Origin of the sequence: Acidovorax radicis N35 (assembly GCF_000204195.1) — a bacterium.
GTDB classification, from domain to species: Bacteria; Pseudomonadota; Gammaproteobacteria; order Burkholderiales; family Burkholderiaceae_C; genus Acidovorax; species Acidovorax radicis.
Window position 1 is genome coordinate 219752 of sequence record NZ_AFBG01000023.1, and the last position, 56010, is coordinate 275761.

The following is a 56010-nucleotide window of genomic DNA, read 5'->3' on the forward strand; positions in this document are numbered from 1 at the left end:
ACCTCGGCCAGGGCGTGACGCCGCTGGCGCCGCTGCTGCTGCCCTATGCGGCCATCGACTTTGACGACCCGCAAAAATCACAGCAAGCCGTGGAGATGGCGGGCTGCTCCGTGCAATACCCCGATGGCGCCTCAGTGTGCGCAGCGATTGGCAACAACCCCTATGCAGGCGGCTTCATCTACCTGGTGGGCAGCTTCTATGCCGGTGAACTGACACCCCGCGAGCGCGGCGCCTTAGTGCCCGCCGAGGCACACCGTGCACGCATCACCCTGGACATGCGGGGTACCACCTACCGCTGGATTGCGCCGTACGAGGCCATGCCCCCACAGGGCAGCGCGGCCGTGCGCGGGCGCCTGACGGGGTTTGTGGACAACGGCACGCCGCAGCTCGACGCCCGCGCGCGGCCGGTGCGCGACTTTCGCGGCTGGCTGTGGCAAAACGGCCAGTGCCGCGACCTGCCACCCCCATCGGCCAGTTCGCCCGCTGGCGAGGCCACCACCACTGACTGCCTGCGCCGCACGCACTACTCCATCCGCCTGCCGGTCGAACTGTTCCGCGAAGCGCTGTTCCGCAAGGACGAGCGCCTGGTCTGGCCGCCGGAAGACCTGGGGCAGATGCGCGTGCGGGTGGAGATGCTGGCGCCGGGCGAGGACACCAAACCGCTGTTCGACAGCGACGCACCCGGCGCGCAGCTGGCCGCATCGCTGGGCGACCTCTCGCGCAGCCTGTTGCCGGGCGAGCGTGTGCAGATCCGCAAGCTGGGCAGTGACGAGGCCAGCGCCATCACACTCAAGGGCGTCGAAGTGCAGGCCGATCCCTCAGCCCCCTGGCTGCTGCGCCTGATCCGCTGGCTGCCGCTGGAGGCCGCAGGCGTGGGCCCGGCAGCAGCCACGCCCGCCGCCCCCACAGCACTGGACATTCTGGACACGCCCACGGGCAACTACGTGGTGAATTTCACCGGCCACCTGCGCGGCGTGGAGCAAGGCCTGGCCGCTGTGGCCACGCGCCTGTCGTGGTACTTAGGAGCCATGCTGGGCGCCATTGCGCTGGCCTGGCTGGTGGTGGAGGTGGGCCTGATCCGCCGCGTGACCGCACTCACCCGCCGCGCCGCCGCCGTGTCGTACAACGTGCAGCCCGGCCACACCGGACCCCGGCTGGGCGACCTGGATGTGTCGGACCTGCGCGGCTCAGACGAGCTGGGCATTCTGGCCGGGGGTCTGGCCGACCTGCTGCAGCGCGTGAAGGACGACCTGCAGCGCGAGCAACTGCGCGCCCAGCAAGAGCGCGACATGTGGCACGCCGTAGGGCACGAGATCATGTCACCCCTGCAGTCGCTGATGGCGCTGAACGGCCCGCAAGACCCCGGCCACCGCTATGTGCAGCGCATGCAGCAGGCCATCCATGTGCTGTATGGCACGGCATCGCCCGCCGAGGCACTGCAGGCCGCCAATGTGCCCGAGGGGCGGCTGGACCTGGATGCATTCCTGCGCAACGTGGCCGACAACGCCCACTTTGCGGGCATCCTGGATGTTGTCTATGCCCCGGGTTCAAGCAACGCAGGCCCGGTCATCGTGCGGGCCGACGAGTTTGCGCTCGAAGACGTGGTAACCCACATCCTGCGCAATGCCGACCGCTACCGCCCCGCGGGCAGCCCCATCAGGCTGACGCTCACCGCGTCGGAATCCACCGCCAGCGCTACGCTGCACAACCAGGGCTCCACCATTGCAGACGAACTGCTGGAGCGGATTTTTGAACTGGGCGTTTCCGACCCCGCCAGCCCCACCCCGCTGGGCGAGGGCGAGCACCGAGGCCAGGGGCTGTTTGTGGCCAAAACCTACATGGCCAAGATGGGCGGCACCATCAACGCGCGCAATACGGCAGATGGCGTGGCCTTCGTTCTGACCTTTCAGCGCCTGGGCTGACCAAGCCCGAAACGCGCGTCCCGCGCACGGCAGGGGGCGGCACTGTCCGACAGGGGCGCACCGCAGCGGGGCCTACCCTGCAGGCTTACGTTCAGACCACTGTCTGCGATTGCCCCAGGAGCCCTTTCATGAAACGCATTCCCTTTGCCACCTCCCTCTTCACCGCCGCCTTGCTGCTGGCCTGCGCAGGTGCATCCGCGCAAACGCCACCTCAAGACGCGCGGGCACGCTATGAGCAAGAGCGGGAAAAGTGCATGACCAACAACACGCAGGACAGCCTGGCCACCTGCCTTCGCGAGGCCAATAACGCGCTGGATGCTTCCCGCAAGGGCGATCTGAGCAACCCTGGAACCGCCGCGACCAACAACGCCACCCAACGCTGTGCGGCGTTCCAGACCGCCGCCGATCAGGCAGATTGCATGCGCCGCGTGCAGAGCAGCCCGGCGAGTGGCTCGGTGTCAGGCGGCGGCGTGTTGCGTGAATCGACCACAACAACGATCACCGTCCCTGCTCAGCAATAACCAGGCTCAATGCAGGCGTGGCCTGTCACAACGGCTGCCGGGCAAAGTCTGCCCAGCAGCTGAGGAACTCACCCCAGCTCTGAGCGCATCGCGTCGATGACGCCTTGATAGTCCGGCTTGCCAAAGATGGCGCTGCCCGCCACAAAGGTATCAGCACCCGCATCGGCCACCCGGCGGATGTTGTCGGCCTTGATGCCGCCATCCACTTCCAGGCGGATGTCCTTGCCCGAGGCGTCGATGCGCTTGCGCACTGCTTCGATCTTGCGCAGGGCTGAATCAATGAAGCTCTGGCCCCCAAACCCGGGGTTGACGCTCATGATGAGAATGAGGTCGATGTCGTCGATTACCCAGTCCAGCACATCCAGCGGCTCGGCCGGATTGAACACCAGGCCGGGCTTGACGCCCTTGGAACGGATGGCCTGGATGCTGCGGTGCACATGGCCCGAGGCGTCGGGGTGAAAGCTGATGTAGTCCGCACCGGCGTCGGCAAAGGCAGCGGCGAGGGCGTCCACCGGCTGGATCATCAGGTGCACGTCGATCGGCACGGCCACACCGGCGGCGGTCTTGGCATGGGGCTTGAGCGCCTGGCACACCATAGGGCCGAAGGTGAGGTTGGGCACGTAATGGTTGTCCATCACGTCGAAGTGGATCCAGTCTGCGCCAGCGGCAATGACATTGCGCACCTCTTCACCCAGGCGGGCGAAGTCGGCGGAGAGGATGGAGGGGGCGATTCGGAATGTGCGGCTCATCCCCCGATTGTCGCAAAGCGCAGAAGGTCAGGGGTTTTACCCCATGGACATGCACTTTTGGAGAATCTCCACGGTTACCATTCGCCCCATGCCAAAGTACCAGTTTGACGTGGAAGTGCTGCCCGAATACCTGCCCGAGCAGTCTGCGCCGGACACCGGAGTGTTCAGCTTCGCCTACACCATCACCATCACCAATTCCGGGGACGCGCCCGCGCAGCTGATTTCGCGCCACTGGATCATCAGCGATTCCCGGGGCCACACCGAAGAGGTCAAGGGCTTGGGCGTAGTGGGCCACCAGCCGCTGCTCAAGCCGGGTGAATCGTTCCAGTACACCAGCGGCTGCAGGCTGCGCACCGCCAGCGGCACCATGCACGGCACCTTTCACTGCGTGGCCGAAGATGGCGAGCCCTTCAATACCCCCGTACCCCTCTTTGTATTGGAAGCGATCAACCACGGCCCCTCGGGTGAGCCGCTGAGTGGACGGGTGCTGCATTGAAGAGTCGCCCCCACGCTCCCCACTTCGTGTGGTCGCTGCCCCCCGAGGGGGCCGCTTTTCATCTTGGGGCGGCCCGGCGATGAAGACTCACCCCCACGCTCCCCACTTCGTGTGGTCACTGCCCCCCGAGGGGGTCGCTTTTCATCTTGGGGCGGCCCGGCGATGAAAAACCGCGCCAATACCGACCTGGCCAGCCTGCTGGCGGCGCTCGACCCCACGGCCGGCCTGGCCCATCGCCACCTGTGGCTCATCCACCTGCTGGACTGGGTGCGTGGCCAGCGCGACTCGGTTCCGGCGTCCGTGGGGCGGGTGCAGCTTTTCATCGACGCCATCGCCGCCCGGCCCGACCTCCAGCAGCGGCTGCAGTCTTGGTGGGCTACGCTGGTGGACCAGGTCGATGTCACCACCTTGTTGGCGGACTTTGGCTTTGCGCCCCGCACTGCGCTGGTCAGCGAGATCGCCGAGCGCCTGCGCACCAAGTTGCTGCCGGGCAGTCCCGAGACCATCGATGCCTCCGAGCTCTTCATGCTGGCCCTGCCCAGCGCTTTTGACGCCCAGTGGCTTGCGGCGCTCGACGAAGCCCAGCTGAACCGGCTGGTCGACCTACTGGCCCCCGCCGGTGGCAACGACAGCCCCGGCGGGGCTACGCGCTGGCACTGTGCCTTGCTGGACGCCATCACCTACTGTGCGGGGCAGATTCTCTCGACCGGCTTTGCCCCCGAGCTGCGGTTGCGCATGAGCGAATCCGCGCGCGAGGCTCAGCCCTTTCATGCACTGATCCGCGATGTGGAAAGCCTGCGCGTGGAGGTGCTGCATGCGCTGCGCACGCCTGACCGTCTCAACGAGTCGGCCCAGCGCCTGCGCGAGCGCCTGGAGGCCTGCCGCGCGGCGGCGGCCACCGTGTATGCGCATTTCGAAGACAACGGCATTTCGGTGGGCCTGGTGTTCCGCCTGCGGCAGCTGCGCGAACGCATCCTGCGCGTGCGGGAGTTGCTTGATTGTCTGCTGTCGGCCCAACCGGCCGTCACGGCGGCGCAGCTCATGGCGCACCTGGTGATGGTGGGGCAGGAGCGGCGCAGCCTGCGTGCACTGCTGGCATCCAATTCCTCGCTACTGGCGGCCAAGGTGGCCGAGCGCAGTGCCGAGACAGGTGAGCACTACATTACCCGCACGGGCACCGAATACCGCTCCATGCTGCGTAAGGCGGCGGGCGGCGGCGCCCTGATGGCGTTCACCACACTGGCGAAGTTCGGCCTCTATGCGCTGGCACTGTCGGCGTTCTGGGGTGGCTTCATGGCGGGCATCAATTACGCCGTGAGCTTTGTGCTGATCCAGCTGCTGCACTTCACCGTGGCCACCAAACAACCAGCCATGACGGCGCCGGCCATGGCAGCCAAACTCAAGGAACTGGGTTCAGGCAGCGCCATCGAGGCGTTTGTGGACGAGATCACCCACCTGGTGCGCTCCCAGGTGGCGGCCGTGCTGGGCAATGTGCTGGTGGTCTTCCCGGCCGTGCTTGCGCTCGCCACGCTGATTGCCCTGGCCACGGGCGGCCCGGCCATCAGCCTGAAGGAGGCCGAGCATGTGTTCGCATCCCTGCACCTGCTCGGGCCTTCGCTGTTCTTCGCAGCCTTTACCGGAGTGCTGCTGTTTGCGTCCAGCATCATTGCGGGCTGGACAGAGAACTGGTTTGTGCTCCACCGCATGGACTCGGCCCTGCACTACAACCCGCGCATCACGGGGCTGTTGGGCACCGAGCGCGCCGCGCGTTGGGCCCGCTTCCTTCGCGAAAACCTCTCGGGCCTTGCTGCCAACGTCTCGCTGGGTTTCATGCTCGGCCTGGTACCCGCGTTTGCCGCGTTTTTCGGGCTGGGGCTGGATGTGCGCCACGTCACGCTGTCCACGGGCCAGGTCGCGGCAGCCAGCGCCACACTGGGCCTGCAGGTCCTGCATTTGCCGGCGTTCTGGTGGGCCGTGGCCTCGCTGCCATTTCTGGGGGCCCTGAATGTATCGGTGAGTTTCTACCTGGCCTTCAGCCTGGCGCTGCGTGCGCAGAACGTCAGCGGTGTAGACCGCTCGCGCATCTACGCAGCAATTCGCGCCCGCCTGCGCAGCGCGCCCCTGAGCTTTTTTGTGCCAGAGCGGACGGCCGGCGCGGGGGTATCGTCACAGGCCTGAACCCGGGCAACCGCCGCATCTGTCCTACACGGCCGGAGTGTTTCGGCCTGTAAATTCGGGGCACCAACGCCCAAGCGCACCCCCTCCCCCCTGCGGAGGGCCTGTGCGCCGGCCCTTTCACACCAACGGGCACCGCCCGTCTGACGCAGAGGTTCCATGACATGAATGAAATCCTGAGCTTCTGGGCGCAGTGGCTGCGCCCCTCAGCCGGGTTGCCCACGGTGCAATGGTCACTGCTGTTGGCCGTGGCGGCCATGGCAGGCTATCTCACGCAGCGCCATACAGGCCTGCCCAAGGTGCTCGGTTATTCGCTGGTGGGTACCGCCGCCGGGCTGGCCGGGTTCAGCGGGGCGGTGTGGCCGCTGCAGGGCATCGGCCTGTTCCTGCTGGAGCTGGGCATTGCCCTCGTCCTCTTTGAATGTGGCGGCCGCATTCCGCTGCGCTGGTTTCGCCACAACCCCATGGTGTTGGTGCAGAGCATTGCCGAATCGGTATTGACCTATTTTGCCGTGTACTGGGTGCTGGTCTGGCTGAACCTGCCCACCCAGGTGGCCGGCCCGTTGGCCCTGGTGGCCTTGGCCGCCTCGCCTGCCGTGCTCACCCGCGTGGTGGCCGACACCCGCGCGGCGGGCCCGGTCACCGAGCGCGCCATCGTGCTCACCACCTTGTCCACGCTGTATGCGCTGACACTGGGCAGCGCCAAGGCCGAGCTGATCAACCGCCAAAGCCTTACCGTGGTGGAGACCGTGTACCCCGTGATGGTGGTGCTGGGGGTCTCCATCATCGTCGCCGCCGTGCTGGCCCTGGTGCTGCGCATGGCGCTGCGCTTCATGAGCCCCACGAGCGAAAACACTTCCATGCTTTTTCTGGCGCTGGTGGCGGCGGGCACCGCCGTGGCAGCGCACATGGGAGGCTCAGCCCCCCTGGCCGCGCTGCTGGGTGGCATGCTGCTCAAGCAGCTCAACCCCCGCCCCTGGGCCTGGCCGCGCCAGCTGGGCAACGCATCGTCGCTGCTCACCATGCTGATGTTCGTGCTGGTCTCCACCGTGGCTGCACAGGCCGACTGGAGTGCCCCCGTGGCCGGCGTGGTGCTGGCCCTGATTGCCGTGCGCCTGGTGGCCAAGGCCACCGGCGTGGCACTGGGCAACGTGGGCAGCGGCGCGAGTTGGAAGCAGGCCCTGTGGGTGGGCTGCGCGATGACGCCGATGTCGTCCATCGCGCTCTTGATCGCCTCGCAGTTCGTGCTGGCCTCGCCCTCCACCGGCCATGTAATTGCCGGTGTGGCGTTGCCTGCCATTTTGCTGATGGAAGTCCTGGGCGCCGTGATTGCCACCGTGGCCATTTACCGTGCGGGCGAAAGCTCGAAACCCTGGGCGCCACTGACCCGTGGCCACAACGGAGAGAACAGCCGTGAGTCTTGAAGCCTTCAACCATTCCGAACCGCTGACGCTGGGCGTCGAGCTGGAGTTGCAGCTCGTCAACACCAACGACTACGACCTGGCCCCCTACGCCGAGGACATGCTGCGCCTCATGAAGAAAACCCCGCTGCCCGGCAGCGTGGTGCCCGAGATGACGAACAGCATGATCGAAATTTCCACCGGCATCTGCCACTCGGCCAGCGAGGTGCTGGGCCAGCTCACGCCCATCCGCGATGCACTGGTCAAGAGCGCGGACAAGCTCAACATCGCCGTGGTGGGCGGAGGCACGCACCCCTTCCAGCAGTGGCACGAGCGGCGCATCTACGACAAGCCGCGTTTTCGCGAGCTGTCCGAGCTGTATGGCTACCTGTCCAAGCAGTTCACCATCTTCGGCCAGCATGTGCACATCGGCTGCCCCGACGCGAATGCCGCGCTGCTCATGCTGCACCGCATGTCGCGCTACATCCCGCATTTCATCGCGCTGTCGGCATCGAGTCCCTATGTGCAGGGCCAGGATACGGCCTTTGACTCGGCGCGGCTGAACTCGGTGTTTGCGTTTCCGCTGTCAGGCCGCGCGCCCATGGCTCTGACCTGGGATGACTTCACCACGTACTTCGACAAGATGACGCGCACCGGCGTGGTCAAGAGCATGAAGGACTTCTACTGGGACATCCGCCCCAAGCCCGAGTTCGGCACCATCGAGATCCGCGTGTTCGACACGCCGCTGACCATCGAGCGCGCCGCCGCGTTGGCGGGCTACGTGCAGTCGCTTGGCGCATGGTTTCTGGCCGAGCAGCCCTTCATGCCCGCCGAAGATGACTACCTTGTGTACACCTACAACCGCTTCCAGGCCTGCCGTTTTGGCATGGACGCGGTGTATGTGGACCCGGCCACCGGCGACCACATGCCGCTGCGCGAGCACATCCTCAAGACCATGGACAAGATCGCCGGGCATGCCGCCGTGCAGGGTGCCTCCAGCGCCATGCACATGCTGCGCACCGAAGCAGAAGCGGGCCAGAACGATGCGCGCTGGCTGCGCGAGCGCCAGCGCGAAGAGCAACTGCTGGCCGAGGTCAGCCGCCAGGCGGCGCAGCGCTTTCGCGGCGCGCCAGCCTGAACGCCTCGCATCCGCACCTTCACGCCGCCAGCGCCAGTTTGCGCGCCTGCTGCGTGCGCCCGCCATAGCCCCAGTCGCTGGCGGGCAGCTCACGCACCACCACGTAGCTGGCGAGGGCCAGCGCGCCGTCACCGGCCAGCTGGCGCTGCAGTTCAGCAAACGCGGCCTGGATGAAGGCGGCCTTCTCCTCCTGCGTGTTCGTGCCTTGCGTGATGCTGATCTCCAGCAATGCCGTGGGCTGCTCGACTGGCGCACCACCGATGTGCCAGCGTGCAGCGGGCAGGTCGTCAATGACCACCGCCGTCACCTCGCGGCGCTTGCCCAGCAGGTGCACGGTCAGGTCCGTGAGCGCGCTGGCCAGTTGCCGGTAGCGCTCGGGGTTTTGCAGCGGGGCCAGTTTTAGAACGAGGGTTGGCATGGTGTTTTCAGCTCCGGGGTAGAGGGGTTCGCTGGCGCGGCTTCATCCGTCCGCGCGAGGTGGGAAACCCGGCGGGCCATGCGCAGGAACCCGCGCGCCACCCAGGCATGGGCGGCGCGAATCGCCTCCTGGCGCAACTGCAGTGCGTGGCGCCTAGCCTCATCGTGCAGGCGCTGGTAGTCATCGGGGTATTGATGGGGGTACATGTGCATTCCTTTCGGGGTGAAGCCACTGTAGGCAGCGCCAGGCGCGGCGGAAACCGCCCACGGTGCAAGACCGTTTTGCACGGATCGCAAGGGTGCCTCTGCACGAATCGAGCGCGGCGATTCGTGCAGACGCTCCCAGGCCCCGCCGTTACCATTGCCCGATGCGCGATATCCGCTTTGATGACATGCACCTGTTCGTGCGCGTGGCCGACCTGGGCTCGCTCTCGGCGGTAGCGCGCGAGCGCGATGCGCCCGTGAGCCAGGTCTCCCGCACCCTGGCGCGCATCGAAAAGGCTTGTGGCGCACGGCTGCTGCACCGCACCACCCACGGCCTCACGCTCACGGCCGAAGGGCAGACCTTTCTGGACTACTGCCGCCGCCTCACCGGCACGCTCGACGAGCTGGAGGGCGAGTTCGCCCAGCAAAGTGGCCAGCCCAGCGGCTGGGTGCGCGTGGCATCGAGCTCGGTGGTGGCCGAACACCTGCTGATCCCCAGCTTTGACAGCCTGCAGCAAAAGCACCCGCAACTGCGTGTGGAGCTGCTGGTGGACGACCGCATGGCCGACATGGCACAGGGCGGCATCGACATCGCCATCCGCACCGGCCCGCCGCTGACCGACACCGTGGTGGCGCGCCCGCTGGGCAGCTTGGCACGCGCCCTGTACGCCACGCCCTCCTACCTGCAGGCACATGGCATGCCAGAGCGCCCCGGCGATCTGCGCCAGCACCGGCTCATCACCAACAGCGCGGTGGCGTTTCTGAACCACTGGCCTTTCCAGCTCGACGGTGCGCCCTATGTGCTGGTGGCCGAGGGCCACTGGCGCTCGGGCAGCACGGCCATCACAGCGCGTTTGGCGCTGCAGGGCCTGGGCATTGCGCGCCTGGCCACGGTGGTGGCGGAGCCCCTGGTACGCCAGGGCCTGCTGGCACCGGTGCTGGCCGATTGCGTGGACCTGCAGCCCAGCCCCATCCACGCCATCACCCTCACCCGCAGGCACCGGCTACCCAAGGTTCAGGCCTGCATCGACCACTGGGCGCAGTGGTTTTCCGCCGCAGCGCCGAGCGCCTGAGCGGGTTCGCGCCGTTTATTTCCTCTGATTCTTTAGGACCGCACCGTGGGTGAATTCGACCTGATTGCACGTTACTTCACGCGCCCCGCACGCCCCGGCGGCGCCGTGGCCCTCGGCGTGGGAGACGACTGCGCACTGCTGGCGCCCGCGCCCGGCATGCAGCTGGCCATCTCCAGCGACATGCTGGTGGAAGGCCGCCACTTCTTTGCGGACGTGGACCCCGAAGCCCTGGGCCACAAGGCGCTCGCAGTGAACCTGTCGGACCTGGCGGCCTGTGGCGCCCGCCCGCTGGCCTTCACCCTGGCCTTGTCACTACCCCGCGTGGATGAGGCCTGGCTGGAAGGCTTCTCGCGCGGGATGTGGGCGCTGGCCGATGCCCACGGCTGCGAGCTGGTGGGGGGCGACACCACGCAGGGCCCACTCAACATCTGCATCACCGTGTTTGGCGAGGTACCCCCCGGCCAGGCCCTGCTGCGCAGCGGCGCGCGGCCCGGCGACGATATCTACGTGAGCGGCACCTTGGGCGACGCCCGCCTCGCGCTGGAAGCCCTGCTGGGCCACCCCCCCCTGCCCGCCGACGTGCTGGCCCGCGCGCGCCAGCGGCTGGAGCGCCCCACCCCGCGTGTGGCCCTGGGCCTGGCCCTGCGCGGCGTGGCCAGCAGCGCCATGGATGTGAGCGACGGGCTGCTGGGCGACCTGTCGCACATCCTCAAGGCCTCAGGTGTAGGGGCCCGGATCGACACGCACATCACTTCAAAACTGATAGCTGCTAGCGCTTATCCATCAAGCGCTAGCGGCCTATTTGATGCTGAATTGATACATCAATGCACGCTGGCAGGCGGCGACGACTACGAGCTGGCCTTCACCGCCCCGCCCGCACAGCGTGACGCGGTGGCCGCCGCGTCGCAGGCAAGCAGCACGCCCGTCACCCGCATCGGCACGGTGCTGGCCACACCTGGCCTGCAATTGGTGGATGCACAGGGCCAACCGGTAGACAAGCGCTACGCCTCGTTTGACCATTTCCCGTAACGGGCAGCCGTGACCAGCAAAAAATTTTTCGCAACCCATGAATCCTTTTGCGAAGCCCGTGGCTCTTGGTGGTGGAGGCGCCCTGTGTTGGCACCTCCTTCAACCGACCAAGGAGCCAATTCCCATGCTGTACCGCAAGAACATCACCCGCCCCGAAAGCCTGCTGCGCGTTGTTGGGGGCGTCGCCCTCATCGCCGCGGGCCTCTGGTGGCTGGCCGCATCGCCGCTGGGACTTGCGCTGGCCGCCTCGGGCGTGGGCAGCATCCTGAGCGGCGCATTCGGCTACTGCCCCGCCTGCGCCATGGTGGGCCGCAAGCCTGTTGAATGACATGAAACAACACCCCCCTGAGTCGCTTCGCGCCTTCACCCCCGCTCTCACGCTGTGCGTGGGCAGGGGACCGCAGCCAGCGCGGCGGAGCGGCCCTTGCGCGGCTGCCCGCGCAGGGGTCGCATCGGTTTCACAAGCTGCGGGTGGCGCAATGCGCTGTGGAGGACCAAAACCATGACCGCACCCACACTCGCCCAGCTGCTGCCCGCCGCGCGCAGCGGCGACGCCGTGGCGATGGAGCAGCTGCTGCGCCTCACCCGCCCCGACATCCGCCGCTATGCGCTGCGCCATTGCGCAGCTACCACGGCCACCGACGACGTGGTGCAGGAGGCGCTCATCATCGTGTACCGCCGCGTGGGCGCGCTGCGCGAGGCGGCGGCGTTTGGTGGCTGGGTGGTGCGCATCGTGCAGCGCCTGTGCATGCGGCCGATGCTGGCGTGGCTCAAGGCCGAGCCACTGGCGCAAGTCGAAGACAACCTCGCCTGGTCGCACCGCCCCGACCATGAGCTGCGCCACGACCTGGCCCTGGCCATCGATTCGCTGCCACCGATCTACCGCGATGCCCTCCTGATGCGCGACTTCGAGGAACTCACGATCGAGGAGATGGCCGGGCGCCTGGGCACCACGCGCGAGGCGGCCAAGAGTCGGCTGCACCGTGCCAGGGCCCTGGTGCGCGAGTACCTGCTGCCGCCTGCGCAAGCGGGTCGCTGAGGCCCCGTCAGGCAATCGGCCCTGCTGCGCAATAGTTCACGCAGCGGGCTCCGGGCTTGCGCGCGGCCCGTGCAACAAGGTGCAACATCGCACTCCATGGCTTATACCTACCTGTTCTTCCAGCCCGCAAGGTTGCCGCTGTCCACCGACGAGCTCTCACCCGACACGGTGCTGGTGCTGCGCGACATCGATCACATCAAAACATCGCTCGCGCAGATGGTGCCCGGCCTGGAATGGGCCCTGCCCACCTGGGGCCACGCCACGGTGCTGGGCCACGGGGTGGAATTCCATCTCCCCGAAGACGTGTCCGAAGGCCCGCTCGCCATGCACTGCTCGCTGCGCACCGACTACACCCCGTGGGTGCAGTCGCTCTGCGACGCGCTGGGCTGGCTGGCATTCGACGAGCGGCCCATGTGCCTGCAACCCCACGGCCCACCGTTCATGGCCTGAAAAGCCAGGCCTCACGCAAGCTCCGGCGCGAAGCCTACTTCGCAATGATGGTCAGCAGCTCCTCCCGCGTGGTCGGGTCGGCCATGTATTTGGAGTAAAGCGGGGCCATGCGCCGCACGAAGGGCGAGACGTCCTTCACGCGCACGAACTGCGAGCCCTGCTTGGCGGTGGTCTCCAGCGCCTGGGCCACGCGCTTGTTCCACAGCTCGCGCATCAGCAAGGCCGACTGCGCACCCGCGTCGGCAAAGGCCTTGCGGTCCTCGGCCGAGAGCTTGGCCCACAGCGCGGTGGACACCACCAGCGCCTCGGGCGAGATCACGTGGTTGGTCACATACACGTTTTTGGCCAGCTTGTAGTGGCCGGTGGACTCGTACGACGGCATGTTGTTCTCGGCGCAGTCGATGGTGCCTTTCTCGAAACCGCCCAGCACCTCCTTGAAGGGCATCGCCACCGGCTTCGCGTCGAGCAGCTTGACCATCTCGGTATAGATCTCCGACTGCTGCACGCGGATGGAAGCCCCCGCCAGGTCGCGGATGGTGGCGGGCGAGCGGTGGGCGCAGTAGAACGAACGCCCGCCACCGTCGTACCAGCCCAGCACCACAAAGCCGGCCGATTGCAGGTTGGCGGCAAAGCGCTGCCCCAGAGCGCCGTCCAGGTGGCGAAACATGTGGGCCGAGTCGGTGAAGAGGAACGGCAGGTTCAGCACCTTGATGCCGGGCACCGCATCGGACAGCGGGCCCGAGCTGAACTCGGCGATGTCGATCTCGCCGCTCTTGAGCATCTGCACGGCCTTGGGCTGATCGCCCAGGGTGGCGTTGGAGAACACCTCGATCTGGTAACGCCCCTGCGTGGCCTTGCCCACCTGCTGCGCAAAACTTTTCATGGCCTCGGTGACGGGGTAGCCGTCGGGGTGGATGTTCCACGCGCGCAGCTTGGTCTGGCCCCACGCAGCGCCTGCGCACAGCAACGCTGCCACCAACAACCCACCCACTCTCAGTCCCTTGTGCATGTCTGTCCCTCCATCCTGTTGTTGTGCGATGCATTGTTAACGTCATCATCTGACGTCGTACAAATAATCACAAATTTCTACACCGAACCCAAGGCGGCGCAGGCTCGCGCCCTCGTAGGTACAAAGGTCTCCAACTGGTCTTTGAAAAACCCGAATACTTCCAGTATTCATGCGGCTTTCAAAGGCTTTTCGACCCAACGCAACAGCCCCTTCGCGCCCGATTTTGCGGCTACCTGGCCATCTGCCTGATTGGGGTAAACGCCAGTGATCGGATGAAAACACGCGCCCAAAATCCGCGCCAAGTTGTACGACGTCTGTTGTCAAGACGCCGTGTGGCCCGGGCCGATTGCCTTGGTGGCAGCAGGGCGCGCCCGCTTCTCCCTTTCCAGAACCCTTGCCATCCAACGAGGAGACATCCCAATGACGATGAAGCGCAGAGACTTCACCCTGAGTGCCCTGGCCCCCCTGCTGCTGAGCGCCTGCGGCGGCGGCAGCGACGACCCCGCGCCCACCTTTCCGCCCGGCCCCAAGGCCGACGCTGCCGACGCCCTGAAGCGGGCCACGCACTACATGGACGACACCGTGTCCTACCAGGGCGGCTACGTGTGGTCGTATTCGCCGGACCTGAAGCAGACCTTCGGCGAGATGGAGGCCTATCGCACCATGTGCTGGATCCAGCCGCCGGGCACGCCGTCGGTGGGCCATGTGTACCTGGACGCCTACCACGCCACCGGCGACGAACGCCACTGGCGCGCGGCCGAGCGCACCGCCACGGCCATCATGGCCGCGCAGCACAGCTCGGGCGGGTGGAACTACATCCACGACTTCGCGGGCGAGGCGTCGCTGAAAAAGTGGTACGACACCATCGGCAAGAACGGCTGGCGGCTCGAAGAATTTCAGCACTACTACGGCAACGCCACGTTCGACGACGCGGGCACGGCCGTGGCCTCGCAGTTTCTGCTGCGCATGTACCTGGAGCGGCGCGAGGCCCGCTACCTGCCGGCCGTGCAAAAGGCCATCGACTTCGTGCTCAACGCGCAGTTCGGTCCCGAGTACGGCGTGGCCAATGGTGGCTGGCCGCAGCGGTTCCCGCACTTCCCAGGCGCCGTCAGCAGCATGCCGCTGCCCAACGCATCGCAGTTGCCCGCCGGTGCCAAGGCCGGCATGGACGACGGCGACTACACGCTGCACGTGACCTTCAACGACGACGTGATGGGCGAGAACATCAAGTTCCTCACCCTGTGCGTGATGGCGCTGGGCGAGACGCGCCTGATCGCCCCCATCAACCGCGCGATGGAGTGCATGCGCCTGATGCAGCAGCCCGGCCAGCAGGCCGGCTGGGGGCTGCAGCACCTCTCCCGCGAAAGGGACGGCCGGCCTGCCGGCTCGCCCGCCGGTGCCCGCAGCTACGAGCCCCGCTCGCTGGCCACGCACACCACGCAGACCAACATCCGCCAGATGTTCAACTACTTCCAGCTCACCGGCGACCGCAAGTACCTGGCGCGCCTGCCCGAGGCGATTGCGTGGCTCAAGAGCTGCCCGCTGCCGGCCGATGCCGCCACGGTGAACCCGCTGCTGGGCGGTGGCCGCACCCACCCCACCTTTGTCGAGCTGGGTACGAACGATGGCCTGTACGTGCACCGCTACGGCTCCAACATCCACAACGGCGCCTACTACTACGACAAGAACTACACCAACACCGTGAGCCACTACTCGGCCGGCCGTCCCATCGACATTGCTGGGCTGGAGGCCACGTACGCCAAGCTCAGCGGCATGACGGACGCGGCCGTGGCCGAGCTGGCGGCGCGCTCGCCGCTCAAGGTGACAGGCGGCGGCAAAGCGCTGCCCAAGTACTTCTCGATCCGCGAGGTGGACTTTCCGGATTTGTTCACTGGTGCGGTCATGGCCACACCCGCCGTGCCCGACACGGAAGTCGCCACGCTGCTGACCGAGCTGGGCACCCGCAACTACTGGACATCGCCCGTGCCCGAGATCGTGAACCCCTACCTGGCCGACGGCCCCACCGCCCCCTACACCGGCACGGCCTACCGCAGCAAGCACGTGGGCGATGTGTACGACACCTCGCCCTACCCGGCCGACAACCCGCCCGAAGTGCCGCCGTACGTGAAGAAGGACAAGCCCCAGTTCATCGTCACGGCCGAGTGGATACGGCGCATGGGCCGGCTGATCGCGTTCGTGGCACCGGTGGCGTGACCACTGGCTCTGCGCAATTTGCTATTATTTATATAGCATTTTGCGCTTTCCCAGAAAGCGCTGGAAGGCAAAATGGCTCACATCTCCCGCACCAGGACAGGCCGCGCGCCGGTGGAATGGACTGCAGCCAAAAGCCGCCCGCACCGTGCTCGAGCGCTGGCGCGAGAAACCCGCCTCAGCGCATCTGGAACAGCTCCTGGTGAAAGCGCGCAGGCGAGCGCCCCAGGTGCTCCATGCCCCGGCGCACCGCCTCGGCAAAACCCTGCGGCCCGCAGAACCACACACTCGCCGTCTGGCTGGTGCCTGCCAGCAGCGCTGCCGGTGTCACGGGCCCGGCGTCGTCACTGTAGTGCGTCTCCAGCGTCACGCTGGGCAAGCGGGCGCACAGTGCGGCCATGCGGTCGGCAAACACCGCCTCGCCCGCATGGCGCACGCAGTAGTACAGATGCACCCGGGGTGCCAGCGCGGGTGTGGACTGCAGGGATTCGAGCCAGGCCATGAACGGCGTGGCGCCGATGCCTGCGGCCACCCACACCTGCTCCGGTGCGCTGTCGCTGCGAAAGTCAAAACAGCCATATGGCCCCTCGATGCCTACCTGCTGCCCCAGATGGACTTGCAGAGGCAACTGGCCCGTGTGGTCGCCCAACGCCTTGATGGCAAACCGCAGCACGCCATCGCCTTGGTCGGCATTGAGCAGGGTGAAGGGGTGTGCCCCCTCGGCACGGCCAAAGGTGACAAACGCAAACTGCCCCGCCGTGTGCCGCCAGGCGCTGCCAGGGCTGACCTGGCAGGTCACCTCCAGCACGCTGGCCCCTTGTGGCAACACGCTGCCCACGCGGGCCGCATGGCGGCGGCTGCGCCCGATGGCCCCGGCCAGCGAGCGCACGGCACACAACACCCCCACCAGCGAGCACAGGCCCACCAGAACGCCCGCTGGCTGCGCCCACCAGACAGGCGGCGTGAGCACCACGGCATGGAAAGCCAGCACCAGGTACACCACGGCCAGCAGCTTGTGCAGGTAACGCCACACGTGGTACGGGAACCGCTGCCACAGCGTGATGACCAGCATGGCCGCCAGGAACCACACGGCCCACTCCCCCATCTCCTCGGCCAGGTGGCGGAAGGTGTTGAGCCACCAGTCTGCGCGCGGCGTGCGCACCGGGCGACCCACCCAGTCGGCCAGCAGGCTGCGCGAGAGTTGCAGCCCGTAGTGCACCAACCCCAGCACAATCGCGCCAATGCCCGCCCACTTGTGCAGGCGGTAGCTCTTGTCCAGGCCGTCCAACGGCTTTTCCAGCCACGCGGGCCGCACGGCCAGCACCATGATCAGCGACATCAGCGCCCAGGCCGCCACGCCGGTGAGCAGGATCAGCTGGTTGCGCCACCACCAGACATCGCCCCACGCGGGCGGCGCGGGCTGGGGCACCCACAGTGCCAGCAGCCACGCCGCCAATGCCAGCGCCAGGGAGCCCCCCAAGACCTTCTTCCACATCACCAGTCCCAACTATTTGTTGCAATGCAGCAAATATAGAAACCCGCGATGAACGCCACCTGAACGGAGTGTGAAGAGGCGGCAAAGCGTGGCGGCTGGTGCCCGAGGGTTGATCTGCATCAGCAATCTGCGCGGGGGCTGCCCTCCTCGGAGTCAAGTCCGCACAAAACGCGCGAGGGGCCTGCGGGGTGTGGCAGGCACCTCGCCTTCGGGGTAGCCGATGCGGCAGAACATCTGCACGGTGGCGTCCTGTGGCGTGCGCGGCGCGGGCAGCCCCAGCACCAGCTGGTGCACACGCTCGAAGTGCGGGGCCATCTCGGCAAACTCCTGCACGGCCTGGCTCATCGGGTGCATGCCCACGCCGAGCGCCGTGGCCTGCAGCTGCTGGCGCACATAGAGGCGGCCGGTGTGGACTTGGTCGCTGCGCGTGTTGGGGCCGGTGATCCACACAAAACCCATGGCCGTGCGGCTGTGCCCTTCAAAGCGGCCCATGGCGCTTTTGTAGGCTGCGCTGCCTTCGACGGGTGGCGCCGAGCGGTCGAACATGCCCAGCGCCGACACCGCGCGCACGAACGGCGAGTTGAGCGAGATGCCGTCGCGGTGCTGCAGGATTTCCCCCGGCCCGACACGCGTGAGGTGGATGCTTTCCATCATGGTGCGCGGCGTGAGCAGCTCTACCCGGGCAGATTCCCAGCACAGCGTGCGCAGCGCGGGCAACTGGTCGGCGCTGACGGTGCCGCCCACGCGCAGCGGGGCTTCAGCCGGGGCGCTGCCCAGCAACTGGGCCAGCACCCCGGGCGCGATGGCCCGGGTGGTATCGAAATCCGTCTTGGGCGTGCGGCGCAGCAGCACCTGCGCAAACAGCGGGTCGGGCTGGCCACCAGGCTTGAGGGTGATGCGCGCCACGGGACGGTCGTCCCAGTCCTTCAGGGCCGCAGGCATCTCGCCCTGTGGCCACAGCAACACCTCGCTGGCCACGCCTTGCTGAGCCAGCGCCATCACCAGCAGCTCCAGAAACGCGCCATGGCCGATAAGGATCTGGCGCCCCCACGGATCCGTCTGTGGCAGCACCCGCGCAGGGTCGGTGCGCAGGGTGATGACACCGCTCTCGCGCAAGTCCACCAGCCAGGGCTGCAGGTTGTGCGAATTGGGCGCGGTGATGGCGTAGGCCACCGCCCGGCGGCGCACATCGGTCTCGCCCACAGGGCCCTGCCAGGCCTCGACCGCCTGGGCGGGATAGTTCGAGCTCACGGCGCCGCAGGCGACCAGCGTGCCGGTGGTGGCGGCGGCGATGGTGCCACCCCCTGCCAAACGAATGAAGTTGCGACGGTTCATGAGAAGACTCCGGTGGTTCAAAGGTGGTGTCGTCAGGCCAGCGCAGCGCGGGTCGAACGCAAGGCCACGAGCCCCAAATCTGCCAGCGCCTGGCGCACGGCCTGATCGAAGGGGGTGTGGGGCTCGTCGCCGATGAGCGCGCGCAGGCGGGTGTTGTCCAGACGGTGGGGCGTGCGCCACAGATAGCGCATGTCCGCCAGCGCAGCGAACGTGGGGGCCACCAGCCCCATCACGCGCAGCAGCGGCCACGGCAACTGCCCCACCCGCAGCGCGCCCGCATCGGGCAACCAGCCCTGCTCTGCCGCAATGGCCGTGAAGCTGTGCAGCCACTGCTGCGCCGTGACGTGGTGCCCAGCGAAATGCAGGCACTCGAAGGGGGCCAGCCGGTCCCGCTCTTGCGCCACGCGCACGAAGGTGCGGGCGAGGTCGGGCAGATAGGCCCAGGGCGTGGCTACGTCCAGCGGGCCGGGCCAGGTGATGCGGCCCCGGGGCAGGTCCTTGGCAATGGCCTGGTCCAGCCAGCTGCCGGTGCCACTGCCAAAGAAGTCCCCGGCGCGCAGCACCACGGCGCGCATGTCGCCCCCTTGCGTGGCAACCTGCAGGCGCAGCTCCAATTGCACCCGCATGCGGCCCTTGAAGCCCGTGGCGGCCTGGGGTGTGTCTTCGTGCAGCACGGGCGGCATGCCTTCGCCAAAGTTGTAGACGTTGCCGGGCAGCATCAGCGTGGCGCGCAGCTGGCGCGAGACGGCAATCGCAGCCTCCATCAGCGCGGGGGCCTGCTCGCGCCAGGCCTTGTGCGTGTAGATGGGGTTGAGCGCATGCACCACCACCTGGGCACCTTGCGCCTGGGCGGCCAGCGCGGCGGTGTCATCCACCGCCACGGGCATCCACCACACACCGGGAATGGCGGGCAGCGCAGGGCTGCGCGCGCCGGGTCGCACCTGGGCCAGCACCTGCCAGCCCGCCTGGGCAAAGGCGCGGGCGGCCGCCAGGCCCAGCCGGCCCCGGGCGCCCAGGATCAGCACGGTGGAGGGGTTGTCCGTGGAGGGGCGAGAAAAGGGATGGGTGGTCATGTCAGGGCTCCATTCACAAGGGATGGAGCGATTGTGAAAACGCAGGCGCCGTTACACAATTGCCTAACCATTCATAGCAGCAATGCAAAATTGAATACCTCCAACCGCTCTGCGGTACCCACATTGCAGGCACGCTATCGCCATGAATCAGACCTTTGACTGGAGCCTGGTGCAGTCCTTTCTGGCGGCGCTGGACCAGGGCAGCCTGCTGGGTGCGGCACGTGTGCTCAATGCCAGCCAGCCCACCATTGGCCGCCACATTGCAGAGCTGGAATCGCAGCTGGGGGTGGTGCTGTTCGAGCGCACGGGGCGCGGTTTATTGCCCACCGCCACGGCCCTGCGGCTGGCCGAATCCGCGCGCGCCATGGAGGCCAGCGCCCACCAGCTGGCCCGCAGCGTGTCGGGTGCCGAGGAAGGGGTGAGCGGCACCGTGCGCATCACCGCCAGCCAGCCTGTGGCCTGCGCACTGCTGCCGCCGGTACTGGCGCGGATGCGCCAGGTGCTGCCCGAGGTGCAGGTGGAACTGGTGGCCAGCAACCAGGTCACCAACTTGCTGCGCCGCGAGGCCGACATCGCCCTGCGCATGGTGCGCCCCGACCAGGCCAGCCTGGTGGCCAAGCGCATCGGCGCGGTGACGCTGGGCGCCTATGCCCACCGCGACTACCTGCGCCGCAAGGGCACGCCCCGGCAGCCGCCCGACCTGCTGCAGCACGAGCTGGTGGGCAACGACCGGCACGAGGACATCCTGCAGGGCTTTGCTGCCATGGGCTACCCGGTGGAACGCCAGCACTTTGCGTTCCGCACCGACGACCTCATGGCCTACTGGGAGGCCGTGCGTGCGGGCCTGGGCATCGGCTTTGTGGGCAACTACCTGGCCCGCACCGACCCCGGCGTGGTGGCCGTGCTGCCCATGCTGCCCCTGCCCGAGCTGCCCATCTGGCTCACGGTGCACCGGGAGATCCGCACCAGCCGCAAAATCCGGGCGGTGTATGACTTCCTGGCGGAAGAGGTGCCAGGGGTGCTTTAAGAACCTGTTCAAGATCTTTTCAGGGTCGCGCAAGCGCCTTGTCAGGATGGGATGCAAGGCGCGAGGCGCAGCCAATAGCTCGGCTATTGGCAAGCACCGCAACGCCGCAGACCGCCCGGCAGGGCACTTGCCCGAAGGGTTGGAGTGAAATCGGGCGATTGGACGCCCCGGCCGCTTGCATGGGCATGAGCCCATGCGGCGCATCCGAAACATCCACTCATCCCGATTGCACTCCAACGCGACCCCCGAAAAGATTTTGAACAGGTTCTAAGAACCTGTGCGCGGCCACGGTGGCTGCTAGCATCCCATTCCCTTTGTCCACCGCGCCCAAGGAGCCCCGTGATCCATTCCCCCCTTGCCTTGCACTTGCGCTCTCCTCACCCGCTGCGGCCCCTGTGCCTTGTCGGCATGGCCCTGCTGTGCAACGCGGCCTCGCCGGCCCTGGCGCAGGACACCTCCCGCATTGCCCGCGTCACCGTCTACCCCGGCAGCGCCACCGTGGAGCGTGTGGCCAAGGTGCCCGCTGGCGCACGCAGCCTCACGCTGGCCTGCCTGCCCGCGTCGCTGGATGCGCAAAGCCTGCAGATCAACGCCGACCCCGCGGTGCGTGTGGGCGAGTTCAATGTGCTGACCGAAGACCGCGACGTGGTGGCGGCCTGCGCCAGCCCGCTGGACGGCCGCATCCGCGAGCTGGAAGACCAGATCGCCGGAGTGAAGGCCGAGGCCTCGGCCCTGCAGCTGGTGGATGGCTACCTGCGCAGCGTGGCCAACACCAGCACCAGCGATGAGACGGCCCCAGGGCGCGCCGCCATCCCCACATCCGCGCAGATCGCCGCCACCGCCGACGTGCTGCGCAAGTCCGGCCAGGACAGCTTCACCCGCAGCCACCAGCTCCAACGCAAGCAAGAGGCGTTGCAGCTGGCACTCAAACCCCTGGTGGCCGAGCGTGACCGCGTGGCCAGCCAGCGCGCACGGGTGGTGTCGGTCACCATCAACCTGGCCACCGAGCGCGAGGCCGAACTGCGCCTGTCCTACCAGGTGCGCGGCCCGGGCTGGCAGCCCACCTACCGCGCCACGCTGGACGCCACCAAATCCACCGTGCTGATCGAGCGCCAGGCGCTGGTGGCGCAGAACAGTGGTGAGGACTGGGGCAACGTGCAGCTGACCCTGTCGACCGGCCAGCCGGGTCGGGCCACGCAGGGCCGCCTGCCGCGTGAATGGACACTGGATGTGGCCCCGCCGCCGCGCCCCATGCCCGCGACGGCCCCCATGATGGCCATGGCCCCACCGGCCCCCTCGCCCGCCGCGCTCGCGCGCAACGCGGTCGAGGAAGACAAGCCCAGCTTCGACGTGAGTGCGATCGACAAGGGTTTCGCCACCGAATTCGCCGTGCCGCAGCGCATCACCGTGCCATCGAGTGGCCAGCGTGTGACGCTGGCGCTGGGCAACCACACGGCCCCCGCCACGCTGATCACCCGCACCGCCCCGGCCGTGGAAGAGGCTGCCTACCTGGTGGCCCACATGGCCCAGCCGCCCGGCGTGTGGCCGGCCGGGCCTGCGGGCCTGTACCGCGACGGCGCGTTTGTGGGCAACGGGCGCATCGACTTCGGCACGCCCAGCGCGGGCGCCCCGGTGGGCAGCACCAGCCTGTCGTTTGGCCGCGATGAACTCGTCACCGTGCGCGCCGAGCCCGTGCAGGACCTGACGGGCAGCACCGGCTTTACCGGCTCGCGCACCGAGCGCAAGACGCGCCGCGCCTACAGCGTGGAAAACCGCCACAAGACCGGCATCACGCTGCAGGTGCTGCATGCCGCGCCGGTGTCACGCAACGAGAAGATCGAGGTCGAATCGCGCTACCAGCCCCAGCCCACCGACACGGCCTGGAACCGCACACCCGGCACCGTGGCCTGGCAGCAGGCGCTGGCCGCAGGTGCCACGGCGCCGTTCAGCGCCGAGCACACCATCCGGTTCCCCAAGGATGTGGAGCTGCAAGAGCGCCAGTAAATGATGAGGCACCCCCTGAGGCGCTTCGCGCCTTCACCCCTCTCTCGCTGCGCGGGAGGGGGACGCACCCGGTGGCCTGTCAAAGCCAGTTCCACGGGTACGCTGGCCTTGTGCGCGCCAGTTTTATACGCCGTGGGTTGCACGAAGCACCGTTGATTGTTGATATGACCCCCAGCTCTCCTTCCGCCCACACACCCGCTCCTCGGCGCCCCACCGTGGCGTTCATGTTTTCTCATCCGGCCCACTTCATCGCCCTGGGTTTTGGCGCCGGGCTGTCGCGCGTGGCGCCGGGCACGGTGGGCACGCTGTGGGCGTGGCTGGCCTACCTGGTGCTGCAGCAGTGGCTGTCGGCGGCCGCCATCGGACTGGTGATCGTGGCGAGCACCCTGGTCGGCTGGTGGGCCTGCACCACCACCGCCCGCAACATGGCAGTGGCCGACCCCGGCAGCATCGTGTGGGACGAGGTGGTGGCCTTCTGGCTGGTGCTGTGGCTGGCGATGCCGATGGGCTGGTGGGGGCAGCTGGTGGCGTTTGGGCTGTTCCGCTTCTTTGATGCGGCCAAACCCGGCCCGGTGGGATGGGCCGACAGCCTGTTCAAGGGCTTTGGCTGGCGCGGTGGCTGGGGTATCTTGTGGGACGACTTTGTGGCAGCCTTCTGTACGCTGCTGGCCATTGCAGTGTGGAGGTTCCTATGACAACCGCATCGCTATCGAATGAAGAGCTACTGGCGCTTGATACATCAGCGCTAGATGCCAATTTGACACAGATTTCCCTGCAGCTGCTGAAACACAGCCACCTGCTGGCCACCGCCGAGAGCTGCTCGGGCGGCATGATCGCAGCGGCCTGCACCGACCTGGCGGGCTCCAGCCAGTGGTTCGAGCGCGGTTTTGTCACCTACTCCAACACCGCCAAGGTCGAGATGCTGGGCGTGCCCGCCGCCATGATCGAACAGGACGGCGCCGTGAGCGAAGCCGTGGCCCGCGCCATGGCCGATGGGGCGCTCACCCATTCCCAGGCACAGGTCAGCCTGGCCGTGACCGGCGTGGCCGGCCCCACGGGCGGCAGCGATGCCAAACCCGTGGGCACGGTGTGGTTTGCCTGGTGCGTGAATGGCGAAACCCACAGCGAGATGCAGCACTTTGCAGGCGACCGCGCCGCCATCCGCACGGCCACGGTGCGCTATGCGCTGCAGCGGCTGCTGGGGTTTCTGCTGGCATAGTGCCCAGCCTGAGGCGCGGCCTGCCTTCCCCTGGGGTGCGACGCCCTCGCTGCGGGGCGGCCCTTGCTCGGCATCCCTGGCTGGGGCAGCACAACGTATTGCAGAGAAGACCTGATCCAACCTGTTCGTACCAACAACCTCCCTCATGACAACGACACCCCCCTGGTTTGACGGCTTCACCACCCACCGCATCACCACCTCAGGTGCGGAAATTTTTGTACGCACTGGCGGCACCGTGGGCGCTCCGCCCCTGCTCTTGCTGCACGGCTTTCCGCAAACCCATGCGCTGTGGCACCGCGTGGCGCAGCAGCTGGCGCGCGACTACTTCCTGGTCATGCCCGATTTGCGTGGCTATGGCGACTCGTCGCACGCCCCCGGCCTGCCCGACCACAGCAACTACAGCAAACGCGCCATGGCGCAGGACATGGCCGAGGTGATGACCGCGCTGGGCCACAACAGTTTCTACCTGTGTGGCCACGACCGGGGCGGCCGCGTGGCGCACCGCCTGGCGCTGGACCACGCGGCGCGTGTGCGCAAGCTGTGCCTCATCGACATTGCCCCCACGCTGGATATGTACGCCCGCACCGACATGGACTTTGCGCGCGCCTACTACCACTGGTTCCACCTGATCCAGCCCGCGCCGCTGCCTGAGACCATGATCGGCGGCAACGCCCGCGCCTACCTGCACGCCAAGTTGGGCGGCTGGGGCAGCGCAGGCCTGGCCCACATCGAGCCCCAGGCTCTGGCCGACTACGAGCGCTGCTTTTGTACGCCCGAGGCCATCCACACCGCGTGCGAGGACTACCGCGCCAGCGCGGACATCGACCTCGCGCACGACCGCGCAGGCCGCGCCCAGGGCGAGAAGATCGCGTGCGACACGCTGGTGGTCTGGGGAGAGCACGGCGTGGTCCACCGGTTCTTCGATCCGCTGGCACTGTGGCAAGCGCAATGTGCGGGCGTGGTGACTGGCCAGGCCGTGCCCGCAGGACATTTCATCCCTGAGCAATTGCCCGAGGCCACGGCCAACGCGCTGAGCGCCTTCATGCGCTGACGACCGGTTCCACACCGGCCCTGCAGGGCAATCGCAAGGGCCGGCCGTGCATTTGTTCACGCGGGCCACAACCAGCGCCCCTGAGAGGCAGGCACAGGTGCCCCTGCGTTCCTAGAATCCGCCGCTTCGCACGCTGCGAAACCCATCGCGAACACAGCTTGTTCGCGAGCCCCCGCGTTCTGCAGCGCCCTCACCGTGCCTTGCCGATTGCGTGACCATGCCCCCATTTACCGCGACCCAGAATCAACTGCTCACCGAGCACCTGCGCAGCTTTCTGCCAGGCATCGAACCCGAGGCACTGGAATTGCTGCGCGCCCAGCTGGAGTGGGTGGAGATGCCCGGTGGCAGCACGCTGATGGCCCAGGGCGAGCCCGGCGAGTCGATGTACCTCACGGTGAGCGGCCGACTGCGTGCCTATGTGCGCAGCGATGACGGCAGCAGCGGGCCACAGCGCCGTGTGGCCGACATGGGCCGGGGCCAGGTGATTGGCGAGATCAGCCTGTTCACCGATGCGCCCCGCGCGGCCACCGTGGTCGCCGTGCGCGACTCGGTGCTGGTGCGCCTGACCAAGGACGTGTTCAAGACCCTGCTGGCCAGCAGCGCCCAGGTGTCGATTGCGCTCACGCGCCAGATCATTCAGCGCCTGCAGTCGGGCACCGCAGCCAGCACGGCCGCACAAGAGCGCCCCGTGGCCATGGGCCTGCTGCCCATCAGCGCGGGCGTGGACCTGCAGGGCTTTGGCCAAAGCCTGGCGCGCCAGCTCGGCACCATCGGCCGGGTGCGGGTGGTGGACTCCGCCACCGTGGACGCCGAGCTGCATGCCCCCGGCATTGCGCAGCGCGAAGGCGCCGACGCCACGGCCAACCGCCGCATTGCCATGCTGCTCGACGAGATCGAGGCCCGCAACGATTTCGTGCTGCTGCTGGCCGACCCCGAGCCCACCCCCTGGACACGCCGCGTGAGCCGCCACTGCGACGAGTTGCTGCTGCTGGCCGACGCGCAGGCCGAGCCCGCCATCCACCCGATCGAAGAAAACTGCCTGCTGCGCCGCGCGCCCCTGGCCGAGGCCGCCGAGATCCTGGTGCTGCTGCACCCCGAAGGCACCCAGTGCCCACGCGGCACCCAGCAATGGCTGGACCGCCGCCCCGTGGCCGACCATGTGCATGTGCGCCCCGCCCTCGACCGCGACATGGCGCGCCTGGCCCGCATCCAGAGCCGCACCGCCGTGGGCCTGGTGCTGGCTGGCGGCGGCGCACGCGGTTTTGCACACCTGGGCATCTACCGCGCATTGCAGGAAGAAGGCGTGGAGATCGACTGCGTGGGCGGCACCAGCATTGGATCGGTGATGGCCGCGTATGTGGCGTCCGACCAGCCGCTGGCGACGGTGATGGCCAACGCCCGCGAGGCATTTCGCACCAACCCCACGGGCGACTTCAACCTGCTGCCGTTGATGTCGCTCATCAAGGGGCGGCGCCTGCGCCACATCCTGCACGAGGCCGTGGGCCGGCTGGTGGGCTTCCCGGCACAGGTGGAAGACCTGTGGAAGAACTACTACTGCGTGGCCACCAACTACTCGCGCGCCAGCGAACAGGTGGTGCGCCGTGGCAGCCTGGTGAAGTCGCTGCTGGCCAGCATCTCCATCCCCGGCGCACTGCCGCCCGTGGTGCACGAGGGCGACCTGCTGTGCGACGGCGGCACGTTCAACAACTTTCCGGTGGACGTGATGCGCAGCATGCGCGGCGTCGGCACGGTGATCGGCGTGGACCTGAACTTCCGCAAACCGCGCCGGATCGAGCTGGACGACATGCCCACCAGCTGGGCCCTGCTGCGCGACAAGCTGCGCCCGCGCGCCCAGCGCCGCTACAAGCTGCCCTCGCTGGCCAGCTACCTCATGCAGGTCACCATCCTGTACAGCATGTCGCGCCAGCGCCAGTCGCAACAGCTCACCGACCTGTACTTCAACCCGCCCATGGACCGCGTCGGCATGCTGCAGTGGAACCGCTTCGAGCAGATCGTGCAGCAGGGGTATGCACATGGCATTCAGGTGCTGGACGGGCTAGATGCTACAAGGCGCCGGCGCATCGGCGGGCTGCGCACCCGCTGAGAACGCACCGCACGGGACGGTCGCCCAAGCGGCATGCAACGGGCAGGCACCGGTGTAGCATGGGCGCCCTTGAGGAGGAGACCCCATGCACCCCAACGCCCAGACCCTGCAGCGCTTTTACACCGCGTTTGCGCAGCTTGACCATGCCACCATGGCCGCCTGCTACGCGCCCGACGCCACCTTTGACGACGAGGCTTTTTCCCTGAAGGGCCGCGAGCAGGTGGGCGGCATGTGGCGCATGCTGTGCACCGCCACCCAAAAGCCCGGCGCCGCCGAGCACTGGAAGCTCACGTTCAGCGGCATTGAAGCCGACGCCAAGGGCGGCAAGGCGCACTGGGAGGCGCACTACCTCTTCAGCGCCACGGGGCGCAAGGTGCACAACATCATCGACGGCACCTTCACCTTCACGCCCGACGGGCTGATCGCCACACACCGCGACCGCTTCAACTTCTGGAGCTGGTCGCGCCAGGCGCTGGGCCTGCCGGGCGTGCTGCTGGGCTGGTCGCCATCGCTCCGGCGCAAGGTGCGCAGTACTGCGGCGGGGAATTTGAAGAAATTTTTGGCGCAGGGGTGATGGGGTGGTTTTGCGGTGACGCAGATCGCTCAGCGCATTGGGAACTGCGGCTCTCGGCCAAGAGCGGACATTCGCCAGAGGAACAAAGCATGCGAATCGAGTGCGTATTCTTCGACTATGACGGCGTGCTGACCACAGACCGCACAGGGTCGATCACCACCTGCGGATTTATCAGCCGACAGACCGGAATTGCTTTGGAGCGTGTCTCGGCGGCACTGGCGAAGCACAACAAGGATCTGACGCTGGGCCTCACGTCATATACCGACGTATGGCCGCAAGTCTGCGAAGACCTCAACGTGGATCTGCCATTGCGTTTGCTGGAAGAAGCGTTTGACAGTACGCCAGTCAACGTTTCAATGTTTGATTTGGCGGCGCAATTGCGGCGCGAGTGCCGCGTAGGAATCATCACAGACAACAAGGCAGATCGAATGCGTCGTCTAACCTTTGTTCAAGGGCTCGATGCGCATTTTGATCCCATCATAGTTTCGGCAGACGTCGGTAAGTCGAAGTCAACTCCCGCATTGTTCGAGCATGCCCTTGCCCGGGTAGGCCTTGTCGCCGCGCATGCGGTCTTCATCGACAACGATCCACGCAATGTGGAAGTGGCAGCTTTGACTGGCATAAATGCCATCCATTTCGACGACGCTGTCAACGACGTAAGCGGTCTGGCGGAAAGACTGTACCGGGACTTCGGTCTACTTCAAGGGTGACGGCACCCGCCGCCGAAATCCTTGATATCCGCTTTGGGCCCAAAGCGCCCTATCACCGTGCTCGATCAGCGACAGGCAGCCACCCACCTTGAACCCCGCCCTCGCATCTGCAATGGGGAGCGGTGGAAAATCAAGCCAAATTGGCCTCTAGCGCTTATCCAATAAGCGCCAGCAGCTATCAAATCAGCAGTTCCCCTACCCCAAACCCGTAGCACCCTTGTACTTCTTGCCACTGCCGCAATGGCACGGAGCATTGCGGCTGGACATGTGGCGATGCTGTGCACGGCGACAAAAAGGCCGGCAGCCAAGCGCTGGGCGTGCCGGGCGTGCTGCGGGGCTGGTCGCCCCCGCTAAAGCGCCAGCTAGGCAGTACGGCAACCTAACCGCTCAACCGCCCGCCCCACCTTTCGCACTGGCCGGAGCGACATCGCTTCCCATCCGATCAATCAGCACCGCGCTGGCTTCGTTAAGCCCCAGCACCTGCACCGTGCAGCCATGGTGGCGCAGGCGCTGCACCACCTTGTCGAGCGCGGCCACGGCGGTGATGTCCCAGAAGTGGGCGTGCGTCACATCGATGACCACCGCGCGGCCCTCGGCGCCCAGCACGTCAAACGCTTCGATGAACGCGTCGGCCGAGGCAAAAAACACCTGGCCGGACACGCGCCAGGTGCGCTGGCCCAAGGCCGTGGCACCAGCGCCATCTGCGTGATCGGCGCCATCCGCATCGTCGTGCACGCGCACCTCCAGCATGCGCGAGACCTTGAACGCAAAGAACACCCCGCTGAGCACCACGCCCACGGCCACGCCAGCCGCCAGGTTGTGCGTGGCGATGGTGACGGCCACGGTGGCCAGCATGGCGGCGCTGGACAGGCGGGGGTGGCGCACCAGGGCGCCCAGCGATTTCCAGTCGAACGTCTCGGCCGACACCATGACCATGATGGCCACCAGCGCGATCACCGGCACCCGCGACACCCAGTCTTTTAGCGCCACCATGAGGATCAGCAAAAACACCCCGGCAAACAACGTGGACAGGCGCCCGCGCCCGCCGTACTTCACATTGCCTACGGCCTGGCCGATCATTCCGCAGCCCGCAATGCCGCCGAACAGGCTGGCCGCGATGTTGGCCACGCCCAGCCCCGCACATTCGCGGTTCTTGTCGCTGGGCGTGTCGGTCAGCTCATCGACCACGGCGGCGGTGAGCACCGATTCGAGCAGGCCCACCATGGCAATCGCCAGCGCGGGCATCAGGATGATGCGCAAGGTGTCGAGCGACGCGGGCACCTGCGGCAGCGCAAACACGGGCAACGCATCGGGCAGCTTGCCCAGATCGCCCACCGTGGGCAGGTGCAGCCCCAGCGCCGATGCCAGCACCGTGAGCACCACCACGCAGATCAGCGGTGACGGAATGGCGGTGAGCGCAGGCCATGCCAGCCGCTGGCCCAGCCACGGCAGGCCGTAGATGAGCGCCAGCCCCAACGCCAGCGCCCCCCAGGTGGCCGTGCTGGCGCCGTGCAGGTGCGGCAGTTGCGCGGCAAAGATCAGGATGGCCAGCGCATTGACGAAGCCCGTGCGCACGGAGCTGGACACGAAGCGCATCAACACACCGAGCTTCATCAGCCCAAATGCCACCTGCACGGCCCCGGCCAGAAGACCCGCCGCCAGCAGGTAGCCCAGCCCGTGCGATTGCACCAGCGGCGCAGCCACCAGCGCCACCGAGCCCGCCGCCGCAGACACCATCGCAGGCCGCCCGCCGGTGAAGGCGATGACCAGGCTGATGACGAACGAGGCGAAGAGCCCCACGGACGGATCGACACCCGCGACGAAGGAGAAGGCGATGACTTCGGGGATGAGCGCAAACGTGGCCACGGCCCCGGCCAGCAGTTCGCGTGGAATGCTGGGCGCCCATTCGGCGCGCAGGCGGGTCAGAAAGGAGGACATACGACAAACAAGGTGGTGCGGTGCAAAACAAAACGCGCCCGAAGGCGCGTGAAGAAAAATCAAGCCAAATTGGGCTCTAGCGTTTACCCCAAAAGCGCTAGCAGCTACCAAATTAGTAGCAAACCAACGGCATCAAGCCCCGTGGCACTTCTTGTACTTCTTGCCGCTGCCGCAGTGGCAAGGGTCATTGCGCCCCGGCTCGGGCGCCTTGCGCACGGTCTCCACGCGCGGGCCCATGCTCTTCCACAGCTGGCGCAGGTCGTACACGGCCCAGATGGCCTCGCCGAAAGCTTCGACACGCGCCTGGCTGGTGCTGGGTGGGCCGTCTTCGTCGTACATACAGACTTCGGGCTTGCCGGTGTCGTCTTCGGTCAGGGCGACGATGCTGTCCAGCGCGTCGTCCAGCCACTTGGCGGCTTCCTTGTCGCGCGGGGCGGCCCAGTCTTCGGGCCAGTTCTCCACGGCAAACATGAAGCCCAGCGCCCACACCTGGCCGAAGGACGGGATCTCCTGGTCGTCGCCCATTTCGGCGCGCTGCTCGTCGGTCAGGCTGGCCACGGCGCCGCGCATGTCCATGGCTTCGGGCTGGAAGGTGCGGTCGTCGTCCAGCGTCTTCACGTCGGTGTCGAGCTGGGCCACGATCTCGGCCCAGCGGCGGTTCCACAGCTCTAAAAAGCGCGCCTGCTGGGCGGCGTCGGCAAACGCGGGCAACTGCGGCAGCGGGTCGCCTTCGGCAACATCCAGCTCGGCGCCGTCGCCCAGCAGCATGGGCAGGTATTCGGCCGGGCCGATGGGGCGGCGGCTGCAGATCAGCGCGGTCATGAAGCCGTCGCAGAACTCCCACTGCGGGATTTCCTCGCCGCGCGAGCGCAGATCGTCAAGGATGTTGTCGATCTCTTCCAGCTCCTCAGGGCCCAGCGCGGCGGCAGGGGCGCCCGTGGGGTCATCAAGATCGTCGGTGGCGGGGGTGGGGGATGTGGGTTCGGTCATGGGGAGCTCCGGTCGTCAAGCGAGAAAGCGGGGGCGGTAAAACATTGTTTTACTTTTATGATGCGCAGGCCTTGTGCCGTGGCGCTGGCGCAGCGCCAGCACGGCGGCCCGGGGTGGTGCCGGGCCTCAAAAAAGCCGCGCGCAACACGGCAACCCGATAAAAAGGCGGTCAGTGTAGCCCCCTCTCGCACCGCCACCAGAACCAGGACCCCCATGCTCCACCAACTGAACTCCCTGTACCCGGTGCGCTACACGGCCTTTGCGCTGTGCGTTTTCGGGCTGCTGCTGTCGCTGTTTGCGCTGGTGGCCTTTGGCGTGGGGCTGCCGGTGGTGCTGGTGTTCGCCGCCCTGGTGGCCCTGGGCGTGTACGACCTGCAGCAGTCGCGCCACGCCATTCTGCGCAACTACCCAGTCATCGGCCACATCCGCTTCATGCTCGAATATGTGCGGCCCGAGGTGCGCCAATATTTCATCGAAAGCGACAGCGAGGCCGCGCCGTTCTCGCGCGCGCAGCGCTCGCTGGTGTACCAGCGCGCCAAGGGCGACCCGGACAACCGCCCGTTTGGCACCCACCTGGACGTGGGCGCGCAGGGCTACGAATGGGTCAACCACTCGCTCGCGCCCACACAGCTGCCATCGCACGACTTCCGCGTGTGGATCGGCGGCAACCCCGATGCACCGTCGCAGTCCGTGGCGCCCTGCACCCAGCCCTACCACGCCAGCGTGTTCAACATCTCGGCCATGAGCTTTGGCGCGCTGTCGGCCAACGCCATCCTGGCGCTGAACCAGGGTGCAAAAAAAGGCGGCTTTGCGCACGACACCGGCGAGGGCAGCATCAGCCAGCACCACCGGGTGCATGGCGGCGACCTGATCTGGGAAATCGGCTCGGGCTACTTTGGCTGCCGCAACCCCGACGGCACGTTCAGCGAAGAGCGTTTTGCCGCCAGCGCCACCGAGCCCCAGGTCAAGATGATCGAGTTGAAGCTCAGCCAGGGCGCCAAGCCCGGCCACGGTGGCGTGCTGCCGGGCGCCAAGGTGACCGCCGAGATCGCGGCCGCGCGTGGCGTGAAGGAAGGCGAGGCCTGCATCTCGCCCGCCAGCCACAGCGCCTTCAGCAACCCGGTGGAGATGATGCAGTTCATCGCGCGGCTGCGCACGCTGTCGGGCGGCAAGCCCACGGGCTTCAAGTTCTGCCTGGGCCACCCGTGGGAGTGGTTTGCCATCGTCAAGGCCATGCTGGTCACCGGCATCACGCCCGACTTCATCGTGGTCGATGGCGCCGAAGGCGGCACGGGCGCGGCGCCCGTCGAATTCACCGACCATGTGGGGGCCCCGCTGCAAGAGGGCCTGCTGCTGGTGCACAACACGCTGGTGGGGGTGAACCTGCGCGACCGCGTGCGCATTGGCTGCGCGGGCAAGGTCATCAGCGCCTTCGACATCGCGCGCATGATGGCCCTGGGGGCCGACTGGTGCAACGCGGGGCGCGGCTTCATGATGGCGCTGGGCTGCATCCAGGCACAAAGCTGCCACACCGGCCACTGCCCCACGGGCGTGACCACCCAAGACCCGCTGCGCCAGCAGGCCCTGGTGGTGCCCGACAAGGCCACGCGCGTGGCGCAGTTCCACCGCAGCACATTGCATGCGTTGCAGGAGCTGGTGCAGGCCGCCGGCCTGCGCCACCCCAAGGACATCACCGCCCACCACATCGTGCGCCGCATCAGCGACACCGAGGTGCGCCTCTTGTCCAACCTCATCACGCGCATGCAACCGGGCGCGCTGCTGGGCCCGCTGGACGCGCAGCACAACGTGTTCCGCCTGTACTGGCCCCTGGCCAGCGCCCACAGTTTTCAGGCCAGCGAACCCGCGATGGAACCGTCCATTCCCCACCATGTGGAGCTGGTGCACGCAGCGGCGGCCGGCACCGCTGCCGTGGTGGCAGGGGATGCCGCCGTATGACGATGGACACCACACCACACACCATCGACTACGGCGCCCTTCTGCAGCAGCAGCTGGCCACGCAGCCCCACAACGTGATGGCCCATGTGCTGGGCGATGAACAGATCTGGATCAAGCGCGCGGGAGCCCCCCACGGCATGGGCCGCTACCGCGCCATGGCCGTGCTGGCCGCCCTGCTGCGGCTCCCGGTGCTGCGCCCCGTGCCCAACCCCGGCGGCCCCGCCGCCATTGCCACGGAGGTGCAACGCCTGCGCGACCTGGCCGCACGCGGCATCCGCGTGCCCGTGGTGCTGGCCGCGTTGCCCCAGGGTTTTGCCATGCGCCACCTGGGCCACACGGGCGAAGAGATCCATTCGCTGGGCAACGAGATCGACCATGCCGTGCAGGCGGGTGACACGGCCACCGTGCTGGCGCTGTGGCAACAAGGGCTGGACACCTTGGCCCAGGTACACCATCAGGGCACGTGCCTGAGCCAGGCCTTTGCGCGCAATCTGGTGCGCTGCCCCGATGGCGAAGTGGCCTGCATCGACTTTGAAGACGACCCTGCGGCCGTGCTTCCACTGGCCGTGTGCCATGTGCGCGATGCGCTGTGTTACGCGCACTCCACCGCGATTTATCTGCACGCCAGTGGCACGCTGACCGAGGGGCGCGAGCGCTGGGCGGCGTGGGTGGCGCAGGAGAGCGCGGAGATGCGGGAGGTCTTGGAGATCAGCGTGCGCCGGATGGGATGGATGCGGCGACTGCCTGCGAACCGCAAGCTGGGGCGGGATTTGCAGCGGGTGCGGGCGGCGTATGACTTGCTGACCTGAGGCATCCAAAGCAGGTAGGTTCGGTTAGCCGCAGGCGCAGCCTCACAGTCAGCGTCCCGACAAGGAAACGTCGGGTTACGCTACGCTAACCGGACCTAAGACTGACCTATGGGGATGGCTCCCCGAGGATATACCAGGCCTTAGCTCCTTCAGCACGCGCCGCAGTAGCGAGCCCTTGGTCAGCGGTAATAAGCAAGGTCTGCGATTCATTTGCGAGCGCGGAGAAGTATCCGCTCTTGACGCTGACTATCTGAAATGCATCGGATAGATCAAGCGAATGCCTACAAGCAATTTGCTGGACGTCGTTGAAGATTTGGATATTTGTAAAGTCAATATCCTTTATGTACCGACTGCTTGAACGGAACCAAGCCGTCAGAGCGGAACAAGCACCTCGGTATTCGGCCTCAGACAGTTGACCGCGAAAAAGCCACTTGGTCTTCAGAATGTTCAGTGCTTCGTAAAAGCAAAATGGTGTCGTATACCGAGTAAGTGCTTGGTGAAAGAAGTACTCGCGAACAACGGCACTACCCGGTTCTTCGGAGTACACCTTTACCAATGCTGACGCATCAAAACAGTTCGCCCGAGGTGATGATTCCGTCATTGAAGGTTTCCGCTGTCTAAGATTCCGCAACCAGGCCAGCCTCCTCGATCACCACCTCCGTCGCCACATCCGCGCCCAAGCTCAACAACCGCTTGCGCATACAGATCACCGCCTTGTCCTTGCTCAGCAAAATGGCGCGGTGCGCCGCCGCCAGGTCAATGAACTTCTGGTCGTCCGCGTCCTTGCACACATAGGCCACCTTCGGCGCGATCTCCACCAGCTGCGCCTGCGCATCAAACGCTGCCAGCACCTGCGCGGCATCCACCCGGTAGTAGTTCATGCGCTCCACGATGTGTGGATAGGCCAGCACGCGCTCAAGTTCGTCGCGCATGACCTGCGTGGCAATCCATGACAGGCGCCCCTGGGCCAGCAGCGTGCGCAACGGCACGGTGCGCGGGTCGCTGAAGATCAGCAGGTCCAGCGCGACGTTGGTGTCCACCACCACGGGGCGCGCGGGCTCGCCCGCCGGGGCCTCGGCGGGCAGGCGCAGTTCAACCAGCATTGCCCGGGCCGTTTTCTGGCGCCGCCTTTGCAGCGCGGTCGCGCACAGCGCCCTTGATCATGTCGAAGCGGAACATGCGGCATTCGATGGGGCCGTTCCACATGGGCACGCGCCGCGACTCCTTCAGGCGCATCTTGCCGGGCAGTTTCAGGTCGGGCGTGAGCATCCAGGCGGTCCAACCGCTGTAGTTCTTCTTCCAGTGGGTTGCCAGCTGGCTGAAGAACTCGCCACCATCATCGGTGTGCGCAGCTTCGCGGCCCACGCTGGCGCCCAGGGCCCGCTCGGCCGCACGTTCGTTGGCGTTCTGGCCTGCGGCACCGGCTGCGGCAATGCGCTCGCCATAGGGCGGGTTCAGCAGCATCACGCCGGGCTGGTCGCACGGCGGCATGCGCTGCAGGGCGTCGCCACCGCGCAGTTGCACGGCGTCGGCCACGCCCGCACGTTCGGCATTGCGCTGGGCAAAATCGACCATGCGGTGGGCCACATCACTGCCAAATATGGGCACAGCGCTTGTCTGTATTGCACCTTCAGCTTCATTTTTAATAGCAGTCCAGACATGGGCCTGGAACGGCAGCAGTTTCTCGAACGCAAAGCGGCGCAACATGCCCGCCGGGATGCGGCAGGCGATCTGCGCGGCCTCGATGGCGATGGTGCCGCTGCCGCAGCAGGGGTCGTACAGCGGCTGGAGGTTGTCGCCGTGCGGGTCCCAGCCGCTGGCGGCGATCATGGCGGCGGCCAGGGTCTCCTTCAGCGGGGCCTCGCCCTTGTCCTCGCGCCAGCCGCGCTTGAACAGCGGCTCGCCAGAGGTGTCGATGTAGATGGTGGCTTCTTCCGTGGTCAGGTGCAGGTGGATGCGCACGTCGGGCCACTGCGTGTTCACATCGGGACGCACGCCGCTTTTGGCGCGAAAGCGGTCGGCCACGGCGTCCTTGACCTTGAGGCCCGCGAAGTTGAGGCTCTGCAGCGGGCTGTGCTGGGCGGTCACCTCGACCTTGAAGGTCTGGCGCGTGGTGAACCAGATTTCCCAGGCCACGTCGCTGGCGGCGGCATACAGGTCGTTTTCAGAACGGTAGGGGCGGTGCGCCAGCTGCACCAGCACGCGCTGGGCCAGGCGGCTGTGCAGGTTGAGCAGCAGCGCCTCGCGCCAGGACGCGCGCAACAGCACGCCGCCGCGGCCGACCAGCAGGTCTTGCCCCGTGAGGCCGGTGATGCCATGCACCTCGTCGGCCAGGAGGCCCTCCACACCGGCGGCGCAAGGGAGAAAAAGTTGGAGTTGATTCATGTCGATGGTGAGGATACGCGCTCGGAAAGTGCGTGTGAATCCGGCGTACCCGCACGGGCCAGCAGCAACTGGCGGATGGAGTCCGGGATCGGCGCCACCTTGCGGTCGGCCTTGCCGATGAAAACGATGCCGATCTTGCCGCGCGCCACCTCGCGGCCCGAGGTCTTCTCGGTCATGCAAAAGACCAGGTCAAACCCATAGCGGTTGAAATCGGCAGGCGCCATATCCACGCGCATGGTCTCACCATGGAAGCCCTCGGACTTGTACTGCGCCACGATGTCGCCGACCACGATGGACAAACCACCCACATCGGCCTCGGGGTAACCGAGTGACTGGAAAAAGCGCACCCGCGCTTCGGACACGAGGCTCAGCAACTGCGCGTTGTCCAGGTGCCCGCCCTGGTTGACGTGGCTGATGTAGATCTGCATTTCGGTGGTGAATCCGAAGTGCGGGGGAAGGTCGAAGACGATGCGGGCCATGGCGGGGCGGCGGGTAGTAAAAAGACAATTGAACGGAAACACACAACCGGGCGCACACCCCTGCGTGCCCCTCTGCGAGTCGACCTACAGCGCCTTGCGCAGATTCGCCGGCGCGATCTTGAGCGCTTCGCGGTACTTGGCCACGGTGCGGCGTGCGCATTCGATGCCCTGCTCCTTGAGCATCTCGGCGATCTGGCTGTCGGACAGGGGCTTGGCCGGGCTTTCTGCGGCCACAAACTGTTTGATGAGGGCGCGCACGGCGGTACTGGATGCGTTGCCGCCGGTCTCGGTGCCCAGGCCCGAGCCGAAGAAATATTTCAACTCGTAGGTACCAATCGGCGTGGCCATGTACTTGGCGGTGGTCACGCGGCTGATGGTGGATTCGTGCAGGCCCAGTTCGTCGGCAATGTCGCGCAGTACCAGCGGGCGCATGGCCAGCTCGCCGTGGGTGAAGAAGCTTTTTTGCCGCTCCACGATGGCACGCGAGACGCGCAGGATGGTGTCAAAGCGCTGCTGGATGTTCTTGATGAACCAGCGCGCCTCCTGCAGGCGCTGCTGCATGCCCTGGTGGCCCTCGCCGCCCTTGTGGCCGCGCAGGGCGCCGGCGTAGATGTCGTGCACGCGCAGGCGCGGCATCACGTCGGGGTTGAGCGCGACGATGAAGTTGTGCTGGCCGTCGCGGCCGTTGGCGCGTCCGGCTTTGCGCACGATGACGTCGGGCACGATGATGTTGCGCTCTACATCGGCAAAACGGCGGCCGGGGCGTGGCTCCAGGCGAGCGATCAGCGCCATGGCGGCGCGGGTGCGTTCCTCGCCATCACCGCACAACTGGGTGAGGCGACGGATGTCGCGGCGCGCCAGCATCTCCAGCGGCTGCTGGCACACGCGCAGTGCGGTCTGCACGGTGTCGGGGTCGATCTCACTGTCTTCGTCCGCAGCCAGGGCCTTGAGCTGCAACGTCAGGCATTCGGCCAGGCCGCGCGCGCCCACGCCGACGGGCTCCAGGCTCTGCAGCAGGCGCTGGGCGACGGTGAAGCGGTGCACCAGTTCCTCGATCTGCTCCAGGTCGTCGGGCCCGGCCAGGCCGATGGCCAGCTCTTCAAGCGGTTCTTCGAGGTAGCCGTCGTCGTTGAGCGATTCGATAAGGAAGCGCAGCGCGGCGCGGTCGATCTCGGACAAGCGCAGCGCCAGCGCCTGGCGGTGCAAAAAGGCGGTCAGCGATTCGTGCGAACGCGCCAGCTCGGTGGCGTCGGCCTCGTCGCCTTCGGAGTCGTTGCGGTTGCGGGCGGGTGCATCGCCACCCCACTCGGCATCGTTGGGCGCCATCTCTACCGTGCCGTCGCCGCTCCAGTCAGGCTCGTCAGCGCCAGCACTCGGCGTTTCAGCATCATTTTGGCCTTCAGCGCTTGTACTGCTTGCGCTGGTAGCTCCGGAAAAAATAGCATCGTCCGCACTGTAGTCGTCGGGCTGCGCGGGCGTGTCGGCCGCTTCCAGGCCAAACTCCTCGCGCGGAGCTTCGTCGGCATTGCGTTCGAGGAACGGGTTTTCGTCGAGCATCTGCTCGACTTCCTGCGAGAGTTCGAGCGTGGACAACTGCAGCAGCCGGATGGACTGCTGAAGCTGGGGGGTCAATGCGAGATGCTGCGAGACGCGCAGCGACAGTCCAGGTTTCATTGATTGAGCGTCGCCGGGCCGCCCCAAGGCGCGAAGGCCCCCTCGGGGGGCTGCGCAGTGCGCGTTGTGACAAGCGTGGGGGCCATGTCTACATGCGGAAATGTTCGCCCAGGTACACCCGGCGCACTTCGGCGTTGTCCACGATCTCGGACGGCGTGCCCTGGGCCAGCACGCGGCCGTCGCTGATGATGAAGGCGTGGTCGCAGATGCCCAGCGTTTCACGCACGTTGTGGTCGGTGATGAGCACGCCGATGCCGCGCGCCTTCAGGAAGCCGATGATGCGCTGGATCTCGATCACGGCGATGGGGTCGATGCCCGCAAAGGGCTCGTCCAGCAGGATGAAGCGCGGTTGCGTGGCCAGGGCCCGGGCGATCTCGACGCGGCGGCGCTCACCGCCCGACAGCGCCATGGCGGGCGAGGCACGCAGGTGGTCCACGCGCAATTCTTGTAGCAGGGCCGTCAGGCGCTCTTCGATGGCTTCGCGCGCGAGTGGCTGGCCATCCTCGCCACGCTGCAATTCCAGCACGGCGCGCACGTTCTCTTCGACCGTGAGTTTGCGAAAGATCGAGGCTTCCTGAGGCAGGTACGACAGGCCCAGGCGCGAACGCCGGTGGATGGGCATGTGGGCCACCGAATGGCCGTCGATGCGGATATCGCCCTCGTCGCTGCGCACCAGCCCTACGATCATGTAGAACGAGGTGGTCTTGCCAGCGCCGTTGGGGCCCAGCAGCCCCACGACCTCGCCCTTTTGCACCACCAGCGACACATCCTTGACCACCTTGCGGCTGCCGTAGGACTTGGCCAGGTGCTGCACCTCCAGGCGGCTGCCCATCTGGGAATCAGGCCCCAAGCGGCTGCCCGCCTGGGCGTCAGGTCCGGTACTCACGACAGGCCCACTCACTTGGCGCCGCCGCCAAGGCTGTTGCTGGGGCGCAGTGCCGGTGCCGAGGCAGGGGGGGCCGCCTCGGGAGCCGCCACTGCAGGCGGCGGGTCTTTGGGTGCCAGCACGGCGCGCACTCGGCTGCCGGGTGCGGGGGCATCGCCTGCGGCGTTGGTGGTGGTGCGCTTGCCGTCCACCGAGAAAACGTCGGTCAGATTGTTGTAGACGATCACGGCACCCGTGATTTCGTCGCTGAGCACAGCGCCTCGGTAGCGGCGCAGCTCGGCACGGGTGATGAAGCGCACGTTGTCGGCCTTGCCGTCGTACTCGATGACCTCGCTCTCGCCTTCGATGAACTCGTCGGGTGCGCCAGCCAGGGTGTCGCGTTTTTGCCGGAAGAAGGCGCGCTTGCCGGGTTCGGCAGTGACCACGCCGTACTGGTAGCCGTCGGCGTCTTGGCGCACATCCAGCCGCGCACCGCGCAGCACGATGGAGCCCTTGGTCATGACCACGCGGCCAGAGAAAACGCTGGTCTGCTTGAGTTCATCATGGCGCAAAGCGTCCGCCTCGATGTTCATGGGCTTGGCGCGGTCGGCCTTTTCGGCGTGGGCCACACCCAGGGTGCAGGCCAGAGCCGCGAGCAGGAGGATCGGAAGGAGGCGATGGTTCATAGGGCACGAATCTTGCAATCATTGTAGCCACCCTGTCGCACTCCTCCATGAAAAAAGCCCGCAGGTGCGGGCTTTAACCAAGAGGACGGGGCGGTCGGCAGAAAACCGTCAGCCTTTGCGGGCCACCGCCGCCAGATGTTCCACCACCTGCAGCACGTTTTGCATGTTGCCGGCCATGGTGCCATCGGTGTAGAACTTGCCAGCCACGCCCATCGACGGCACGCCCTCTACGCCGTAGGCATCCTGCAGTTGCGATGCACGGCGAACCTGGTTGGACACAGTGAACGAGCCGTAGATTTCCTTGAACTTGGCGGCATCCACACCCTGCTGGGCCACCCAGGCAAAAATTTCATCGTCCTTGGCCAGCTTCTGCTTTTCCACATGGATGGCACGGAACACCTTGGCATGAAGGGCTTCGAGCTTGCCCATGCCTTCCAGGGCGTAGTAGAGCTTTTGCTGCGGCACGAAGCTCGCGTTGAAAGCCACGGGCATGCGGCGGATGGAGAGGTCCTTGGGAGCGGCCTTCACCCAGGCGTCGAGCGTGGGCTCAAAGGCGTTGCAATGGGGACAGCTGTACCAGAAGAACTCGATCACATCGACCTTGCCCGCAGGCGCATCGGGCGCCACGGGCTTGTCCAGCCGCCGGAAGTCCTTGCCCTCCTTGAACTGGCGGGCCTGCGCCAGCGCGGGGGTGGCCACTGGCAGCGTCAGGGCGGAAGCAGCAACCGCCGAAGCGGCGGACAAAGAAAACTCACGGCGTTTCATGACAAAGACTCTCCTGTTACAGGTCTGGGGGATGTGAGCCATGCCCCCGCAAAAAGTTCAGAGCAGCTAGCGCTGCACGCGCACCAGCGCCGACTCCACCCCGGCGCCATCGAGCTTCTCCTTGAGCTGCTCGGCATCGTCGCGCTTGGTGAACGGGCCCACACGTACGCGAAAAACGGCCCGGCCATTCTGTTCGCGCTCGCTCACGCGGGCCTCCCAGCCCAGCATGGCCAGCTTGGCGCGCTGGGCGTCGGCGTCGACTTGGGTGCGGAATGCCCCGGCCTGCACAAAGTAGTCAAACGGGTCCAGATTGCCCTTGGCGGCCGCCTTGGCCACCGCCAGATCACCCAGTGGGTCCGCGCCCGGCTTGGTTTCGGCCTTGGCCTCGGGCTTGCTGGCAGCAGGTTTTGGTGCGGACGCCGCGGCACGGACATCTGGTGGCGGCGCTGCCGTGGCAGGGGCCGATGCGACTGTGGCCGCAGGCGGTGCGGGCGCGCGCGCCGGGTTCTTGCCATACAGCGGCGAGTTCGGGTCCCAGTTCTTGTTCTTCTGGGATTCGGCAGCGTCCATATCCACGCCCCGGCCATTGCCCTTGTTGAGGAAGGGCACCGGTACCTTGGCCACATACACGGCCACCGCCAATGCGGCGCCCAGGCCCACGATGACCCCCACGATGAAGCCGATGATGGTCCCGCCCGTCTGTTGTTTCTTCATAGTGACTGCTTACATTCTGGCTGGAGCCGACACGCCCAGCACGGCCAGGCCATTGTGCAATACCTGTGCGGTGGCCGCGACCAGCGCCAGGCGGGCCTTCTTCACGGCTTCGTCGTCGACCAGGATGCGCTCGGCATCGTAGTAGCTGTGGTAGCTGGCGGCCAGGTCGCGCAGGTAGAAGGTGACGTCGTGCGGCGCCTCCCCGTCGGCGGCGGCCGTGAGCATCTCGGGGTACTTGGCCAGTTGCAGCATCAGCGCCTGGGCGGGTGCGCTGTCAAGGCAAGACAAGTCCGCCGCATACAGTTCGGAAGTCACCTTACCCAACAGCTCCACACGCACCTGCTCCTCGGAGATGGCCAGCAAGCTTGCCTGGGCAGTGACGATTTCCTCAGTGAAGCCCCGTTCGCGCAACAGCACCGAGCAGATACGCGCGTGGGCGTACTGCACGTAGTACACCGGGTTGTCGTTGTTCTGCGCGACGGCCAGGTCCACGTCGAAGGTGTACTCGGTGTCGGGCTTGCGGCTCAAGAGGAAGAAGCGGACCGCGTCCTTGCTGGTCCATTCGATCAGATCGCGCAGCGTGACGTAGCTGCCCGCGCGCTTGCTGATCTTGACCTCTTCGCCGCCCTTGACCACGCGCACCATGGTGTGCAGCACGTAGTCGGGGTAGCCCTGCGGAATGCCCACGTCGGCCGCCTGCAGCCCGGCGCGCACGCGGGCGATGGTGCCGTGGTGGTCGGTGCCCTGGATGTTGACGACCTTGGTGAAGCCGCGCTCCCACTTGGCGATGTGATAGGCCACGTCGGGCACGAAGTAGGTGTACGTGCCGTCCTTCTTGCGCATGACCCGGTCCTTGTCGTCGCCGTAGTCCGTGCTTTTGAGCCACAGCGCGCCGTCCTGCTCGTAGGTCTTGCCGTTGGCGACGAGCTTGTTCACCGTGGCGTCCACGCGGCCGCTGGTGTACAGGCTCGACTCCAGGTAGTACTCGTCGAACTTCAGGTTGAAGGCCTGCAGGTCCTTGTCCTGCTCGTTGCGCAGGTAGGCCACGGCGAACTGGCGAATGGACTCGAGGTCCTCCACGTCGCCGCTGGCGGTGAACTCGCGGTCGTCGGCCTTGACGGTCTTCTTGGCAAGGAAGTCGTTGGCGATCTCCTGGATGTACTCGCCGTTGTAGAACGCCTTGGACGCCGGGTTCTCCGGGTCGGTGGGCCAGCATTCGTCACCGGGCTTGAAGCCCTTGGCGCGCAGCTGGGTGCTGGTGGTCAGCGTCTGGATCTGCACGCCCGCGTCGTTGTAATAGAACTCACGGTGCACGTTCCAGCCCTGGGTGCTGAACAGGTTGCAGATCGCGTCGCCCAGGGCCGCCTGGCGGCCGTGGCCCACGTGCAGGGGTCCGGTGGGATTGGCCGAGACGAACTCGACCAGCACGCGCTGGCCGTTGTCCTTTTGGTAGCCAAAGCGCTCGCCAGCGGACAGCACCTCGCGCACCACTTCCTGCTTGGCGGCGGGCTTGAGGCGGATGTTCAGAAAGCCCGGGCCCGCGATCTCGATGGCATCGACCCAGCGGGTGAAGGCCGGCGTGGCCTCCAGCGCCGCCTTGAGCTGCTCGCCCAGCGCGCGCGGGTTGAGCTTGAGCGGCTTGGCCAGCTGCATGGCGGCGGTGCAGGCAAAGTCGCCATGCGCGGCCACTTTGGGGGATTCGAACGCAGCACGCCCCGCAGAGCCGGGCGACAGTTTTTCCAGCTCGCCGGCCAGGGCCGCGAGCAATTCATTTTTTGCAGTGAGCATCGGCGGATTTTACGGGGGCCGCCAACCTGCCAGCCAAAGGCACAATAAGCGCCAGCCCCCATCCAACAGGACATTGCGCATGCAGCCCCATCCCATCCTGCTGTATCGACGCCGCTGGACCCTGTTTTTTCAGGTGCCTTTTGCGGTGTTGATGGCCATCCTTACGGCCTATGCCATCTTCATGGCGTTGGTGTTTGACGACCGGCTGTTCACCGTCTTGTTTTCGTTTGCCGCTTTCTGCACGTTCTGTCTTGCGTGGACGCTGGGCCGGGGCGCCCTGGAGGCGCACAAAAACAGGGAGCCTGCGGTGGTCATCGACGAAACGGGCATCACCGACTTGCGGGACGAGGACCCGCAACCCGTGCCCTGGGAGGCCATGGAGCGTGTGCGCCTTGATAGCGACGATCGCATCGTGGTCAGGCTGCATACCTCGGACAAAGTCTCTGCGTTGCGTGTCATCTCCCTGGCCCTGCAACGCTGGCAACAAGGCGGCGATGTGGTGGTTTCGCTGGCGGGACTGGCGCACAACCCGCACATCCTGCAGCGCACGCTGAGCACATTTCACAAGGCCGCCGCAGCCTCGGCGCAAACGCCCAGGTGAATGCGGAGACAAGTGCGCCAAGGAATGCGCCACGCAATCACACCACAAACGCATCGCCGCACGGCTTTTCCGCGTTGTCCCGCGCTGCGTTCTATGGTGCAATTCCGCCGGGACCCACCAATAACGCATTCACTCCAGGAGCTTCCATGAAACAGCTGATTTCCCTGACTGCACTCGGCTTGGCCCTGACCCTGGGCGCAGGCGCGCACGCCGCCGAAGACGCCAAGGCGCCGACCAAGCAACAATCCAAGATGGCCACCTGCAACGCCGACGAAAAGGCCAAGACGCTCAAGGGCGACGAGCGCAAGGCGTTCATGAAGGAATGCCTGTCTGCCAACAAGCAAGAGAAGCAGCAGACCAAGATGAAGACCTGCAACGCCGACGAAAAAGCCAAGACGCTCAAGGGCGACGAACGCAAGGCCTTCATGAGCGAGTGTTTGAAGAGCAAGTAAGCCCGGCACCCCGCCCACAAAAAAAGCCGCTGCCCGTTTCGGGTCAGCGGCTTTTTTGTGCGTGGCAGAGTGTACGAACTACCAGCCCCGCGCCCAGAACACCGCGATCACCGCCACCACGGGCAGCACATGCGACTGGATCATCACCAGGCGGCGCACCTTCTTCACCTCCAGCGCGTTGGGCAGGGCGCCCGTGGCCCGCAGGTTGCCGCGCCAGCGCCGAAACATGATCGACGGCCAGATCGACAGGATGGCCATGGCCACCACGATGGTGATCTTGATGTGAAACATGGGCTGGGACACATACCAGGACATGCCCTTGATGCCCCAGGCCAGGCGCGCCAGGCCACTGGCAATCATCAGCACGGCGGCCACGCCGTAGATCACGTCCAGCCGGGCCAGTCGCTCGACCACGGCAGCATTCATCCATTCCATGCGGCACAGCGCAGCCTGGCTCGAAAGAAAGACCACAAAGGTCAGGATGGCCACCAGGTGCAGGGCGGCGAGTACGGCTTCGAGGGTCATAGGGTTCCTTTGCAATACCCCCGTGCCTTGAGTGCGAGCGACCTTTCAAAAACCGGGGCGGCTGCCATTGTGCTTGAGGCGTGCGGGAGAAAGTCGCCTCGCTGTCGCACGCGGCCTGCCTGTGTTCATGCGAAGCCGCAGCTTCGGGGCAGTCGAAACGAAAAAGCGGTGCAAGCCCGAGAGCCTGCACCGCCTGGATGAAGCACTGAAGACCGCGCGATCAGGCCACCGTGCGGGCCATCGCACCTACCGGCACATCTGCGGCCACCACCGGCTCCGCCACCGAGGCTGGGGCTGGCAGGGGATGGCCGTTCAGTGCGGCGTCCAGGCGTTCATGGTCCAGCGCGTTTTCCCAGCGCGAGACGACCACGGTGGCCACCGCATTGCCAATGAAGTTGGTCAGCGAGCGGCATTCGCTCATGAAGCGGTCCACCCCCAGGATCAGCGCCATGCCGGCCACGGGCACTTCGGGCACCACCGCCAGCGTGGCGGCCAGGGTGATGAAGCCCGCGCCGGTCACGCCGGCCGCGCCCTTGGAGCTGAGCATCGCCACCAGGAGCAGTGCCACCTGGTGGCCCAGCGTCAGTTCGGTGTTGGTGGCCTGGGCGATGAACAGCGCGGCCAGCGTCATGTAGATGTTGGTGCCGTCCAGGTTGAACGAGTAGCCCGTAGGCACCACAAGGCCCACCACCGACTTGCTGCAACCGGCTTTTTCCATCTTCTCCATCAGCGAAGGCAAAGCCGACTCGGACGACGAGGTGCCCAGCACCAGCATCAGCTCGGCCTTCAGGTAGCGGCACAGCTTGAACACCGAGAAACCGCACAGCCGGGCCACAAAGCCCAGGATGACCACCACGAACAACAGCGAGGTGATGTAGAACGAGCCCACCAGCCACGCCAGGTTGACGAGCGAGCCCAGGCCGAACTTGCCAATGGTGAACGCCATGGCACCGAACGCACCGATGGGCGCGGCCTTCATCACGATGCCCACCACCTTGAACACAGGGGTCGTCAGGGCTTCCAGGAAGTTCTGCACCGGGCGGCCTGCCTCACCCACCATGGCCAGGCCGATGCCGAACAGCACCGCCACCAGCAGCACCTGCAGGATGTTGTCGCCCACGAACGGGCTGACCAGCGTCTTGGGGATGATGTCCATCGCAAAGCCGGTGAGCGACATCTCGTGCGACTTGGCCACGTAAGTCTTCACGGCCGTCTGGTCCAGGTCGGCCGGGTTGATGTTCATGCCCGCGCCGGGCTGCACCACGTTGGCCACCACCAGACCGACCACCAGGGCCAGCGTGGAGAAGAACAGGAAATACGCCATGGCCTTGCCAAACACGCGGCCCACGGTGGAGAGCTGCGACATGCCCGCGATGCCGGTCACGATAGTCAGGAAGATCACCGGGGCGATGATCATCTTGACCAGCTTGATGAACGCATCACCCAGCGGCTTGAGCGCCTCGCCATAGGCGGGCTCGAAATGGCCCAGCAACACCCCCAGAACGATGGCGACCACCACCTGGAAATACAGTTGCCGGTAAAAGGGCAGCCGCACGGGGTGGGCTGTGGGGGCGGAAATGGCGTGCATGGATGTCTCCTGAAATCACGAAAGACTGCACCACCGGGGTGCGTCGAGGTGGCCGTTTGTACCGCTGCACGCTGTTTGAGCCGATAACCTATTGGTATTAGTCGCTGGCACCGCCATAGGGCACCGCTTGCCCCAATATAGGGAAAACCCCTAGCACTTGGCAAGATGCGGCACACTCGCTCCCCGCAACATCTCAGCCTCTGGATTGCGCCAGGAACCCCTTTTCCCCATGACGACGCCCCGCCTCCGAAAATTCTGGACCCTGCTGATCCTCCTGGGGGGCATGGTGGGCAGCATGCTCGCTGCCGGCCAGTGGGCCTGGCAGCGTTCATTGCACGACGAAAACAGCAGCGTACAGAGCCAGCTGGCCCTGTATGGCCAGGCGCTGGCCCAGCGCATCGACCGCTACCGCACCCTGCCCGAGGTACTGGCCCTGGACGCGCAGCTGCGCGATGCCCTGGGCCGCCCCCTCAGCACCACCGACGTGGAGCAGCTCAACCACAAGCTGGAGCAGGCCAACGGGGCCAGCCAGTCGTCCACGCTCACGCTGCTCAACCGCGACGGCCTGGCCCTCGCGGCCAGCAACTGGCGCACGGCCACGAGCAATGTGGGCGTGGACTACAGCTTTCGCCCCTATGTGCAGCAGGCGCTGGCGCAGGGGCGCGGCAGCTTCTACGGCATCGGCGTGACCACGGGCGAGCCCGGCTACTTCCTGTCGCAGGCCATCCGCGACAACAGCGGCCACACGCTGGGCCTGGTGGTCATCAAGATCGCCCTGCAGGAACTGGAGCGTGAATGGCTGCAGACGACGGACATCGTGCTCGCCTCGGACGCACATGGGGTGGTCTTCCTGGCCAGCCAGGACGTGTGGCGCTACCGCCTGCTGGAGCCACTGGACGACGAGGATCGCCGCGAGCTGAACGCCACCCGGCAATACGCCGAGCAGCCGCTGCGCCCGCTGGAATACCGCGTGGTGGAAACCATGGACCACGGCGGCCGGCTGGTCAGCGTACAGGCCCCCGCCCTGGCCGGCCGCGTGCTGTGGCAGACCCAGCAACTGCCCGGCACCCCATGGCAGCTGCACCTGCTGCACGAGACACACAACAGCTTCGCGGACAGCCGCTGGGCCGCCGCGGCGGGCGCGGGCGGCTGGCTGGCGCTCGGCCTGCTGGTGCTGTTCGTGCGCCAGCGCCAGCGCCTGTCCAGCCTGCGCCAGCGCAGCCGCCAGGAGCTGGAAACCGTGCTGCACCAGCATGCCCAGGAACTGCGCACCGCACAGGACGGCATCGTGCAGGCGGCGCAGCAGGCCGCACAGCAAACCGATACGGGGCTGTCGCGCAGCCTGGAACACCTGCCGCAGGGCGTGGTCATCATCGACGCCGACCTGAACCTCGTGGCCTGGAACTCGCGCTACGTGCAGCTGTTTCGCTTTCCCGGCGATCTGATGCGCGTGGGCCAGCCGATTGCCAACCTGCTGCGCCACAACGCGCGCCGGGGCCTGCTGGGGCCTGGCCCGGTGGACGAGGCCATTGCACGCCGGCTGGCCCATCTGCGCAGCGGCACACCGCACCTGCACGAAAGCGCCAAGGACGACGGCACGGTGCTGGAGATCCGGGGCAACCCACTGCCCGAAGGCGGCTTTGTGACCAGCTACGCCGACATCACCAGCTACAAGAACGCCGCGCGCGAACTGCGCAGCCTGGCCGACGCGCTGGAGCAGCGTGTGGCCGACCGCACGCGCGACCTGGATGCCGCCCGGCGCGAAGCCGAGCAGGCCAACCGCTACAAGACCCGCTTTGTGGCGGCCGCCGTGCACGACCTGCTGCAGCCGCTGAACGCAGCGCGCATGTTCACCTCGCTGCTGCGCGGCCACCTGCAGGGCGATGCCGAGCGGCATGCGGTGGACAGCATCGACGGCGCGCTGGCCTCGCAGGACGCGATCCTCAACAGCCTGCTGGACATCGCGCGCATGGAGTCGGGGCAGCTTGACGTGCGCGTGCGCGATGTGGCGCTGGGCCCGTTGCTGCAGGTGCTGGGCCACAACTTTGGCGTGCTGGCCGAGAGCCAGGGCCTTGCACTGCGCTGCGTGCCCACCACCGCCGTGGTCCGCACCGACGAAAACCTGCTGCGCCGCATCCTGCAGAACTTTGTCTCCAACGCCATCCGCTACAGCCGGCACGGGCGCATCGTGGTGGGCTGCCGCCGCGAGGGTGACCACCATGTCCGCATCGAGGTGCATGACCAGGGCCCGGGCATCCCCGAGGCACTGCAGCGCGAGATCTTCGAGGAGTTCCGCCGCCTCGACGAGGGCCAGGGCGGCGACCGGGGCGCAGGCCTGGGCCTGGCCATTGTCGAGCGCCTGGGCCGCCTGCTGGGCCACCCGATCGGCCTGCGCTCGCAGCTGGGGCGGGGCAGCGTGTTTTCGGTGCGCGTGCCGCTGGGCGACCCGGCCGCCGTGCAACCCATCGGCCCCGCCACCACGTTGCCCGAACAGGGTGACGACGCCCCACTGCACGGCAGCAGCGCCTGGGTGATCGAGGACGACGGCCCCACCTGCGCCGCCACCCGGGCACTGCTGGAACGCTGGGGCTGCCAGGTGCCGCTGGCCGCTGGTGCGCCCGAAGCGCTGGCCCAGGCCCAACCCGGCCAGGCCCCGCAACTGGTGCTGCTGGATGTGCACCTGGGCCCCGGCCACCACGGCCCCGATGTCTATGCCGCGCTGTGCCAGCGCTGGGGGCAGACGCCCGCCGTGATCCTGGTCACCGCCGAGCGCGACGCCACCTTGCGCCGCCAGGCCGCCGAACGCGGCTGGGGCTTTCTGGCCAAGCCGGTGCGGGCGCCAGCGCTGCGGGCGCTGATGAGCCAGACGTTGTTGCGACTGAGGCAAGGGTCATCCCCCTGAGCCGCTGGCGCGGCGTCTCGCGCATCGCGCCGGGCCCCGTTGTGGGGCAGCAATCCAATCGCTCCATTTTTGATAGCAACAAGCGTTTTACACATAAGCGCTAGCGGCCATTTTTACTCAAAAAAACTGCCACAAACTACCGTCCATCAATCCGAAACACCCTCCTCCGTCTCCAGGCTTTTGACCAGCACCGCAGCCTGTGTGCGGCTGTAGCACGCGAGCTTCTTGAGGATGGCGGTGACATGCACCTTGACGGTGTTCTCGGCCAGGCCCAGTGCGGCGGCGATCTGCTTGTTGAGCAGCCCGTCGGCCAGGCACAGCAGCACGCGGAACTGCTGGGGCGTGAGCTGCGCCAGCCGCGCGGCCAGCTCGGCGTCGGCCTCGGAGCGCTCGGCCGCCATGGGCGGAAACCCGCTGCCGCCGTCGAGCACGGCCTGGATGGCGTCGCCCATGGCCTCGGCGGGCGCGGACTTAGGGATGAAACCCGCCGCACCAAACTGCTGCGCGCGCCGGATGACACGCGGGTGGTCGTTGGACGAAATGATCACCACCGGCAGCTCGGGGTATTCGCCGCGCACATGCAGCAGGGCCGAGAAGCCGCGTGTGCCGGGCATGCTCAGGTCCAGCAGCACGAGCTCGATCTCCGGGTGCTCCTGCAGCGCCGTGCCCAGCGTGGCGGCGCTGGCCGCCTCCAGCGTGCGGTACTGGGGCAGCCGATCGCGCAGCACGTGCAGCACGGCCGCGCGGAACAGCGGGTGGTCGTCAGCGACGAGAAGCGTGGGCTCGGACATGGAATGTGCAGTCTGCCACGGGGCGGTGGTCAGCCGCCCTGGGGACCTTTCCAGAACGCGGGCTGTGCGTACTGGTGCTTCAGGAAGTCGATCCACAGCCGCACGCGCAACGGCAGGTGTTTGCGCTGGGGGAACACCACGTAGATGCCGTTGGGCGGCGCGGCAAAGTCCTCCAGCACCGCGACCAGGCGGCCGGCGGCGATCTCGGCCTCGACCTCCCAGGTGCTGCGCCAGGCAATGCCCCAGCCGCCCAGGCACCAGTCGTGCAGCACCTGGCCGTCAGAACAGTCGAGCGGCCCGCCGGGCTTCAGATGCATGACCTCCGTGGCGCCATCCGCAAGGGGCACCCGGAACGCCCAGCCGCGCGTCTGCGATGCGTCGCTCGACAGCGTGAGGCAGTCGTGCTGCACGAGTTCTCCCGGCGCACGCGGGGTGCCGCGCCGGGCCAGGTATTCGGGCGTGGCCACGCACAGGCGGCGGTTGTCGGCGATGCGCACGCTCACGAGCGACGAGTCGGGCAGGTCGCCCACACGCACCGCGCAGTCAAAACCTTCGCCAGCCAGATCGACCACGCGGTCGCTGAGGTTGAGCGAGATGGTCACGTCCGGGTGCGCCGAGCGAAAACGCGGCACCAGCGGCGCCACATGGCGGCGGCCAAAACCAGCCGGGGCGGTGATGCGCAAATGGCCCGTTGCCTTGACGCCGCCTTCGGACACGCTGGCCTCGGCATTCGCCACGTCGGACAGCAGGCGCTGGCAGTCTTCCAGAAACGCGCTGCCCTCGTGCGTGAGGCTGATGCGGCGGGTGGTGCGCACCAAGAGCTTCACGCCCAGGTGCTCTTCGAGCGCATCCAGCCGACGGCCCATGATGGCGGGTGCCACGCCCTCGGCCTTGGCGGCTGCCGTGAGGCTGCCGCGCGTGGCCACCGACACAAAGGATTCGAAGGCCTTGAGTTTGTCCATGGGCGGTGATTATGGAGACATCGGTGGGTGGCCGGGCAGCCGCGCCGCACGGCACGCTATGCACACTGGTTTTTAGAGAAAAAACAGGCTCCAGCGCTTTATGGACATGCGCAATTAGCTATTATTTATATAGCAATCAAAGCAAGCGCGACTTCAAGAATCCCACCGTGCCATAGCGCTTGACCTCCGCATAGTGGTCGCGCGTGAGGCCCTGCACCATGGCCGCGTAGGCATCGGCCAGGTCGGGCACGATGGTGAAATGGTCGTAGTTCACGATCACCCCCACGCGCTCGCCCTTCAACGCGAGCGGGGCGAGCAGGCGGCGCACCTCCTGGTCGATGGCGTCGATGGTGGTGGCCGTATTGATCTGCAGGCCCGAGAAGTCGATGTGCAGCAGTTGGCGCGCAGCGTCCAACTCGAAGCGCTGCACCAGCGGGCGGTTGAGCAGCTGCTCGCGCAGACCCAGCGGGCCGGGCTCGAACAGGCGCATGTCCATGGTCTGCAGGCCGGGGCTGATGCGCGGCGTGAATGCCATGTGGGCCAGCACGTCGCGGTGCAGGTCGATGCCGGGCGCCAACTCGATGAGTTCCAGCGCACCGCCGCCATCCACCTCGCCCGAGGGCACCAGGCGGAACACGCAGCGCTCGGTGACGTACAGCACGCGCTGGCCGCGCCGCAGAGCCTCGGCACCGCTGAAAGTGCGGTGCTCGACCTCGCGCACCAGCTTGCGCGCGCCGCCCTCGTGCAGGATGTGCAGGTGGCCGTCGACCGCCTCGACCTGCAGCGCCCCCGCCGTGAAGGTGCCGACGAACACCACTGTCTTAGCGTTCTGGCTGATGTTGATGAAGCCGCCCGCACCCGCCAGGCGCGGCCCGAACTTGCTCACGTTGAGGTTGCCGTGCTGGTCGGCCTGCGCCAGGCCCAGGATGGCGATGTCCAGGCCACCACCGTCGTAGAAGTCGAACTGGTTGGGCTGGTCGATGATGGCCTGCGGGTTCACGGCGGCGCCGAAGTTGAGGCCCCCTGCGGGGATGCCGCCGATCACGCCGGGCTCGGCCGTGAGCGTGACGAGGTCGATGATGCGCTCCTCGGCCGCCACGTTGGCCACGCCCTCGGGCATGCCGATGCCCAGGTTGACGACCTGGTGCGGGCGCAGCTCCAGCGCCGCGCGGCGGGCGATGATCTTGCGCTCGGTGAGCGGCATGGCCTCGAGCGTGTCCACGGGCACACGCAGCTCGCCCGCGAACGCGGCGCTGTAGGGCTCGGCAAAGGTCTGGTGGTGGTGCGCGGGCTCGGTGGCCAGCACCACAGCGTCCACCAGCACACCGGGCACCTTCACCTGCCGGGGGTTGAGCGTGCCGCGCTCGGCGATGCGCTCGACCTGCGCGATGACCACGCCACCCGAGTTGCGCGCGGCCATGGCGATGGCCAGCGCTTCGAGCGTGAGCGCCTCGCGCTCCATGGTGAGGTTGCCGTCCGCGTCGGCCGTGGTCGCGCGGATGATGCCCACGTGGATGGGGAAGGCCTTGTAGAACAGGTAGTCCTGCCCGTCGATGGGGAGGATACGCACCAGGTCTTCGGTGGTGCGCGCGTTGAGCTTGCCGCCGCCGTGGCGCGGGTCCACGAAGGTGTCCAGGCCCACGCGCGTGAGCGTGCCGGGCTTGCCGGCAGCGATATCGCGGAACAAATGCGTGATCACGCCCTGCGGCAGGTTCCAGGCCTCGATCTGGTTGTCCACCGCCAGTTTCTGGATGCGCGGCACCAGGCCCCAGTGCCCGCCGATCACGCGCTTGAGCAGGCCGGCGTGGCCCAGGTGGTTGAGCCCGCGCTGCTTGCCATCGCCCTGGCCTGCCGCGTAGACCAGCGTGAGGTCGCGCGGGGTTTGTGTGGCCTCCCAGCGCTGGGCCAGCGCCACGGCGATGCTCTCGGCAAACCCGATGCCCACAAAGCCGCCGGTGGCCACGGTGTCGCCGTCATGGATGAGTTGCACTGCGTCGGCGGCGCTGACGATCTTGTTCTTGTAGGCAGCGTTCAGCGCGCCAGCGGCCAGGGGTGCCTGCATGGTTTTGTCTCCCGTTGGGGTTATTTTTTTGCGCCGGGCTCTCCGTCCTTCGCCCCGGCACTTGGCGCAGCGTAGTGCTTTACCAGTCGCTGCGCCATTCCGTGCAATTACGGACTGTCACCAGTTTTGCTTAAAAGTCATTGGTTTCGAGCTTTTCAGCGTATTTATGTGGGCAAACATTTGCAATACAGTCTGACTCATGGGGTCCACCCGTGTGGGCCCTGCTGCTTTTTCCCCATTCACCTTCAAGACCCAAGGCACCCCCATGACCGACCGCACCGCAATCCACGGCCTGCAAGTGGCCACTTCCCTGTACCGCTTTGTCGACGACAAGGTGCTGCCCGGCACGGGTGTCGATGCCGCGTCGTTCTGGAAGGGTTTTGACGCCATCGTGGCCGATCTGGCCCCGCGCAACATCGCCCTGCTGGCCGAGCGCGACCGCCTGCAGACCGAGCTCGACACCTGGCACAAGGCCAACCCCGGCCCCATCAAGGACATGGTGGCTTACCGCGGTTTCCTGGAAAAGATCGGCTACCTGGTGCCCCAGCCCGCCGACGTCAAGGCCACCACGGCCAACGTGGACGACGAGCTGGCCACCCAGGCCGGCCCGCAACTGGTGGTGCCCATCCTGAACGCCCGCTACGCGCTGAACGCCGCCAACGCCCGCTGGGGCAGCCTTTACGACGCGCTGTACGGCACCGACGCCATCCCCGAGGCCGATGGTGCCGAAAAGGGCAAGGGCTACAACCCGGTGCGCGGCGCCAAGGTGATCGCGTTTGCGCGCCAAGTGCTGGACGACACGGCGCCGCTGAGCACGGGCTCGCACAAGGATTCGACCGGCTACCGCGTCGAAGGCGGCCAGCTGGTGGTGTCTCTTGCCAACGGCAGCACCACGGGCCTCAAGGACCCATCGCAGTTCAAGGGCTACCAGGGCGATGCCGCTGCGCCCAGGTCGGTGCTGCTGCAGCACAACGGCCTGCACCTCGATATCCAGATCGACCGCGCAACGCCCATCGGCCAGACCGATGCCGCGGGCGTGAGCGATCTGGTGCTGGAAGCGGCGCTGTCCACCATCCTGGACCTGGAAGACTCCGTGGCCGCCGTGGACGCCGAGGACAAGGTGCTGGGCTACAGCAACTGGCTGGGCATCATCCAGGCCACGCTGACCGAGCAGGTCGCCAAGGGCGGCAAGATCATCACGCGCGGACTGAACCCCGACCGCGTCTATACCGGCCCGGCTGGTGGCGAAGTGCGCCTGCATGGCCGCTCGCTCATGTTCCTGCGCAACGTGGGCCACCTGATGACCAACCCGGCCATCCTGTGGACCGACGCGCAGGGCCAGGTGCGCGAGATCCCCGAAGGCATCATGGACGCGGTGGTCACCACGGCGATTGCACTGCATGACCTGCAAGGCCATGGCAAAGACGGCATCCGCAACTCCCGCAAGGGCAGCGTCTACATCGTCAAGCCCAAGATGCACGGCCCCGCCGAAGTGGGCTTTGCGAGCGACCTGTTCGGCCGCGTGGAGCAACTGCTGGGCCTGCCTGCCAACACGGTCAAGCTGGGCATCATGGACGAGGAGCGCCGCACGTCCGTCAACCTGAAGGCCTGCATCGCCGCTGCATCGGCCCGCGTGGCCTTCATCAACACCGGCTTCCTGGACCGCACCGGCGACGAGATGCACACCGCCATGCACGCCGGCCCCATGGTGCGCAAGGGCGACATGAAGACCAGCGCCTGGATCCAGTCGTACGAGAAGAACAACGTGCTCGTGGGCCTCTCCTGCGGACTGCGCGGCAAGGCGCAGATCGGCAAGGGCATGTGGGCCATGCCCGACCTGATGGCCGAGATGCTCAAGCAGAAGATTGCCCACCCCAAGGCCGGTGCCAACACTGCCTGGGTGCCGAGCCCGACAGGCGCCACCCTGCACGCGCTGCACTACCACCAAGTGAAGGTGAGCGACATCCAGATCGAGCTGGAAAAGACCGACGCCAACGCCGAGCGCGACAACCTGCTGACCGGCCTGCTGACCGTGCCCGTGGCCGCCGCCCCGAACTGGAGCGACGCCGAGAAGCAGCAGGAGCTGGACAACAACGCCCAGGGCATCCTGGGCTACGTGGTGCGCTGGGTGGACCAGGGCGTGGGTTGCTCCAAGGTGCCCGACATCCACAACGTGGGCCTGATGGAAGACCGCGCCACGCTGCGCATCAGCAGCCAGCACATGGCCAATTGGCTGTTGCACGGCGTGGTGACACCTGCCCAGGTCAAGGAAACCTTCGAGCGCATGGCTGCGGTGGTGGACGGCCAGAATGCTGGCGACCCGCTGTACCAGCCCATGGCGGGCCACTTTGACACCAGCTACGCCTACCGCGCAGCGCTGGACCTGGTGCTCAAGGGCGAAGAGCAACCCAGCGGCTACACGGAGCCACTGCTGCACGCCTGGCGCCTGAAGCTGAAAGCGGCACAGGCGGCCTGAGCGGAGGCTGTGGAGCGCGCGAGGGCATGGGGCGCGCGTTACAAAGAGTGATTACTCTTTTTTTGATAGCAGCTAGCGCATGATAGTCAAGCGCTAGCTGCTATTTTTGCTTGGAACTTCCCTCACCGCCTCTCGACCGCACCGCACGGAACCCAAGCCGATCGACTGAAATGTCGC

Annotated in this window: 51 protein-coding genes (1 of these 51 running past the window's edge); 26 read left to right on the forward strand and 25 right to left on the reverse strand. The window is 66.7% G+C overall.

The annotated features are described in order from the left end of the window. A protein-coding gene (locus ARADN35_RS0122960) for a sensor histidine kinase (protein ID WP_029414323.1) crosses the window boundary here: on the forward strand, positions 1-1922 show its 3' portion. It extends 265 nt beyond the left edge of the window; only the last 1922 of its 2187 coding nucleotides appear in the window; its start codon lies off the left edge, out of view; the stop codon is at positions 1920-1922. 128 nt (positions 1923-2050) lie between these two features. Further along, positions 2051-2443, forward strand: coding sequence for a hypothetical protein (locus ARADN35_RS0122965; RefSeq protein ID WP_010466395.1), 393 nt, complete (start codon positions 2051-2053; stop codon positions 2441-2443). Positions 2444-2511: 68 nt separating this feature from the next. On the opposite strand, the gene rpe is transcribed toward ARADN35_RS0122965, so the two are convergent. Continuing rightward, positions 2512-3192, reverse strand: coding sequence for a ribulose-phosphate 3-epimerase (gene rpe / locus ARADN35_RS0122970; protein WP_010466396.1), 681 nt, complete (start codon positions 3190-3192; stop codon positions 2512-2514). Positions 3193-3280: 88 nt separating this feature from the next. On the opposite strand from rpe, the gene apaG reads away from it, so the two are divergent. From apaG to ARADN35_RS0122990, 4 genes are all read left to right on the forward strand, one after another. Then, complete coding sequence (gene apaG / locus ARADN35_RS0122975; protein ID WP_010466397.1) at positions 3281-3688, forward strand: Co2+/Mg2+ efflux protein ApaG; 408 nt, start codon at positions 3281-3283, stop codon at positions 3686-3688. A 162-nt stretch (positions 3689-3850) separates the two neighbouring features. Continuing rightward, positions 3851-5866, forward strand: coding sequence for a site-specific recombinase (locus tag ARADN35_RS0122980; protein ID WP_010466398.1), 2016 nt, complete (start codon positions 3851-3853; stop codon positions 5864-5866). Between the two features lie 161 nt (positions 5867-6027). Further along, on the forward strand, positions 6028-7287 hold the full coding sequence (locus ARADN35_RS0122985; RefSeq protein ID WP_010466399.1) for a cation:proton antiporter: 1260 nt from the start codon (positions 6028-6030) through the stop codon (positions 7285-7287). Continuing rightward, positions 7277-8401 (forward strand): YbdK family carboxylate-amine ligase, encoded by a 1125-nt coding sequence (locus ARADN35_RS0122990; RefSeq protein ID WP_010466400.1) that lies wholly within the window; start codon positions 7277-7279, stop codon positions 8399-8401. The genes ARADN35_RS0122985 and ARADN35_RS0122990 overlap by 11 nt, the downstream gene beginning before the upstream one ends. 19 nt (positions 8402-8420) lie before the next feature. Here ARADN35_RS0122990 and ARADN35_RS0122995 read toward each other — a convergent pair whose 3' ends face one another. Continuing rightward, the gene (locus ARADN35_RS0122995; protein WP_010466401.1) at positions 8421-8819 is read right to left on the reverse strand and encodes a tautomerase family protein; all 399 of its coding nucleotides are present in this window, start codon (positions 8817-8819) and stop codon (positions 8421-8423) included. Continuing rightward, positions 8801-9025, reverse strand: a complete 225-nt coding sequence (locus ARADN35_RS0123000; protein WP_010466402.1) for a hypothetical protein — start codon at positions 9023-9025, stop codon at positions 8801-8803. Before ARADN35_RS0123000 ends, ARADN35_RS0122995 begins: the two co-directional genes overlap by 19 nt. Before the next feature lie 161 nt (positions 9026-9186). Between ARADN35_RS0123000 and ARADN35_RS0123005 the strand changes: the two genes are divergently transcribed. From ARADN35_RS0123005 to ARADN35_RS0123025, 5 genes are all read left to right on the forward strand, one after another. Continuing rightward, complete coding sequence (locus tag ARADN35_RS0123005; RefSeq protein WP_010466403.1) at positions 9187-10095, forward strand: LysR family transcriptional regulator; 909 nt, start codon at positions 9187-9189, stop codon at positions 10093-10095. Positions 10096-10140: 45 nt separating this feature from the next. After that, positions 10141-11124: a thiamine-phosphate kinase gene (gene thiL, locus ARADN35_RS0123010; RefSeq protein WP_010466404.1), complete on the forward strand. Its 984-nt coding sequence runs from the start codon at positions 10141-10143 to the stop codon at positions 11122-11124. A gap of 124 nt (positions 11125-11248) precedes the next feature. Continuing rightward, positions 11249-11452 carry a YgaP family membrane protein gene (locus tag ARADN35_RS0123015; protein WP_010466405.1) on the forward strand — a complete coding sequence of 68 codons (204 nt, stop codon included), beginning with the start codon at positions 11249-11251 and terminating at the stop codon, positions 11450-11452. 174 nt (positions 11453-11626) lie between these two features. Next, positions 11627-12163, forward strand: a complete 537-nt coding sequence (locus tag ARADN35_RS0123020; RefSeq protein WP_010466406.1) for an RNA polymerase sigma factor — start codon at positions 11627-11629, stop codon at positions 12161-12163. Positions 12164-12259: 96 nt separating this feature from the next. Next, on the forward strand, positions 12260-12613 hold the full coding sequence (locus tag ARADN35_RS0123025; RefSeq protein WP_010466407.1) for a hypothetical protein: 354 nt from the start codon (positions 12260-12262) through the stop codon (positions 12611-12613). 34 nt (positions 12614-12647) lie between these two features. Here ARADN35_RS0123025 and ARADN35_RS0123030 read toward each other — a convergent pair whose 3' ends face one another. Beyond that, positions 12648-13622: a TRAP transporter substrate-binding protein gene (locus ARADN35_RS0123030; protein ID WP_010466408.1), complete on the reverse strand. Its 975-nt coding sequence runs from the start codon at positions 13620-13622 to the stop codon at positions 12648-12650. A gap of 420 nt (positions 13623-14042) precedes the next feature. Between ARADN35_RS0123030 and ARADN35_RS0123035 the strand changes: the two genes are divergently transcribed. After that, positions 14043-15836, forward strand: coding sequence for a pectate lyase (locus ARADN35_RS0123035; RefSeq protein ID WP_010466409.1), 1794 nt, complete (start codon positions 14043-14045; stop codon positions 15834-15836). A gap of 175 nt (positions 15837-16011) precedes the next feature. Here the strand turns inward: ARADN35_RS0123035 and ARADN35_RS0123040 are convergent, their stop codons facing one another. The 3 genes from ARADN35_RS0123040 to ARADN35_RS0123050 all read right to left on the reverse strand — a co-directional run bounded on the left by ARADN35_RS0123040 (position 16012) and on the right by ARADN35_RS0123050 (position 19736). Then, positions 16012-17328 (reverse strand): ferredoxin reductase family protein, encoded by a 1317-nt coding sequence (locus tag ARADN35_RS0123040; RefSeq protein WP_050812569.1) that lies wholly within the window; start codon positions 17326-17328, stop codon positions 16012-16014. Positions 17329-17481: 153 nt separating this feature from the next. After that, the gene (locus ARADN35_RS0123045) at positions 17482-18663 is read right to left on the reverse strand and encodes an Acg family FMN-binding oxidoreductase (RefSeq protein ID WP_010466411.1); all 1182 of its coding nucleotides are present in this window, start codon (positions 18661-18663) and stop codon (positions 17482-17484) included. Between the two features lie 32 nt (positions 18664-18695). After that, the gene (locus tag ARADN35_RS0123050; protein ID WP_010466412.1) at positions 18696-19736 is read right to left on the reverse strand and encodes an NAD-dependent epimerase/dehydratase family protein; all 1041 of its coding nucleotides are present in this window, start codon (positions 19734-19736) and stop codon (positions 18696-18698) included. Between the two features lie 142 nt (positions 19737-19878). Here ARADN35_RS0123050 and ARADN35_RS0123055 point away from each other — a divergent pair, with 142 nt between their 5' ends. From ARADN35_RS0123055 to ARADN35_RS0123090, 8 genes are all read left to right on the forward strand, one after another. Then, positions 19879-20763: a LysR family transcriptional regulator gene (locus ARADN35_RS0123055; protein ID WP_010466413.1), complete on the forward strand. Its 885-nt coding sequence runs from the start codon at positions 19879-19881 to the stop codon at positions 20761-20763. 408 nt (positions 20764-21171) lie between these two features. Then, complete coding sequence (locus tag ARADN35_RS0123060; protein ID WP_010466414.1) at positions 21172-22767, forward strand: DUF4139 domain-containing protein; 1596 nt, start codon at positions 21172-21174, stop codon at positions 22765-22767. Between the two features lie 164 nt (positions 22768-22931). Further along, positions 22932-23462 carry a phosphatidylglycerophosphatase A family protein gene (locus tag ARADN35_RS0123065; RefSeq protein WP_029414328.1) on the forward strand — a complete coding sequence of 177 codons (531 nt, stop codon included), beginning with the start codon at positions 22932-22934 and terminating at the stop codon, positions 23460-23462. Then, complete coding sequence (locus ARADN35_RS0123070) at positions 23459-23986, forward strand: CinA family protein (RefSeq protein WP_029414329.1); 528 nt, start codon at positions 23459-23461, stop codon at positions 23984-23986. The genes ARADN35_RS0123065 and ARADN35_RS0123070 overlap by 4 nt, the downstream gene beginning before the upstream one ends. Positions 23987-24131: 145 nt before the next feature. Beyond that, entirely contained in the window at positions 24132-25037 is a 906-nt protein-coding gene (locus tag ARADN35_RS0123075; protein WP_010466417.1) for an alpha/beta fold hydrolase, read from the forward strand. A gap of 217 nt (positions 25038-25254) precedes the next feature. Next, a complete protein-coding gene (locus ARADN35_RS0123080) occupies positions 25255-27141 on the forward strand; it encodes a cyclic nucleotide-binding and patatin-like phospholipase domain-containing protein (RefSeq protein WP_010466418.1) in 1887 nt (628 codons plus the stop codon). Between the two features lie 85 nt (positions 27142-27226). Continuing rightward, positions 27227-27715: a nuclear transport factor 2 family protein gene (locus tag ARADN35_RS0123085; protein WP_010466419.1), complete on the forward strand. Its 489-nt coding sequence runs from the start codon at positions 27227-27229 to the stop codon at positions 27713-27715. 89 nt (positions 27716-27804) lie between these two features. Next, positions 27805-28425 (forward strand): HAD-IA family hydrolase, encoded by a 621-nt coding sequence (locus tag ARADN35_RS0123090; RefSeq protein WP_010466420.1) that lies wholly within the window; start codon positions 27805-27807, stop codon positions 28423-28425. A gap of 195 nt (positions 28426-28620) precedes the next feature. Here the strand turns inward: ARADN35_RS0123090 and ARADN35_RS28825 are convergent, their stop codons facing one another. The 3 genes from ARADN35_RS28825 to ARADN35_RS0123100 all read right to left on the reverse strand — a co-directional run bounded on the left by ARADN35_RS28825 (position 28621) and on the right by ARADN35_RS0123100 (position 31353). Further along, complete coding sequence (locus ARADN35_RS28825) at positions 28621-28692, reverse strand: SEC-C metal-binding domain-containing protein (protein WP_373404759.1); 72 nt, start codon at positions 28690-28692, stop codon at positions 28621-28623. A gap of 120 nt (positions 28693-28812) precedes the next feature. Continuing rightward, a complete protein-coding gene (locus ARADN35_RS0123095) occupies positions 28813-30363 on the reverse strand; it encodes a SulP family inorganic anion transporter (protein WP_010466421.1) in 1551 nt (516 codons plus the stop codon). Positions 30364-30495: 132 nt separating this feature from the next. After that, positions 30496-31353, reverse strand: coding sequence for a YecA/YgfB family protein (locus tag ARADN35_RS0123100; protein ID WP_010466422.1), 858 nt, complete (start codon positions 31351-31353; stop codon positions 30496-30498). Between the two features lie 213 nt (positions 31354-31566). Between ARADN35_RS0123100 and ARADN35_RS0123105 the strand changes: the two genes are divergently transcribed. After that, positions 31567-33309 (forward strand): FMN-binding glutamate synthase family protein, encoded by a 1743-nt coding sequence (locus ARADN35_RS0123105; protein ID WP_010466423.1) that lies wholly within the window; start codon positions 31567-31569, stop codon positions 33307-33309. Then, on the forward strand, positions 33306-34118 hold the full coding sequence (locus ARADN35_RS0123110) for a hypothetical protein (protein ID WP_010466424.1): 813 nt from the start codon (positions 33306-33308) through the stop codon (positions 34116-34118). Before ARADN35_RS0123105 ends, ARADN35_RS0123110 begins: the two co-directional genes overlap by 4 nt. Before the next feature lie 106 nt (positions 34119-34224). On the opposite strand, the gene ARADN35_RS28120 is transcribed toward ARADN35_RS0123110, so the two are convergent. The 10 genes from ARADN35_RS28120 to argS form a co-directional block, all read right to left on the reverse strand. Beyond that, positions 34225-34719, reverse strand: a complete 495-nt coding sequence (locus ARADN35_RS28120; RefSeq protein ID WP_139019236.1) for a type II toxin-antitoxin system VapC family toxin — start codon at positions 34717-34719, stop codon at positions 34225-34227. Between the two features lie 16 nt (positions 34720-34735). After that, positions 34736-35221, reverse strand: coding sequence for a putative toxin-antitoxin system toxin component, PIN family (locus ARADN35_RS0123115; RefSeq protein ID WP_010466425.1), 486 nt, complete (start codon positions 35219-35221; stop codon positions 34736-34738). Continuing rightward, complete coding sequence (locus ARADN35_RS0123120; protein ID WP_029414331.1) at positions 35211-36503, reverse strand: THUMP domain-containing class I SAM-dependent RNA methyltransferase; 1293 nt, start codon at positions 36501-36503, stop codon at positions 35211-35213. Before ARADN35_RS0123120 ends, ARADN35_RS0123115 begins: the two co-directional genes overlap by 11 nt. Further along, entirely contained in the window at positions 36500-36982 is a 483-nt protein-coding gene (locus tag ARADN35_RS0123125) for an acyl-CoA thioesterase (RefSeq protein ID WP_010466427.1), read from the reverse strand. Before ARADN35_RS0123125 ends, ARADN35_RS0123120 begins: the two co-directional genes overlap by 4 nt. 84 nt (positions 36983-37066) lie before the next feature. Next, a complete protein-coding gene (locus ARADN35_RS0123130) occupies positions 37067-38656 on the reverse strand; it encodes an RNA polymerase factor sigma-54 (RefSeq protein ID WP_029414332.1) in 1590 nt (529 codons plus the stop codon). 88 nt (positions 38657-38744) lie between these two features. After that, the gene (gene lptB / locus ARADN35_RS0123135) at positions 38745-39488 is read right to left on the reverse strand and encodes an LPS export ABC transporter ATP-binding protein (protein WP_010466429.1); all 744 of its coding nucleotides are present in this window, start codon (positions 39486-39488) and stop codon (positions 38745-38747) included. Positions 39489-39553: 65 nt separating this feature from the next. Then, positions 39554-40207 (reverse strand): lipopolysaccharide transport periplasmic protein LptA, encoded by a 654-nt coding sequence (gene lptA, locus ARADN35_RS0123140; protein ID WP_010466430.1) that lies wholly within the window; start codon positions 40205-40207, stop codon positions 39554-39556. Positions 40208-40315: 108 nt separating this feature from the next. Continuing rightward, positions 40316-40972, reverse strand: coding sequence for a thiol:disulfide interchange protein DsbA/DsbL (locus tag ARADN35_RS0123145; protein ID WP_010466431.1), 657 nt, complete (start codon positions 40970-40972; stop codon positions 40316-40318). Positions 40973-41038: 66 nt separating this feature from the next. Next, positions 41039-41686, reverse strand: a complete 648-nt coding sequence (locus ARADN35_RS0123150; protein ID WP_010466432.1) for an SPOR domain-containing protein — start codon at positions 41684-41686, stop codon at positions 41039-41041. A 9-nt stretch (positions 41687-41695) separates the two neighbouring features. Next, entirely contained in the window at positions 41696-43474 is a 1779-nt protein-coding gene (argS, locus tag ARADN35_RS0123155) for an arginine--tRNA ligase (RefSeq protein WP_029414334.1), read from the reverse strand. Positions 43475-43553: 79 nt separating this feature from the next. Here argS and ARADN35_RS0123160 point away from each other — a divergent pair, with 79 nt between their 5' ends. Further along, positions 43554-44075, forward strand: coding sequence for a hypothetical protein (locus tag ARADN35_RS0123160; RefSeq protein WP_010466434.1), 522 nt, complete (start codon positions 43554-43556; stop codon positions 44073-44075). Positions 44076-44221: 146 nt separating this feature from the next. Further along, a complete protein-coding gene (locus ARADN35_RS0123165; protein WP_010466435.1) occupies positions 44222-44527 on the forward strand; it encodes a PsiF family protein in 306 nt (101 codons plus the stop codon). Positions 44528-44605: 78 nt separating this feature from the next. Here ARADN35_RS0123165 and ARADN35_RS0123170 read toward each other — a convergent pair whose 3' ends face one another. Then, positions 44606-45052 carry a DUF2214 family protein gene (locus ARADN35_RS0123170; protein ID WP_010466436.1) on the reverse strand — a complete coding sequence of 149 codons (447 nt, stop codon included), beginning with the start codon at positions 45050-45052 and terminating at the stop codon, positions 44606-44608. A 220-nt stretch (positions 45053-45272) separates the two neighbouring features. After that, positions 45273-46640, reverse strand: coding sequence for a dicarboxylate/amino acid:cation symporter (locus tag ARADN35_RS0123175; protein ID WP_010466437.1), 1368 nt, complete (start codon positions 46638-46640; stop codon positions 45273-45275). A 229-nt stretch (positions 46641-46869) separates the two neighbouring features. Between ARADN35_RS0123175 and ARADN35_RS0123180 the strand changes: the two genes are divergently transcribed. Then, on the forward strand, positions 46870-49542 hold the full coding sequence (locus tag ARADN35_RS0123180) for a hybrid sensor histidine kinase/response regulator (RefSeq protein ID WP_010466438.1): 2673 nt from the start codon (positions 46870-46872) through the stop codon (positions 49540-49542). Between the two features lie 146 nt (positions 49543-49688). Here ARADN35_RS0123180 and ARADN35_RS0123185 read toward each other — a convergent pair whose 3' ends face one another. The 3 genes from ARADN35_RS0123185 to ARADN35_RS0123195 form a co-directional block, all read right to left on the reverse strand. Further along, positions 49689-50333, reverse strand: coding sequence for a response regulator (locus ARADN35_RS0123185; RefSeq protein ID WP_010466439.1), 645 nt, complete (start codon positions 50331-50333; stop codon positions 49689-49691). A 29-nt stretch (positions 50334-50362) separates the two neighbouring features. Then, a complete protein-coding gene (locus ARADN35_RS0123190; RefSeq protein WP_010466440.1) occupies positions 50363-51295 on the reverse strand; it encodes a LysR family transcriptional regulator in 933 nt (310 codons plus the stop codon). Between the two features lie 136 nt (positions 51296-51431). Further along, positions 51432-53357: an acyl CoA:acetate/3-ketoacid CoA transferase gene (locus ARADN35_RS0123195; RefSeq protein WP_010466441.1), complete on the reverse strand. Its 1926-nt coding sequence runs from the start codon at positions 53355-53357 to the stop codon at positions 51432-51434. Between the two features lie 265 nt (positions 53358-53622). Between ARADN35_RS0123195 and ARADN35_RS0123200 the strand changes: the two genes are divergently transcribed. Then, positions 53623-55833: a malate synthase G gene (locus ARADN35_RS0123200; protein WP_010466442.1), complete on the forward strand. Its 2211-nt coding sequence runs from the start codon at positions 53623-53625 to the stop codon at positions 55831-55833. Positions 55834-56010: the final 177 nt, after the last annotated feature.

Bases quoted from the DNA above. Each gene is read 5' to 3' on its own strand.
- ARADN35_RS0122965 (WP_010466395.1), top strand. From the start codon at position 2,051: ATGAAACGCATTCCCTTTGCCACCTCCCTCTTCACCGCCGCCTTGCTG.
- rpe (WP_010466396.1), bottom strand. From the start codon at position 3,192: ATGAGCCGCACATTCCGAATCGCCCCCTCCATCCTCTCCGCCGACTTC.
- apaG (WP_010466397.1), top strand. From the start codon at position 3,281: ATGCCAAAGTACCAGTTTGACGTGGAAGTGCTGCCCGAATACCTGCCC.
- ARADN35_RS0122980 (WP_010466398.1), top strand. From the start codon at position 3,851: ATGAAAAACCGCGCCAATACCGACCTGGCCAGCCTGCTGGCGGCGCTC.
- ARADN35_RS0122985 (WP_010466399.1), top strand. From the start codon at position 6,028: ATGAATGAAATCCTGAGCTTCTGGGCGCAGTGGCTGCGCCCCTCAGCC.
- ARADN35_RS0122995 (WP_010466401.1), bottom strand. From the start codon at position 8,819: ATGCCAACCCTCGTTCTAAAACTGGCCCCGCTGCAAAACCCCGAGCGC.
- ARADN35_RS0123000 (WP_010466402.1), bottom strand. From the start codon at position 9,025: ATGTACCCCCATCAATACCCCGATGACTACCAGCGCCTGCACGATGAG.
- ARADN35_RS0123005 (WP_010466403.1), top strand. From the start codon at position 9,187: ATGCGCGATATCCGCTTTGATGACATGCACCTGTTCGTGCGCGTGGCC.
- ARADN35_RS0123015 (WP_010466405.1), top strand. From the start codon at position 11,249: ATGCTGTACCGCAAGAACATCACCCGCCCCGAAAGCCTGCTGCGCGTT.
- ARADN35_RS0123020 (WP_010466406.1), top strand. From the start codon at position 11,627: ATGACCGCACCCACACTCGCCCAGCTGCTGCCCGCCGCGCGCAGCGGC.
- ARADN35_RS0123025 (WP_010466407.1), top strand. From the start codon at position 12,260: ATGGCTTATACCTACCTGTTCTTCCAGCCCGCAAGGTTGCCGCTGTCC.
- ARADN35_RS0123030 (WP_010466408.1), bottom strand. From the start codon at position 13,622: ATGCACAAGGGACTGAGAGTGGGTGGGTTGTTGGTGGCAGCGTTGCTG.
- ARADN35_RS0123035 (WP_010466409.1), top strand. From the start codon at position 14,043: ATGACGATGAAGCGCAGAGACTTCACCCTGAGTGCCCTGGCCCCCCTG.
- ARADN35_RS0123040 (WP_050812569.1), bottom strand. From the start codon at position 17,328: ATGTGGAAGAAGGTCTTGGGGGGCTCCCTGGCGCTGGCATTGGCGGCG.
- ARADN35_RS0123045 (WP_010466411.1), bottom strand. From the start codon at position 18,663: ATGAACCGTCGCAACTTCATTCGTTTGGCAGGGGGTGGCACCATCGCC.
- ARADN35_RS0123050 (WP_010466412.1), bottom strand. From the start codon at position 19,736: ATGACCACCCATCCCTTTTCTCGCCCCTCCACGGACAACCCCTCCACC.
- ARADN35_RS0123055 (WP_010466413.1), top strand. From the start codon at position 19,879: ATGAATCAGACCTTTGACTGGAGCCTGGTGCAGTCCTTTCTGGCGGCG.
- ARADN35_RS0123060 (WP_010466414.1), top strand. From the start codon at position 21,172: ATGGCCCTGCTGTGCAACGCGGCCTCGCCGGCCCTGGCGCAGGACACC.
- ARADN35_RS0123065 (WP_029414328.1), top strand. From the start codon at position 22,932: ATGACCCCCAGCTCTCCTTCCGCCCACACACCCGCTCCTCGGCGCCCC.
- ARADN35_RS0123070 (WP_029414329.1), top strand. From the start codon at position 23,459: ATGACAACCGCATCGCTATCGAATGAAGAGCTACTGGCGCTTGATACA.
- ARADN35_RS0123075 (WP_010466417.1), top strand. From the start codon at position 24,132: ATGACAACGACACCCCCCTGGTTTGACGGCTTCACCACCCACCGCATC.
- ARADN35_RS0123080 (WP_010466418.1), top strand. From the start codon at position 25,255: ATGCCCCCATTTACCGCGACCCAGAATCAACTGCTCACCGAGCACCTG.
- ARADN35_RS0123085 (WP_010466419.1), top strand. From the start codon at position 27,227: ATGCACCCCAACGCCCAGACCCTGCAGCGCTTTTACACCGCGTTTGCG.
- ARADN35_RS0123090 (WP_010466420.1), top strand. From the start codon at position 27,805: ATGCGAATCGAGTGCGTATTCTTCGACTATGACGGCGTGCTGACCACA.
- ARADN35_RS0123095 (WP_010466421.1), bottom strand. From the start codon at position 30,363: ATGTCCTCCTTTCTGACCCGCCTGCGCGCCGAATGGGCGCCCAGCATT.
- ARADN35_RS0123100 (WP_010466422.1), bottom strand. From the start codon at position 31,353: ATGACCGAACCCACATCCCCCACCCCCGCCACCGACGATCTTGATGAC.
- ARADN35_RS0123105 (WP_010466423.1), top strand. From the start codon at position 31,567: ATGCTCCACCAACTGAACTCCCTGTACCCGGTGCGCTACACGGCCTTT.
- ARADN35_RS0123110 (WP_010466424.1), top strand. From the start codon at position 33,306: ATGACGATGGACACCACACCACACACCATCGACTACGGCGCCCTTCTG.
- ARADN35_RS28120 (WP_139019236.1), bottom strand. From the start codon at position 34,719: ATGACGGAATCATCACCTCGGGCGAACTGTTTTGATGCGTCAGCATTG.
- ARADN35_RS0123115 (WP_010466425.1), bottom strand. From the start codon at position 35,221: ATGCTGGTTGAACTGCGCCTGCCCGCCGAGGCCCCGGCGGGCGAGCCC.
- ARADN35_RS0123120 (WP_029414331.1), bottom strand. From the start codon at position 36,503: ATGAATCAACTCCAACTTTTTCTCCCTTGCGCCGCCGGTGTGGAGGGC.
- ARADN35_RS0123125 (WP_010466427.1), bottom strand. From the start codon at position 36,982: ATGGCCCGCATCGTCTTCGACCTTCCCCCGCACTTCGGATTCACCACC.
- ARADN35_RS0123130 (WP_029414332.1), bottom strand. From the start codon at position 38,656: ATGAAACCTGGACTGTCGCTGCGCGTCTCGCAGCATCTCGCATTGACC.
- lptB (WP_010466429.1), bottom strand. From the start codon at position 39,488: ATGGGCAGCCGCCTGGAGGTGCAGCACCTGGCCAAGTCCTACGGCAGC.
- lptA (WP_010466430.1), bottom strand. From the start codon at position 40,207: ATGAACCATCGCCTCCTTCCGATCCTCCTGCTCGCGGCTCTGGCCTGC.
- ARADN35_RS0123145 (WP_010466431.1), bottom strand. From the start codon at position 40,972: ATGAAACGCCGTGAGTTTTCTTTGTCCGCCGCTTCGGCGGTTGCTGCT.
- ARADN35_RS0123150 (WP_010466432.1), bottom strand. From the start codon at position 41,686: ATGAAGAAACAACAGACGGGCGGGACCATCATCGGCTTCATCGTGGGG.
- argS (WP_029414334.1), bottom strand. From the start codon at position 43,474: ATGCTCACTGCAAAAAATGAATTGCTCGCGGCCCTGGCCGGCGAGCTG.
- ARADN35_RS0123160 (WP_010466434.1), top strand. From the start codon at position 43,554: ATGCAGCCCCATCCCATCCTGCTGTATCGACGCCGCTGGACCCTGTTT.
- ARADN35_RS0123165 (WP_010466435.1), top strand. From the start codon at position 44,222: ATGAAACAGCTGATTTCCCTGACTGCACTCGGCTTGGCCCTGACCCTG.
- ARADN35_RS0123170 (WP_010466436.1), bottom strand. From the start codon at position 45,052: ATGACCCTCGAAGCCGTACTCGCCGCCCTGCACCTGGTGGCCATCCTG.
- ARADN35_RS0123175 (WP_010466437.1), bottom strand. From the start codon at position 46,640: ATGCACGCCATTTCCGCCCCCACAGCCCACCCCGTGCGGCTGCCCTTT.
- ARADN35_RS0123180 (WP_010466438.1), top strand. From the start codon at position 46,870: ATGACGACGCCCCGCCTCCGAAAATTCTGGACCCTGCTGATCCTCCTG.
- ARADN35_RS0123185 (WP_010466439.1), bottom strand. From the start codon at position 50,333: ATGTCCGAGCCCACGCTTCTCGTCGCTGACGACCACCCGCTGTTCCGC.
- ARADN35_RS0123190 (WP_010466440.1), bottom strand. From the start codon at position 51,295: ATGGACAAACTCAAGGCCTTCGAATCCTTTGTGTCGGTGGCCACGCGC.
- ARADN35_RS0123195 (WP_010466441.1), bottom strand. From the start codon at position 53,357: ATGCAGGCACCCCTGGCCGCTGGCGCGCTGAACGCTGCCTACAAGAAC.
- ARADN35_RS0123200 (WP_010466442.1), top strand. From the start codon at position 53,623: ATGACCGACCGCACCGCAATCCACGGCCTGCAAGTGGCCACTTCCCTG.